This is a genomic window from Streptomyces sp. NPDC004031, assembly GCF_053604375.1.
On record NZ_JBSGHL010000024.1, the window covers coordinates 1 to 56,917 of the forward strand.

Annotated in this window: 48 protein-coding genes and 1 pseudogene (1 of these 49 cut by a window edge); 31 read left to right on the forward strand and 18 right to left on the reverse strand. The window is 74.9% G+C overall.

Going from position 1 to position 56,917, the window contains the following annotated elements; all coding sequences use genetic code 11:
* Positions 1-217: 217 nt before the first annotated feature.
* The 7 genes and pseudogenes from ACWERV_RS17535 to ACWERV_RS17565 all read left to right on the forward strand — a co-directional run bounded on the left by ACWERV_RS17535 (position 218) and on the right by ACWERV_RS17565 (position 8,991).
* Positions 218-2,473 carry a tetratricopeptide repeat protein gene (locus ACWERV_RS17535; RefSeq protein WP_452933702.1) on the forward strand — a complete coding sequence of 752 codons (2,256 nt, stop codon included), beginning with the start codon at positions 218-220 and terminating at the stop codon, positions 2,471-2,473.
* A gap of 248 nt (positions 2,474-2,721) precedes the next feature.
* Positions 2,722-3,846: an alanine dehydrogenase gene (gene ald / locus ACWERV_RS17540; protein WP_452933704.1), complete on the forward strand. Its 1,125-nt coding sequence runs from the start codon at positions 2,722-2,724 to the stop codon at positions 3,844-3,846.
* A gap of 412 nt (positions 3,847-4,258) precedes the next feature.
* Positions 4,259-5,188 (forward strand): annotated as a pseudogene (locus ACWERV_RS17545) (ParA family protein); the annotation flags it as partial.
* A complete protein-coding gene (locus ACWERV_RS17550; protein ID WP_452933706.1) occupies positions 5,173-5,889 on the forward strand; it encodes a hypothetical protein in 717 nt (238 codons plus the stop codon). The pseudogene ACWERV_RS17545 and the gene ACWERV_RS17550, both read left to right, overlap by 16 nt.
* 65 nt (positions 5,890-5,954) lie before the next feature.
* Positions 5,955-7,106: a segregation/condensation protein A gene (locus ACWERV_RS17555; RefSeq protein ID WP_452933708.1), complete on the forward strand. Its 1,152-nt coding sequence runs from the start codon at positions 5,955-5,957 to the stop codon at positions 7,104-7,106.
* Positions 7,103-7,795 carry an SMC-Scp complex subunit ScpB gene (gene scpB, locus ACWERV_RS17560; RefSeq protein ID WP_398188702.1) on the forward strand — a complete coding sequence of 231 codons (693 nt, stop codon included), beginning with the start codon at positions 7,103-7,105 and terminating at the stop codon, positions 7,793-7,795. The genes ACWERV_RS17555 and scpB overlap by 4 nt, the downstream gene beginning before the upstream one ends.
* Positions 7,795-8,991, forward strand: a complete 1,197-nt coding sequence (locus tag ACWERV_RS17565; RefSeq protein WP_398188705.1) for a pseudouridine synthase — start codon at positions 7,795-7,797, stop codon at positions 8,989-8,991. The genes scpB and ACWERV_RS17565 overlap by 1 nt, the downstream gene beginning before the upstream one ends.
* Here ACWERV_RS17565 and ACWERV_RS17570 read toward each other — a convergent pair.
* Positions 8,988-9,704 (reverse strand): nucleotidyltransferase domain-containing protein, encoded by a 717-nt coding sequence (locus ACWERV_RS17570; RefSeq protein WP_452933710.1) that lies wholly within the window; start codon positions 9,702-9,704, stop codon positions 8,988-8,990. The genes ACWERV_RS17565 and ACWERV_RS17570 overlap by 4 nt on opposite strands.
* 209 nt (positions 9,705-9,913) lie before the next feature.
* On the opposite strand from ACWERV_RS17570, the gene ACWERV_RS17575 reads away from it, so the two are divergent.
* From ACWERV_RS17575 to der, 4 genes are all read left to right on the forward strand, one after another.
* Complete coding sequence (locus ACWERV_RS17575; protein WP_452933712.1) at positions 9,914-11,011, forward strand: prephenate dehydrogenase; 1,098 nt, start codon at positions 9,914-9,916, stop codon at positions 11,009-11,011.
* A 114-nt stretch (positions 11,012-11,125) separates the two neighbouring features.
* The gene (gene cmk / locus ACWERV_RS17580; protein ID WP_452933714.1) at positions 11,126-11,806 is read left to right on the forward strand and encodes a (d)CMP kinase; all 681 of its coding nucleotides are present in this window, start codon (positions 11,126-11,128) and stop codon (positions 11,804-11,806) included.
* Positions 11,807-11,865: 59 nt separating this feature from the next.
* Positions 11,866-12,453 carry a lysophospholipid acyltransferase family protein gene (locus ACWERV_RS17585; protein WP_398189112.1) on the forward strand — a complete coding sequence of 196 codons (588 nt, stop codon included), beginning with the start codon at positions 11,866-11,868 and terminating at the stop codon, positions 12,451-12,453.
* A gap of 80 nt (positions 12,454-12,533) precedes the next feature.
* The gene (gene der / locus ACWERV_RS17590; protein ID WP_398188717.1) at positions 12,534-13,991 is read left to right on the forward strand and encodes a ribosome biogenesis GTPase Der; all 1,458 of its coding nucleotides are present in this window, start codon (positions 12,534-12,536) and stop codon (positions 13,989-13,991) included.
* A 39-nt stretch (positions 13,992-14,030) separates the two neighbouring features.
* On the opposite strand, the gene ACWERV_RS17595 is transcribed toward der, so the two are convergent.
* On the reverse strand, positions 14,031-14,279 hold the full coding sequence (locus ACWERV_RS17595; RefSeq protein ID WP_452933716.1) for a hypothetical protein: 249 nt from the start codon (positions 14,277-14,279) through the stop codon (positions 14,031-14,033).
* Between the two features lie 458 nt (positions 14,280-14,737).
* On the reverse strand, positions 14,738-15,580 hold the full coding sequence (locus ACWERV_RS17600; protein ID WP_452933718.1) for a hypothetical protein: 843 nt from the start codon (positions 15,578-15,580) through the stop codon (positions 14,738-14,740).
* Between the two features lie 193 nt (positions 15,581-15,773).
* Here ACWERV_RS17600 and ACWERV_RS17605 point away from each other — a divergent pair, with 193 nt between their 5' ends.
* On the forward strand, positions 15,774-16,472 hold the full coding sequence (locus tag ACWERV_RS17605) for a LysM peptidoglycan-binding domain-containing protein (RefSeq protein WP_452933721.1): 699 nt from the start codon (positions 15,774-15,776) through the stop codon (positions 16,470-16,472).
* A 480-nt stretch (positions 16,473-16,952) separates the two neighbouring features.
* On the forward strand, positions 16,953-17,264 hold the full coding sequence (locus tag ACWERV_RS17610) for a hypothetical protein (RefSeq protein ID WP_452933723.1): 312 nt from the start codon (positions 16,953-16,955) through the stop codon (positions 17,262-17,264).
* Positions 17,265-17,399: 135 nt separating this feature from the next.
* Here the strand turns inward: ACWERV_RS17610 and ACWERV_RS17615 are convergent, their stop codons facing one another.
* Positions 17,400-18,428 (reverse strand): phosphatase PAP2 family protein, encoded by a 1,029-nt coding sequence (locus ACWERV_RS17615; protein WP_452933725.1) that lies wholly within the window; start codon positions 18,426-18,428, stop codon positions 17,400-17,402.
* Positions 18,429-18,791: 363 nt separating this feature from the next.
* Here ACWERV_RS17615 and ACWERV_RS17620 point away from each other — a divergent pair, with 363 nt between their 5' ends.
* On the forward strand, positions 18,792-19,985 hold the full coding sequence (locus tag ACWERV_RS17620) for an acyl-CoA dehydrogenase family protein (protein WP_452933727.1): 1,194 nt from the start codon (positions 18,792-18,794) through the stop codon (positions 19,983-19,985).
* 48 nt (positions 19,986-20,033) lie between these two features.
* Here ACWERV_RS17620 and ACWERV_RS17625 read toward each other — a convergent pair whose 3' ends face one another.
* Positions 20,034-22,229, reverse strand: coding sequence for an MMPL family transporter (locus ACWERV_RS17625; protein WP_452933729.1), 2,196 nt, complete (start codon positions 22,227-22,229; stop codon positions 20,034-20,036).
* Positions 22,230-22,423: 194 nt separating this feature from the next.
* Complete coding sequence (locus tag ACWERV_RS17630) at positions 22,424-22,873, reverse strand: cell division protein SepF (RefSeq protein WP_398188741.1); 450 nt, start codon at positions 22,871-22,873, stop codon at positions 22,424-22,426.
* A 457-nt stretch (positions 22,874-23,330) separates the two neighbouring features.
* Here ACWERV_RS17630 and ACWERV_RS17635 point away from each other — a divergent pair, with 457 nt between their 5' ends.
* The 5 genes from ACWERV_RS17635 (at position 23,331) to ACWERV_RS17655 (ending at position 29,384) form a co-directional block, all read left to right on the forward strand.
* Complete coding sequence (locus tag ACWERV_RS17635; protein WP_452933732.1) at positions 23,331-24,665, forward strand: DUF5685 family protein; 1,335 nt, start codon at positions 23,331-23,333, stop codon at positions 24,663-24,665.
* A gap of 412 nt (positions 24,666-25,077) precedes the next feature.
* A complete protein-coding gene (locus tag ACWERV_RS17640) occupies positions 25,078-26,196 on the forward strand; it encodes an LLM class flavin-dependent oxidoreductase (RefSeq protein ID WP_452933734.1) in 1,119 nt (372 codons plus the stop codon).
* On the forward strand, positions 26,193-26,912 hold the full coding sequence (locus ACWERV_RS17645; RefSeq protein WP_452933736.1) for an LLM class flavin-dependent oxidoreductase: 720 nt from the start codon (positions 26,193-26,195) through the stop codon (positions 26,910-26,912). Before ACWERV_RS17640 ends, ACWERV_RS17645 begins: the two co-directional genes overlap by 4 nt.
* 331 nt (positions 26,913-27,243) lie before the next feature.
* On the forward strand, positions 27,244-28,281 hold the full coding sequence (locus ACWERV_RS17650) for a S1 family peptidase (RefSeq protein WP_452933738.1): 1,038 nt from the start codon (positions 27,244-27,246) through the stop codon (positions 28,279-28,281).
* A 128-nt stretch (positions 28,282-28,409) separates the two neighbouring features.
* Positions 28,410-29,384, forward strand: a complete 975-nt coding sequence (locus ACWERV_RS17655; RefSeq protein ID WP_452933740.1) for a helix-turn-helix transcriptional regulator — start codon at positions 28,410-28,412, stop codon at positions 29,382-29,384.
* A gap of 2 nt (positions 29,385-29,386) precedes the next feature.
* On the opposite strand, the gene ACWERV_RS17660 is transcribed toward ACWERV_RS17655, so the two are convergent.
* Positions 29,387-29,965 carry a helix-turn-helix domain-containing protein gene (locus tag ACWERV_RS17660; RefSeq protein WP_452933742.1) on the reverse strand — a complete coding sequence of 193 codons (579 nt, stop codon included), beginning with the start codon at positions 29,963-29,965 and terminating at the stop codon, positions 29,387-29,389.
* Positions 29,966-30,037: 72 nt separating this feature from the next.
* Here ACWERV_RS17660 and ACWERV_RS17665 point away from each other — a divergent pair, with 72 nt between their 5' ends.
* The 3 genes from ACWERV_RS17665 to ACWERV_RS17675 all read left to right on the forward strand — a co-directional run bounded on the left by ACWERV_RS17665 (position 30,038) and on the right by ACWERV_RS17675 (position 36,228).
* Entirely contained in the window at positions 30,038-31,303 is a 1,266-nt protein-coding gene (locus tag ACWERV_RS17665; protein ID WP_452933744.1) for an MFS transporter, read from the forward strand.
* Between the two features lie 162 nt (positions 31,304-31,465).
* A complete protein-coding gene (locus ACWERV_RS17670) occupies positions 31,466-34,966 on the forward strand; it encodes a DNA polymerase III subunit alpha (protein ID WP_452933746.1) in 3,501 nt (1,166 codons plus the stop codon).
* Positions 34,967-35,247: 281 nt separating this feature from the next.
* Positions 35,248-36,228 (forward strand): DNA polymerase Y family protein, encoded by a 981-nt coding sequence (locus ACWERV_RS17675; RefSeq protein WP_452933865.1) that lies wholly within the window; start codon positions 35,248-35,250, stop codon positions 36,226-36,228.
* A 172-nt stretch (positions 36,229-36,400) separates the two neighbouring features.
* Here ACWERV_RS17675 and ACWERV_RS17680 read toward each other — a convergent pair whose 3' ends face one another.
* Entirely contained in the window at positions 36,401-36,811 is a 411-nt protein-coding gene (locus ACWERV_RS17680) for a hypothetical protein (protein WP_452933748.1), read from the reverse strand.
* Positions 36,812-37,166: 355 nt separating this feature from the next.
* Between ACWERV_RS17680 and ACWERV_RS17685 the strand changes: the two genes are divergently transcribed.
* Positions 37,167-37,547: a GntR family transcriptional regulator gene (locus ACWERV_RS17685; RefSeq protein WP_398188763.1), complete on the forward strand. Its 381-nt coding sequence runs from the start codon at positions 37,167-37,169 to the stop codon at positions 37,545-37,547.
* Between the two features lie 4 nt (positions 37,548-37,551).
* Here the strand turns inward: ACWERV_RS17685 and ACWERV_RS17690 are convergent, their stop codons facing one another.
* Positions 37,552-38,724 (reverse strand): DUF5925 domain-containing protein, encoded by a 1,173-nt coding sequence (locus ACWERV_RS17690; RefSeq protein ID WP_452933750.1) that lies wholly within the window; start codon positions 38,722-38,724, stop codon positions 37,552-37,554.
* 273 nt (positions 38,725-38,997) lie between these two features.
* On the opposite strand from ACWERV_RS17690, the gene ACWERV_RS17695 reads away from it, so the two are divergent.
* The gene (locus tag ACWERV_RS17695; protein ID WP_398188769.1) at positions 38,998-39,261 is read left to right on the forward strand and encodes a hypothetical protein; all 264 of its coding nucleotides are present in this window, start codon (positions 38,998-39,000) and stop codon (positions 39,259-39,261) included.
* Between the two features lie 180 nt (positions 39,262-39,441).
* Here the strand turns inward: ACWERV_RS17695 and ACWERV_RS17700 are convergent, their stop codons facing one another.
* The 5 genes from ACWERV_RS17700 to ACWERV_RS17720 form a co-directional block, all read right to left on the reverse strand.
* Positions 39,442-40,710, reverse strand: coding sequence for a type ISP restriction/modification enzyme (locus tag ACWERV_RS17700; RefSeq protein WP_452933752.1), 1,269 nt, complete (start codon positions 40,708-40,710; stop codon positions 39,442-39,444).
* A gap of 14 nt (positions 40,711-40,724) precedes the next feature.
* Complete coding sequence (locus ACWERV_RS17705) at positions 40,725-41,471, reverse strand: GntR family transcriptional regulator (protein WP_452933754.1); 747 nt, start codon at positions 41,469-41,471, stop codon at positions 40,725-40,727.
* Positions 41,468-42,820 (reverse strand): homogentisate 1,2-dioxygenase, encoded by a 1,353-nt coding sequence (gene hmgA, locus ACWERV_RS17710; protein WP_452933756.1) that lies wholly within the window; start codon positions 42,818-42,820, stop codon positions 41,468-41,470. The genes ACWERV_RS17705 and hmgA overlap by 4 nt, the downstream gene beginning before the upstream one ends.
* 184 nt (positions 42,821-43,004) lie before the next feature.
* Complete coding sequence (locus tag ACWERV_RS17715) at positions 43,005-43,766, reverse strand: SGNH/GDSL hydrolase family protein (protein WP_452933758.1); 762 nt, start codon at positions 43,764-43,766, stop codon at positions 43,005-43,007.
* 1 nt (position 43,767) lies between these two features.
* Positions 43,768-45,228, reverse strand: coding sequence for a DHA2 family efflux MFS transporter permease subunit (locus tag ACWERV_RS17720; protein WP_452933760.1), 1,461 nt, complete (start codon positions 45,226-45,228; stop codon positions 43,768-43,770).
* A gap of 172 nt (positions 45,229-45,400) precedes the next feature.
* On the opposite strand from ACWERV_RS17720, the gene ACWERV_RS17725 reads away from it, so the two are divergent.
* The 5 genes from ACWERV_RS17725 to ACWERV_RS17745 all read left to right on the forward strand — a co-directional run bounded on the left by ACWERV_RS17725 (position 45,401) and on the right by ACWERV_RS17745 (position 52,086).
* The gene (locus ACWERV_RS17725) at positions 45,401-46,042 is read left to right on the forward strand and encodes a TetR/AcrR family transcriptional regulator (RefSeq protein WP_398188788.1); all 642 of its coding nucleotides are present in this window, start codon (positions 45,401-45,403) and stop codon (positions 46,040-46,042) included.
* Between the two features lie 4 nt (positions 46,043-46,046).
* Positions 46,047-46,664: a TetR/AcrR family transcriptional regulator gene (locus tag ACWERV_RS17730; RefSeq protein ID WP_398188791.1), complete on the forward strand. Its 618-nt coding sequence runs from the start codon at positions 46,047-46,049 to the stop codon at positions 46,662-46,664.
* A gap of 205 nt (positions 46,665-46,869) precedes the next feature.
* On the forward strand, positions 46,870-49,107 hold the full coding sequence (locus ACWERV_RS17735) for a molybdopterin-dependent oxidoreductase (RefSeq protein ID WP_452933762.1): 2,238 nt from the start codon (positions 46,870-46,872) through the stop codon (positions 49,105-49,107).
* Positions 49,108-49,325: 218 nt separating this feature from the next.
* The gene (locus tag ACWERV_RS17740; RefSeq protein ID WP_452933764.1) at positions 49,326-50,828 is read left to right on the forward strand and encodes an aldehyde dehydrogenase family protein; all 1,503 of its coding nucleotides are present in this window, start codon (positions 49,326-49,328) and stop codon (positions 50,826-50,828) included.
* A gap of 175 nt (positions 50,829-51,003) precedes the next feature.
* Positions 51,004-52,086 (forward strand): Zn-dependent alcohol dehydrogenase, encoded by a 1,083-nt coding sequence (locus ACWERV_RS17745; protein WP_452933766.1) that lies wholly within the window; start codon positions 51,004-51,006, stop codon positions 52,084-52,086.
* 85 nt (positions 52,087-52,171) lie between these two features.
* On the opposite strand, the gene ACWERV_RS17750 is transcribed toward ACWERV_RS17745, so the two are convergent.
* Both ACWERV_RS17750 and ACWERV_RS17755 read right to left on the reverse strand, forming a co-directional pair.
* Positions 52,172-52,720, reverse strand: coding sequence for a DUF402 domain-containing protein (locus tag ACWERV_RS17750; RefSeq protein ID WP_452933768.1), 549 nt, complete (start codon positions 52,718-52,720; stop codon positions 52,172-52,174).
* Positions 52,721-52,732: 12 nt separating this feature from the next.
* Positions 52,733-53,452, reverse strand: a complete 720-nt coding sequence (locus tag ACWERV_RS17755; RefSeq protein WP_452933771.1) for a TetR/AcrR family transcriptional regulator — start codon at positions 53,450-53,452, stop codon at positions 52,733-52,735.
* 163 nt (positions 53,453-53,615) lie between these two features.
* Between ACWERV_RS17755 and ACWERV_RS17760 the strand changes: the two genes are divergently transcribed.
* Together ACWERV_RS17760 and ACWERV_RS17765 are read left to right on the forward strand one after the other, a co-directional pair.
* Positions 53,616-54,776: an acyl-CoA dehydrogenase family protein gene (locus ACWERV_RS17760; protein WP_452933773.1), complete on the forward strand. Its 1,161-nt coding sequence runs from the start codon at positions 53,616-53,618 to the stop codon at positions 54,774-54,776.
* A 112-nt stretch (positions 54,777-54,888) separates the two neighbouring features.
* Positions 54,889-55,509, forward strand: coding sequence for a TetR/AcrR family transcriptional regulator (locus ACWERV_RS17765; RefSeq protein ID WP_452933775.1), 621 nt, complete (start codon positions 54,889-54,891; stop codon positions 55,507-55,509).
* A gap of 91 nt (positions 55,510-55,600) precedes the next feature.
* Here ACWERV_RS17765 and ACWERV_RS17770 read toward each other — a convergent pair whose 3' ends face one another.
* Both ACWERV_RS17770 and ACWERV_RS17775 read right to left on the reverse strand, forming a co-directional pair.
* On the reverse strand, positions 55,601-56,065 hold the full coding sequence (locus ACWERV_RS17770; RefSeq protein WP_452933777.1) for a MaoC family dehydratase: 465 nt from the start codon (positions 56,063-56,065) through the stop codon (positions 55,601-55,603).
* A gap of 102 nt (positions 56,066-56,167) precedes the next feature.
* Positions 56,168-56,917: the 3' portion of an LLM class flavin-dependent oxidoreductase gene (locus tag ACWERV_RS17775; protein WP_452933780.1), read on the reverse strand. It continues 372 nt past the right edge of the window; only the last 750 of its 1,122 coding nucleotides appear in the window; the start codon falls outside the window, past its right edge; its stop codon occupies positions 56,168-56,170.

Consider the following 56,917-nt stretch of genomic DNA (forward strand, 5'->3'; position numbering starts at 1 on the left):
CGCGATGTCGCCCAGCACCGGGGCGCGGGTCGTCACCGACCCGAAGGGGCAGTTCGGTCCGATCCGGACCACCGGCCGGTGGGGGCGGGCCGCGCAGTTCCCCGCGCCCCTGAAAACGGGGTGCCCCGCGCAGCGGTAAGGCGCTCGCCCTGCGCGGCAGGGAAGACGTCAACTACGCTCACGCCAAAGCTCACCCGCAGGGTAAGGAGTGGCCAGCGTGGACGACGGCACCCTCCCGCAGGGGCGCGGGGACGCCCAGGTCACCCCCCTCCCACCGCCCCCGGCGGGGTTCTGCGGGCGCACCCGCGAACTCGCCGAGCTCGCGGGGGAGATCGACCGCCCCGGCCTGGGCGGCGGGCGCCCGGACACCGCCCGCGTCCTGCTCGTCGCGGGCCGCCCCGGCACGGGCCGTACCGCGCTCGCGCTGTCCCTCGCCGCACGGGTCGCCGACCGCTACCCCGACGGGCAGTGGCACGTACGGCTCACGGGCCCCGCGGGCGTCCCCGTGCCCGCCGGGCAGGCGGTCCGCGGGCTGCTGCGGGCGCTGGGCGCGGGCGAGGACGCGGATCTGCGGGAGGTCACCGCGGGGCGGCGGCTGCTGCTCGTGCTGGACGACGTCGCGTCCCCCGACCAGCTCACCGCGCTGCTGCCGGCGAGCGCGGGGAGCCTGGTCGTGGCCACGTCGGGCGGCCCGCTGCCCGGGGTGCGCGACGTGCGCCCGTGCACGCTGGGCGGGCTGGACACGCCCGCCGCGGTCGAGCTGCTGGCGCGGGCGATCGGCGAGACCCGGGTGACGTGCGACCCGCGCGGCGCCGAGTCGCTCGTGCATGTGCTCGCCGGGCATCCCACCGCGCTGCGGATGACGGCGGCGTGGCTGGCCGCCCGCCCCGGTGTGTCGGTCGCCGACGCGGCCCTGAGGCTGCGCGACATCCCGCCGACCCCGCCGACCCCGCCGACCCCGCCCGCCGACCCGGCGGCTCGCAAGGACGCCCCCGCCCCACCCCGTCCGTCCGCGCCTCCGGCGGCCGCCGCGGGGAGCGGGCCCGTGCCCGCGCCCGGGGAACTCGTGCGGGCCTTCCGGATGGTGTACGAGGGGCTGCCGGCCGTCGCGGCGCGGATGCTGCGGCTGCTGGTGCTGGCACCGGCGGGGGTGGTGGACGCGCAGGGGGCGTCCGCGCTCGCCGGGTGCCCGGTGGAGGTCGCGGAAGGGACGCTGGAGGACTTCGTGCGCGGCGGTCTGCTCGCGGGCGGGCCGCAGCGGTACGCGGTGCCGGGGTGTCTGGAGGCGCTGCTCGGCGCCTTGCTGGCGGCGCGCGAGACGCCCGCCGACGTGACCCTGGCGCGGGCGCGGATGCTGGAGCGGACCGTGCGGCTGCTGCTGTCGTGCCGGGCGGCGCTGGCGGGGGAGCCGCTGGACGAGGCGGTGCCCCGCGCGCAGCGCTTCGACTCGGCCCGTACGGCTGCCGGGTGGCTGGACTCGCGGCTGCCCGCGCTGCTCGCCGCGGCGCGCTCGGCGGTGGCGGACGGCGAGCTGGACACGCTGGCGCGCCGCCTGGTCGCCGCGCTGGTGCGGGCGCTCGCCGCTTTCCCCGGCGGCGACGCGATGGCCGCCGAGCGCTACGAACTGCACTTCCTGGTGCTGGGGGTGGCCGAGCGGCGCGGGCTGCGCCGGGAGCAGGCGGCCGCGCTCATCAACCTCGGCGACCTGGACGCCCGCGCGGGCCGTACCGACCGTGCGCTCGACCGCTACCGGATCGCCCTGGACGCCGCCCGCGGCGCCGACGACCGGCAGGCCGAGGGCCGGGTCCTGGAGGCGCTGGGCGGCACGTACCTGGAGCGGCGCGACCCGGGCCGGGCTCTGGACTGGTACGGCCGCGCCCTCTCGCTGCGCCAGGGCAGCGGCGAGCAGGCCGACCAGGCGCGGCTGCGCGGCCGGATCGCCGCCCTGCTGGCGCACGGCGGGCGTTTCGGGCCCGCGCTGCGCGAATGGCGCAAGGCGGCGGGGCTGTACAAGCGGCTCGGCGATCTGAGCGGCCAGGCCCGCGCGCTCGCGGAGGCCGCGCGGGTGCAGGAGGCGGCGGGCCGCCCGGAGGACGCGATGCGCAGCTGCCGGGACGCCCTGTACTGGGCCCGGCAGGCGGGCGACCGGCGGCTGGAGGCCGCGCTGCTGCTGCGGCTGGCGGACCTGCTGGACCGGCTGGGCGACCCGGAGGGCGCCCGGTTGCAGCGGGAGAGCGTGCAGCGGATGTCCGAGCGGGCCGCGGCCGCCCGGCCCGGTTCCGCCGCCGGACCCGCATCCGAGCCGGGACCCGCCCCCGTACCCGGCCCGCAGGCCGCACCCGCTCCGGGCGGCACATCTTCTCCCGACAGCGCACCGGCTCCGGACAGCCCACCGGCTCCGCGCACCGCGCCCGACCCGCAGGCCGCGCCCGCCCCGGACGCCTCCGGCGCCCCGGATGTCGCGCGGCCGTGATCGGGGCGCAACGCCTCGGTGACGGGGTCATGATGCGATTCCGATCAGGCGTGTCCCGTCGCCGGCCTACGAAAATGCCAATACTGCTCAGAAAATCAACCACTTTGTAAGGCTGGACAGCAGCTCTTCCTTCACTAGACTGGGCCATGCCGCGCACAACGCGGTCAGGTCCGACGTGTCGTGCCAACCTGCACCATGTCAGGACAATCTCACCCAACCACCCCTGGGCAACCCTGAGCGCAAGGACCGTGATCGACGTGAAGGTGGGCATCCCCCGCGAGGTCAAGAACAACGAGTTCCGCGTGGCCATCACCCCGGCCGGCGTGCACGAGCTGGTGCGAGGCGGGCACCGGGTCGTCGTCGAGGAGGGTGCGGGCGCGGGCTCGTCCATCCCGGACGAGGAGTTCACGGCGGCCGGTGCCGCCGTCCTCGGCACCGCCGACGAGGTGTGGGCCGAGGCCGATCTGCTGCTCAAGGTCAAGGAGCCGGTCGCCGAGGAGTACCACCGGCTGCGCAAGGACCAGACGCTCTTCACCTACCTGCACCTCGCGGCCTCCCGGGCGTGCACGGACGCGCTGCTGGAGTCCGGCACCACCGCCATCGCCTACGAGACGGTCGAGACGCCCGACCGCCGGCTGCCGCTGCTCGCCCCCATGTCCGAGGTGGCGGGCCGGCTCGCCCCGCAGGTCGGCGCCTACCACCTGATGCGCTCGGCGGGCGGCCGCGGGGTGCTGCCCGGCGGGGTGCCCGGTGTGCAGTCCGGCCGCGCGGTCGTCATCGGCGCGGGCGTGTCCGGCTGGCACGCCACCACGATCGCGCTGGGTCTCGGCTTCCACGTCACGCTGCTCGACAAGGACGTGAACAAGCTGCGGGAGGCCGACAAGGTGTTCGGCAACCGCGTGCAGACCGTCGCGTCCAACGCGCTCGCGCTCGAACAGGCCGTGCTGGTGGCCGACCTGGTGGTCGGCGCGGTCCTGATCCCGGGCGCCAAGGCGCCCAAGCTCGTCACCAACGAGCTGGTCTCGCGCATGAAGCAGGGATCCGTCCTTGTCGACATCGCGATCGACCAGGGCGGCTGCTTCGAGGACTCGCGCCCCACCACGCACGCCGAGCCGACCTTCACCGTCCACGACTCGGTCTTTTACTGCGTCGCCAACATGCCCGGCGCGGTGCCGAACACCTCGACGTACGCGCTGACCAACGCCACGCTGCCGTACGTCCTGGAGATCGCCGGCCGCGGCTGGCAGGAGGCGCTGCGCCGCGACCCGGCGCTCGCGCTGGGGCTCAACACCCATGAGGGGCAGGTCGTTTACGGTCCGGTGGCCGAAGCGCACGGACTCGATCCGGTCGAACTGCGCACCCTGTTGGGCTGACCGGGACATCCGCCGGGGCGGTGGACGCCCCGAAGTGCCAACTGTGCACCTACGGCCGGGTCTTGCGCGCGCAGGACCCGGCCGTTCATGTCGTTACGCCCTTGACAGAGGGGTGTTCGGTTGCCGACACATCGTGCCGTGTCCGGCGGATTGTGTTGCTGTGAACCACCGACACGCCATAGAGTCGCGAAACGTCGGCTGTAGTCACGCTGACCTGTTGAGAAGTTTCCTGGTCCCCAAGGAGGTAAGACGACTTGTGAATGAGTCGACATTTGCTCCCGGGAGTGGCCAACCAGCAATGACCGTCGGCTCCGTCGCGGTGCACACCTTCGAGTCACGCAGAGCCGAACCCGCCGACCCACAAAGCGCATACGCCATGGGCCCTTACGACGACAACGACGACCTGCAAGACGGTCAGTTCTACGACCCCGACGCCGAATACGAGCCCGACCCCGAGTACGCGGCGACGCTCGCGCCGGACGCCGCCCGCCAGCGCCGTGAGCGCGTCGGGCCGACCGGCCGTCCGCTGCCGTACTTCCCGATCCCCAACCCGCTCACCGACCACGGTCCGGCGAAGATCGTCGCGATGTGCAACCAGAAGGGCGGGGTCGGCAAGACCACCTCGACCATCAACCTGGGTGCCGCGCTCGCCGAGTACGGCCGCCGGGTGCTGCTGGTCGACTTCGACCCGCAGGGCGCGCTGTCCGTCGGGCTAGGGGTCAACCCGATGGAACTTGACATCACGGTCTACAACCTGCTGATGGAACGCGGGCTCGCGGCCGACGAGGTGCTGCTGAAGACCGCTGTGCCCGGCATGGACCTGCTGCCGAGCAACATCGACCTGTCCGCCGCCGAGGTGCAGCTCGTCAGCGAGGTCGCCCGCGAGTCGGCGCTGGCGCGCGCCCTCAAGCCGCTGCTGCCCGACTACGACTACATCGTGATCGACTGCCAGCCCTCGCTCGGCCTGCTCACGGTCAACGCGCTCACCGCCGCGCACTCCGTGATCGTGCCGCTGGAGTGCGAGTTCTTCGCGCTGCGCGGTGTCGCGCTGCTCACCGAGACGATCGAGAAGGTCCGCGAGCGGCTCAACCCCGAGCTGGAGCTCGACGGCATCCTCGCCACCATGTACGACTCGCGGACCGTGCACAGCCGCGAGGTGCTGGCGCGGGTCGTCGAGGCCTTCGACGACCACGTCTTCCACACCGTCATCGGCCGCACCGTGCGTTTCCCCGAGACCACCGTCGCGGGCGAGCCCATCACCACCTACGCCTCCAACTCCGTCGGCGCCGCCGCCTATCGCCAACTCGCCAGGGAGGTGCTCGCCCGGTGCCACGCCGAGTGACCCTGCCGGGCGCCGACGAGCTGTTCCGGACCACCGGGGGTGCGGCGCTCCAGGCCCCGCAGCCCCGGCAGCAGCCGCAGCAGCAGCACTCCGGGGGCGATTCGCAGGGCGACACCCGGCCGCGTCCGGCCCAGGAACAGACGGGCGGGACGGCCGGCGGCGAGCAGGACGGCGAGGGCCGGGGCGGCACTGAGACCCGCGACCCCGGCCACGGGCAGGGCCGCGACCGCGGCGAGCGCGACCGGCAGGACCGCAACGGCTCCGGCGGTACCGAGCACGGCGGCCGGGACGTCCCGACGGGCCGCCGTACGCAGGGCACCCCGATCGGGCCCGTCAACGGCACCGCGCCCGCGGCCCCGCCGCAGCCGCAGGTGCCCGTCCAGCAGCCCGGCGGCTCCGCGGCGGCCCAGCACCCGGCGCCGCCCGCGCCGCAGGGGCCAGCGGCACCCGCCGCCCGCCGCAAGGCACCGCGGCAGAACCGCCGCCCCAGCGGGCGCGAGCGGCACGACGAGAAGATCACCGTCTACGTTTCCGCCGAGGAACTGATGGACCTGGAGCACGCCCGGCTGGTGCTCCGCGGCGAGCACGGCCTGGCCATCGACCGCGGCCGGATCGTCCGCGAGGCCGTCGCCGTGGTGCTCGCGGACCTGGAGTCGCGCGGCGACGCCAGCATCCTCGTACGGCGGCTGCGCGGGCGCTGAGCCGCGCCTCGGCCGCTCCGGGGGGAGGTAACCTGCCGATTCCCGCCCCCGCACACTGGACCTCGATGCCGACCACCACGACCGACCCCGCCGACCGCCCGCGCCGCCGCCTCGGCCGCGGCGTCCCGACGCACGCGGAGGAGCCGGTCCCGGCGGAGCCGTCGGCCGGGGAAGCGGTCCCGGAGACGGTGGTCCCGGAGACGGCCGAGGACGTACCGGCCCAGGAGCCGGCGGACGTACCCGGACCCGGTGGCGTACCGCGGGACGAACCGGAGCCCGTGACCGGCGAAGAGGCCGGAGAAGAGACCGGGGACGAGACCGGGGACGAGGCCGACGACGGGCGCTTCACCGTACGGCTGCACAATTTCGAGGGACCCTTCGACCTGCTGCTCCAGCTGATCGCCAAGCACAAGCTGGACGTCACCGAGGTCGCGCTGTCGAAGGTCACCAACGAGTTCATGGCGCATCTGCACGCCATGGGCCCGGACTGGGACCTCGACCAGACCACCGAGTTCCTGGTCGTCGCCGCCACCCTGCTGGACCTCAAGGCCGCGCGGCTGCTGCCCGCCGCGGAGGTCGAGGACGAGGCCGACCTCGCGCTGCTGGAGGCCCGCGACCTGCTCTTCGCCCGGCTGCTGCAGTACCGGGCCTACAAGCAGATCGCCGCGATCTTCGCCGAGCGGCTGGAGCACGAGGCGCTGCGCCGCCCGCGCACGGTCGGCCTGGAGCCGCAGCACGCCGAGCTGCTGCCCGAGGTCGTGCTGAGCATCGGCCCCGAGCGCTTCGCGCAGCTCGCCGTCAAGGCCATGCAGCCCAAACCGCGGCCGCAGGTCTACGTCGACCACATCCACGCCCCGCTGGTCAGCGTGCGCGAGCAGGCCGAGCACGTGATCGCGCTGCTGCGCGAGCACGGCAGCGCCAGCTTCGGCGAGCTGACCGCGGACGCGCCCGACACGCTCACCGTCGTGGCCCGCTTCCTCGCGCTGCTGGAGCTCTACCGGGAGAAGGCGGTCGGGCTCGACCAGGAGGAGGCGCTGGGCGCCCTCCAGGTCCGCTGGACGGGCGGCGAGCAGGCGCCGGACGCCCCGCTGGTGACCGACGAGTTCGACCAGGAGGCGGCGCCGCGCAGGCCGGGGAAGCAGAGCAGGCAGGGCAGGGAGCAGGCCGAGGGGGCCGCCGCCGCACCGGCGGCGGCCGGGAACGGAGCACAGGGATGACCGAGGTGACGGATCTCACCGCGGGGCTGGAGGTGCCCGAGGAGCAGCCCGCACCCGCCGGGCTGCTCTCCGCGGCCACCGCCGGGCTGGAGCTGAAGCCCGCGCTGGAAGCCGTCCTCATGGTCGTGGACGAGCCCGCGACCGAGGAGCAGCTCGCGAAGGTCCTGGAGCGGCCGCGGCGCGCGATCGGCGCGGCGCTGCGCGAGCTGTCCGACGACTACACGCGCGAGGGCAGGGGCTTCGACCTGCGGCTGGTCGCTGGCGGCTGGCGTTTCTACACCCGGCCGGACTTCGCGCCCGCGGTGGAGAAGTTCGTCCTGGACGGCCAGCACGCCCGGCTCACACAGGCCGCGCTGGAGACGCTCGCGGTCGTCGCCTACCGCCAGCCGGTCAGCCGCTCACGGGTCTCGGCGGTGCGCGGGGTCAACTGCGACGGGGTCATGCGCACCCTGCTCCAGCGCGGGCTGATCGTCGAAGGTGGGACGGAACCCGAGACAGGTGCGATCCTGTACAGGACGACGAACTACTTCCTGGAACGCATGGGCCTGCGCAGCCTCGACGAGCTGCCCGAGCTCGCCCCGTTCCTGCCGGAGGCGGACGCGGTCGAGGCGGAGTCCCAGGAGGGGCTGCCGTCGTTCGATCCGGATGCGCCGGACGAACCCCCGACACTTGCGAAGACGGACGACTGATGCGAAGCAGCGACAGGAACAGCGGCTCCGACCGGACCCCCCGAAGCGGCGGGGGCGCCCCCCGGCGGGGCACCGGCACGGGCGGCCGGGGCGGCAGCGGAGGCTCCGACCGCCGCGGTGACGCCCCGCGCCGCGGCGACGCGCCCCGCCGTGGTGACGCCCCGCGCCGTGGCGAGGGCGGTGGCCGCGCCGACGCCCCGCGTCGCAACGACGGCGCCCCGCAGCGCCCCCGCAAGCCGCGTCCCGAGGAGCGCCGCTACGACGTCGGCGACACCGGCCAGTCCGGCGCGAACAAGCCCGGCGGCATGCCCCGCACCAAGCCCGGCGGCCCCGGCCCGGCCGGCAACCGCGGCCGGGCGCGCGGCAGCGTCCCGGCCCGCCCCCGTGAGCTGGACGCCCAGATCGAGGAGCGCAACCGGGAGCGGCACAGCAAGCCCAAGCTCAACCTGCCCAAGACCTTCCCCGGCGCCGAGCAGGAGGGCGAGCGGTTGCAGAAGGTGCTGGCCAGGGCGGGCATGGGCTCACGGCGGGCGTGCGAGGAGCTGATCGAGCAGCACCGGGTCGAGGTCAACGGCCGGATCGTCACCGAGCAGGGCCTGCGCGTCGACCCCGAGCACGACGAGGTCAAGGTGGACGGCCTGACCGTCGCGACCCAGTCGTACCTGTTCTTCGCGCTGAACAAGCCCGCGGGCGTCGTCTCCACCATGGAGGACCCGGACGGACGGCAGTGCCTCGGCGACTACGTCACCAACCGGGAGACCCGGCTCTTCCACGTCGGCCGGCTCGACACCGACACCGAGGGCCTGATCCTGCTCACCAACCACGGCGAGCTGGCCCACCGGCTGACCCACCCCCGCTACGGCGTGCAGAAGACCTACCTCGCCGCGATCCAGGGCCCGCTGCCGCGCGACCTGGGCAAGCAGCTCAAGAGCGGTATCGAGCTGGAGGACGGCTGGGCGCGCGCCGACCACTTCCGCATCGTGCAGAACACCGGCAAGAACTACCTGGTCGAGGTCACGCTGCACGAGGGCCGCAAGCACATCGTGCGGCGCATGCTCGCCGAGGCCGGCTTCCCCGTCGACAAGCTCGTGCGCACCAGCTTCGGCCCGATCCCGCTGGGCGACCAGAAGTCCGGCTGGCTGCGCCGGCTGACCAACACCGAGGTCGGCATGCTCATGCGCGAGGTGGACCTCTAGAGAACGGGTGCCGGGTCCGGCGCGCTCTCCGCGGAGGCGCGCCGGACCCGCACCAGGAAGTCCTCCACCCGCGCCCGGTCCGGCTCGGCGGGCAGCGGGGTACGGGCCGCGGCGGCGTCCACCTCCTCGTGCAGCGTCCGCATCCGGCCGCGCACCTCCTCCCAGCCGACCTCGCCGCGGCGCACCGCCAGCAGGTCCTCCCGGCGGTCGCCGACATCGACGGTGAGCGTGCCCGTACGCAGCAGGTCGCGGCAGCTGGTCAGCAGCCGCAGCAGGTGCATCGCGTGCTTCCAGCGCGGCGCGCCGTCCCGCCGGATATCCGCCTCCAGCTTGCCGAGCTGCTGCTCGGCGTAGCCGCGGAAGGACGCCTCGACCCGGCGGGACAAGAACGCGTCGCGCAGCTCCCGCAGCTCCCGGCCGGTCGCGTCGGCGTGCTCCACGAGCGGCGAGTGCAGGCACTCCAGCAGATTGGGGTTGGCGCGCAGCGCGAGCGAGCAGAAGCGCTCGATCTCCCAGGAGAACTCCTCCTCGCGCGGCCCGGTGACATGCGTCGGCGGCTTGTCCAGCCGCCAGAAGAGCGGGGTGGGCGCCACGAACACCCCGCGCCGGTCGGTGTCGCTGCCGTCCGTCGCCAGGCCGAACGCCCGCGAGCCCATGACACACGCGTAGACCGTGTGCTCCCGGACCAGATCGTGCCCCAGCGATTCGCGCATGACGGCGATTATCGCCACCGCTTCCCCGATCCGCCGGGGAATTCCTGCTTCGGACGGTGAGCGGGTGGTCGACGGGGAGTACGGGACCGCTGGGGCCGACGCCCGCGGGCGGCACGTCTCGCAGTACGGTCCCCGGTCTCGCGACGGGCCGCCGCTGGCTACGCTGGACGCCCAGGCACCCCCGCTCCCGTACCCCAGGACACCCCCACGTGAGAACCGCACTGGTCATCGGCGCAGGCCTCATCGGCACGTCCGCCGCGCTCGCCCTCAGCGCGCGCGGTGTCGACGTCCGGCTCAGCGACCACGACGAATCCAGCGCCCGCACCGCGGCGGCCCTCGGCGCGGGAAGCCTGTACGACCCGGCGGCCACGGCGTCCGGACCCGTCGACCTGGTGATCGTCGCCGTGCCGCCCGCGCACGTACCGGCCGCCCTCGCCGACGCCATGGCCCGCGGTCTCGGCCGCGGCTACCTCGACGTCGCCAGCGTCAAGGGCGGCCCGCGCCGCGACCTGGAATCCCTCGGCGGCGACCTCACCCGCTACATCGGCACCCACCCGATGGCCGGCCGGGAACGCTCCGGCCCCCTCGCCGCCAGCGCCGACCTCTTCGACGGCCGCCCCTGGATCCTCACCCCGACCCCCGGCACCGACACCGAGGTGCTCAACCTCGCCCTGGAGCTGGTCGCGCTGTGCGGGGCCGTCCCCGTCGTCATGGACGCCGACGCGCACGACCGGGCCGTCGCGCTCGTCTCGCACACCCCGCAGCTCGTCTCCAGCATGGTCGCCGCCCGGCTCCAGCACGCCGAGGACAGCACGGTGCGGCTGTGCGGGCAGGGCATCCTCGACGTCACCCGCATCGCCGGATCCGAACCCGCGATGTGGATGGACATCCTCGCCGCCAACCCCGGCCCCGTCGCCGACGTCCTCGCCGGCATCTCCGCGGACCTCGACGCGACCGTCGAGTCGCTGCGGGCGCTGCAGAGCGCCGACGAGGAGAAGCGGCGCGGGGGCGCCGACGGCATCGCGGACATACTGCGGCGCGGCAACGCGGGCCGCGCCCGGGTCCCCGGCAAGCACGGGACGGCGCCCAAGGCGTACGAGGTCGTGGCCGTCCTCATCGGGGACCAGCCCGGCGAGCTGGCCCGCCTGTTCGCCGACGCGGGCGCGGCCGGGGTCAACATCGAGGACGTGCGCATCGAGCACAGCGCCGGCCAGCAGGCGGGCCTCGCCCAGCTCTTCGTCGAGCCCCGCTCGGCCCCGGTCCTCTCCGCGGCCCTCCGCGACCGCGCGTGGTCCCTGCGGCCCTGAACCCGGGGGCGCGGGGAACAGCCCGGGGCGGCGGAGGGGGCGCCGGGAGGCCGGTAACCTTGGGGGAATGGCCCGGCGGCGAGCCGGTTGGCACGACAAGGAAAGGCCCCCACCGTGGAGAACCCGGTGATCGTCGCGATCGACGGCCCCTCCGGCACAGGCAAGTCCAGCACGTCCAAGGCGGTCGCCGTCAAGCTGGGGCTCAGCTACCTCGACACCGGTGCGCAGTACCGGGCCATCACCTGGTGGATGCTGACGAACGGGGTGGACGTCGCCGACCCCGCCGCCATCGCGGACGCGAGCGGCAAGCCCGTCATCGTGTCCGGCACGGACCCGCTCGACCCGCGGATCACCGTGGACGGCGTGGACGCCTCCGGCCCGATCCGTTCGCAGGAGGTCACCGCCGCGGTGAGCGCGGTCAGCGCGGTGCCCGAGGTGCGCGCCCGGATGGTCGACCACCAGCGGGCCGCCGCCGCTGCGGCCCCGGTCGGCATCGTGGTGGAGGGCCGGGACATCGGCACCACCGTGCTGCCCGACGCGACTGCGAAGATCTACCTGACCGCTTCCGCGGAGGTCCGCGCCGCCCGCCGCAGCGGTGAGCTGAGGGGCGCGGTGAGCGTCGCCGCGACGCAGGAGGCCCTGGTCAAGCGGGACGCCGCCGACTCCGGCCGGAAGACCTCGCCGCTGGCGAAGGCCGCGGACGCGATAGAGGTCGACACCTCGGACCTGACCCTGGACGAGGTCGTCGACCGCGTCGTCGCCCTGGTCGGGGAGAAGAAGGCGACCGCGAGGTGACCACCGCCCTGCCCAGCCCGCGCGGCGCCGCCGTCGCCCGCGGCATCGGCATCGGCCTGATGAACGGCCTGTGGCGCCCCCGGGTGCTCGGCACCTGGCGCGTCCCCGCGCAGGGTCCGCTGATCCTCGCCGGGAACCACGCGCACAACGTCGACGGCCCGATGCTGATCGGCACGAGCCCGCGCCCGCTGCACTTCCTGGTCAAGAAAGAGGCCTTCATCGGGCCGCTGGACCCGTTCCTGCGGGCCATCGGCCAGATCGAGGTCGACCGTACGAGTGCCGACCGCACCGCGATCACCACCGCCCTGAAGGTGCTGGAGAACGGCGGTGTGCTGGGCATCTTCCCCGAGGGCACGCGCGGCGCGGGCGGCGACTTCGCCCAGCTGCGCGCCGGGCTGGCGTATTTCGCCGTACGCTCGGGTGCGCCGGTCGTTCCGGTCGCGGTGCTCGGCAGCGCCCGCAAGGGCCGGCTGGTGCCGCAGCTCCCGCCGCTGCGCAGCCGTATCGACGTCGTGTACGGGGAGCCGTTCACTGCCGTCACGGAGGGCGGGCGGCGCACGCGGGCCGCGATGGACGCCGCGACCTCGTACATCCAGGAGCGGCTGACCGCGCACATGACCGAGGCCCGGCGGGCCACCGGCCGCTGAACCACCGCCGCGCACCGCGGCCGGCCCTCCCGGGGCCGGACGGTGCCGCGCGCACCACTTGTTGACCGACGGAGAGACCGATGGACCAGCACGACCAGCACGGCGACACCGGCGCGCTCGGCGACGCCGAGTACGCCGAGTTCATGGAACTCGCCGCCGAGGAGGGCTTCGACCTGGAGGACGTCGCCGACGACGTCGCCGCGGCGGGTCACGGCCCGCTGCCGGTGCTCGCCGTCGTCGGCCGGCCGAACGTCGGCAAGTCGACCCTGGTCAACCGGATCATCGGCCGCCGCGAAGCGGTCGTCGAGGACCGGCCGGGCGTCACCCGCGACCGCGTGACGTACGAGGCGAACTGGAACGGCCGCCGCTTCAAGATCGTCGACACCGGCGGCTGGGAGCAGGACGTGCTCGGCATCGACGCCTCGGTGGCCGCGCAGGCCGAGTTCGCGATCGAGGCGTCCGACGCGGTCGTCTTCGTCGTGGACGCCACGGTCGGCGCCACCGACACCGACGAGGCCGTCGTCAAGCTGCTGCGCCGCGCGGGCAAGCCCGTCGTGCTCGCCGCCAACAAGGTCGACGGCCCCTCCGGCGAGGCCGACGCGGCCGCGCTGTGGAACCTCGGCCTCGGCGAGCCCTTCCCGGTCTCCTCGCTGCACGGCCGCGGCACCGGCGACCTGCTGGACGCCATCCTGGAGGCGCTCCCCGAGGCGCCCGAGATGACCTTCGGCGACACGGTCGGCGGCCCGCGCCGCATCGCGCTCATCGGCCGCCCGAATGTCGGCAAGTCGTCGATGCTCAACAAGATCGCCGGGGAGGAGCGGGTCGTCGTCAACGAGCTGGCCGGCACCACCCGCGACCCGGTCGACGAGCTGATCGAGCTCGGCGGCAAGACATGGAAATTCATCGACACGGCGGGCATCCGGCGCCGCGTCCACCTCACCGAGGGCGCCGACTACTACGCGAGCCTGCGCACCGCCGCCGCGCTGGAGAAGGCCGAGGTCGCCGTCATCCTCGTCGACGTCGCCGAGACGCTCGCCGAGCAGGACATGCGCATCATCTCGATGGCCGTCGAGGCGGGCCGCGCGGTCGTCATCGCCTACAACAAGTGGGACCTGCTGGACGAGGAACGCCGCTTCTACCTGGAGCGGGAGATCGAGCGCGACCTCGTGCAGGTGCAGTGGGCGCCGCGCGTCAACGTCTCCGCCCGCACCGGGCGGCACGTCGAGAAGCTCGTGCCGGCGATCGAGACCGCGCTCGCCGGCTGGGAGACCCGGGTCCCCACCGGCAGGCTCAACGCCTTCCTCGGCGAGCTGGTCGCCGCCCACCCGCACCCGATCCGCGGCGGCAAGCAGCCCCGTATCCTCTTCGGCACCCAGGCCGGCACCAGGCCGCCGCGCTTCGTGCTCTTCGCCTCCGGCTTCCTGGAGGCGGGCTACCGGCGCTTCATCGAACGCCGGCTGCGCGAGGAGTTCGGCTTCGAAGGCACGCCCATCCAGGTCTCCGTGCGGGTCCGCGAGAAGCGCGGCCGCAAGAAGTGAGCCGGCCGCCCGGGGGTTCCGCCCCCGGGCGCTCCGCTCTCACAGGTCGTGCAGCCGGTTGTCGCCCTGCCCCGGCGGCAGCGCGGCCGGCCCGTTCCCCCGATGCCGCCCCGGCGCGGCGGGCGGCACCTCCGGGTGCCACAGCCCGAAGCCGTTGAACTGCAACGACTCCTCACCCGTCCGGTCCCCGGGCAGCGTACGGAAGAGCCGCCGGTACTCGCGGTAGAGCGCGTCATAGATGGGCGTGGCAGAGCCACCGCTTCCGTCGGTGTCCTGCGCGCTGCGCATGGGCGGGATGTAGCGCTGGAACGGGGACCGGGAGGAAGCGTCAAAGATCTGCACGTACCGCCCAACGACCCGCATTCCCCGCGGGATGCGGTCCGCCCGGCTGAACTTTCCGCCGGGCGGTGAGCCTCTCCGCCGCGTCCGGCGGGCTGACCTGCCCCTTACGCGGGGGGCGCGCGCCTTGCGCTGCCGCGCCGTGAGCGTGCACTTGCCCCGCGGGGCACCCGTTTTGAGGCTGCGGCTGCGCTGCCGAGCACTCGTTTTTAGGGGCGCGGGGAACTGCGCGAGCAACCCACCACCGGCCGGTGGTCCGGTACGGACCGAACTGCCCCTTCGGGCCGGTGACGACCCGCGCCACCGCCGTGGCTGAGCGCGCAGTTCCCCGCGCCCCCAAAAAACGGGCGCCCGGCGCGGTCTGGAAAACGAGAGCCCCGCGCGGCAAGCGCGGCCTTGGCGGGGGGTCAGGTTCCGGACAAAGGCATGGTCGCAGCGACGAGCTGCCCCCTCGCGCAGGCGCGTTCGAGCGCTTCGCGCAGGAGGTCCTCCCGGGGCTGGCGCCCGATCGCCCCGGCGGGGCCCGCGTAGACGTACACCGCGTTCGTGCGCTGCACGGCGGCCCGCCAGCCGTCGCTCACCTGGAGCGGCTGGTGCGCCTGCCACCACGCGGCGGCGGGCGCGCCGCCCACCGGGGGCTGGAGCACCGCGTGCAGCTTGCCCATGGCCAGCAGCACCGACCAGCCCGTGAGCGGCGACGGCGGCGCCGAGAGGTCGAGCTGCGGCATGAAGCCCTGCTCGATGAGCAGCGGCAGGAAGTCGTCGCCGCCGCCGGTCGCGCCGGCTCGGGCGACGGGTCCGGTCGGTTCGATCACCAGCGCGGGGTGCAGCGCGTCCTCGACGATGATCAGCCCGCAGGTGATGCCGAGCACGGCCTGCCGCGGCGCGGCCTCGGGGGCGGGCGCCGGGGCGGGTACGGGCGCGGGCCGTAGCGTCGAGCGAAACGGTACGGCAGGTGCGGGCGGCGCGGCGTCGTCGCCGGCGATGCTGCGTACCGCACCCTGGAGCTGCTCCTCCGCGACGGGCACGACCTGCGACGGGATGCAGGCGGCGTGCGCGAAGGCGAGCACCGCTGTCTCGTCGCCGACGAAGAGCACCGTGCTGGTCCGCTCCTGTGTGCTGTCCCCGGGGGTGCGGCAGGACGTGCAGTCGTACGTGCCCGGGGCGTTCTCGCCGGCGAGGAGGCGCCTGGTCTCCTCCTCGCCGATCTCGGCTCGTACCTCGTCGCTCACGTCGAGCAGGGGCGCCACGGGAGTCTCCTTGGTCCGTTTGGCCGGGCCTGCCCCGGCGCACTGTGACAACGGACGGTCTGTGCCGGGAGTCACGGTTTGCGCTCCCGTCGCTTGCGACGCGCACGCCGGGCTGGGCCGAACGGGTGCGCCGGGGTGCGGGCCGGGGCGCGGCTCCCGCGGAGGCGGGGGAACGCGTGCTTAGCGTGGGGCGATGAGCGAGAAATCGTCTTATCGTCATGTGTCGAGGTGCCAACGCGCCGCCGCCGTCGCCGGGTTCGGCGCGGTGGCCGTCCTGCCGCTGGCCGCGCAGCCCGCGGCGGCCGCGCAGGTGCCCGCCCCCGCGCGCCCGCCGGCCGCGCTCGGCGGTGTCCCGGCCACCGGACTCCCGGCGATCGGCCTTCCGGCCGTTGCCCCGCTGACGGCCGCGACCGCGGGCGTCACCCCCGCCGCGGCGGCCGTCGCGGGCGTGCCCGGCACCCCGGGAGCGATGCCGCGCGCCCGCTCCGTCTGGGACGACCTGGCCCTGTGCGAGAGCAGCGGTGACTGGCACATCAACAGCGGCAACGGCTTCTACGGCGGTCTCCAGTTCTGGCAGCCCACCTGGGAGGCGTTCGGCGGCCTGGCGTACGCCCGGCGGGCCGACCTCGCCACCCCCGCGCAGCAGATCGCGATCGCCGAGGCCGTGCTGCGGGTCCAGGGCTGGGGCGCCTGGCCGGTGTGCTCCAAGCGGCTCGGGCTCAGCGGCGGGGCGACCTCGGTGCACACCGTCGAGGCCGGGGAGACGCTCGCGGGTATCGCGAGCGCCGAGGGTGTCACGGGCGGCTGGCAGAAGCTCTGGACGCTGAACAAGAAGGCGATCGGCGCCGACCCCGACAAGCTGATGCCCGGGACTCTTCTCAGCCTGCGCTGAATTCCGCGGCGCGCCTCCGGACGGGCGCGGAATGCCGGGCGCTCCGCCCGCTCCGCGCCCGCCTCCGGTCCGCGCCCTGAACCCCGGCTGAACGCCCGGTGCCGCCGGGATCCGGGGCCCGGCCGCCCGCCGGGCCGGGCCCCGGTGGCCCCGGCGCAGCGCGGAATTCGCCCCGTCCGATACCCCGGGCGCACCCCGTCCGGGCGGGCTGAACGGCCCGGAAGCCACCGGTCGCGGGGGAGCGGGCGGGGCGCCGGAATGGTAATCCGTCCCCTATAGCGGCCGTCCGCGGACGGCGGGCATTGCCGCGAGTTGTGTGTAAATCGTGTGCACCGGAATTTCCGGCCCACCGTTATTCATCCTGGCGCAATGTCCCCGATGCACTATCCGTGACGCGGACACGGCGGAATCCCGTGGGCGGTGCGGGCGCCGCGCGGCACGGGTCGGCATACGGCCCGGTGGCGGCCTACGGTGGCAGGCATGGCCCCCGCATCGCACCCCGAAGACCCCCGCTCCGAAGACCCCCGCCCTGAGGACGGCCGTCCGGGTGAGTCCTCCGAGCCGTCCCGGCCGGGCACCCCCGCGCAGCCCTTCCCGGGCGGCATCCCCGACGACGACCTGGACGCCTACGTCGGCCTGCCGCAGCAGGAGGCCGAGCAGCGGGCGTACGCGCGCGGCTGGCGGCCGGTCCGCAGCCTGCCGCGGGACGCGGTCGTGACGATGGAGTACGTCGCCGGGCGGCTCAACTTCACGCTCGACGGCGGCCGCGTCCTGCGCTGCTGGACCGGCTGACCCGGCTGACCCGGCCGCGTCCGGGAGAGGACCCCGTACACGGCTCCGGGCCGGGTGCCGCGCCGCACGGTGGCGGGGCACCCGGCCCGGAGCCGGTGGAAGCGGGCGGAAACAGCGGGAAGCGGGCGGAAGCGGTCAGCCGGCGACGCCGCGGCCGCGGGCCTGCTGGTGGACCAGCGGGCTCGCCGGGCGCGGGTGCTCGCCCTGCGGGCGGCGGCTGCCCGCGGGTGTCGTCGTGGTGCGTTCGTGCCGCCCGGCGGTCTGCCGGCCCGCGGCGGGACGGGCCGCGGTGTGCGGCCCGCCGCCCGCCTGGCTCTTGGCCGCGGTGACCGGCAGGCGGCTCGCGGACGGGCCTTCCGGGGCGTCGTCGTCGCCGTCCGCGCGGACGAGGGCGCCCGCCGGGATCGCGGTGAGCGACCGGGCCGTACGGCCGCCGCGGCGGTGGAACAGCCGGGCCCAGCCGGTGGTCAGGTAGACCTCGGCCGAGGCCATCGCCGGTTCGAACCAGGGCAGTGCCAGCAGGATGAGGAGGCCGGCCGCCCAGCCGAGCAGGACGTCGCTCACCCAGTGCGTGCCGAGGTAGACCGTCGTCGCGCCCACGCCGAGCGCCAGCAGGGCGCTTCCGATCGAGCCCCAGCGCCGCGCGCGCGGCGTGGTGCCCAGATAGGCCAGGACGCCCCAGGTCACCACCGCGTTGGCGGTGTGACCCGAGGGGAATATGTCGCCGCCGGCGAACATCTCGGCCGATCCGACGGTCGTCGCGTAATGCGGGCCGAGCCGTCCGAGGCCGTACTTCACGGCCCCCACGGTGATGTTCAGCAGCAGCAGGGAGGTGCCCAGCACCAGCAGCGGGTACAGCGTCCGGCGGCGCCAGGCCCGCCAGCTCAGCCACGCGAGCACCATCACGGCCGTCGGTCCGCGCTGGCCGAGGACCACGAAGTAGTCCAGGAAGGCGTGGATCTGCGGCCACTGCTTGTACGGACGCCAGAGCATGACCTGCCAGTCGAGCGTCACCAGCTTGGAGGTGGTGAGGACGCCCACGACGATGGCCACGTACACAGCCAGCGTCGCACCGAACAGCCATACGCGTGTTCGACTCATCCGGCCCATGGCACGGCGGGTCGGGCGATCCGCGGCGCGGTGGGGCCTGTCATCGGTACGCACCCAATTGACGTTACAGCGTGTGACGGCACAGGTCGGCCGATGGAGCCGCTTTGTAATGACGATGTGATGTGGACTGCGTCTCACCACCCCTTTGGCGCACCGGGTTTCGGGGGAATGCGGTCCGCGGCCGGGAGTTAACCCATGGGTGGCGATACTCACATGAGCGTCTTCTTATTTATTGCTTATTTCCCTCACCTTTCTCCCGGGTTTCCCGTCCGCTGAGCGGACACCGGTGACCGGGAGTGCCCGCGGCCATGCCCGCCGCGCCGCCGCGCCGAGGGCTCTGGACGCGCGCGGTACCGGTCCGTAACGTCGGCCCCGCCGTCATTACCGCTGCTAGTTTTCCGGCCGGAGGTCCCTGCCATGCCGCCCGCTCCCGCCCTGCCGCCCTTCGACCCGTACGACCCGCTGGGTCTGGACGACCTGCTGAGCGACGAGGACCGCGCGATCCGCGACACCGTACGGGCCTGGGCCGCCGACCGTGTGCTGCCGCACGTCGCCGACTGGTATGAGCGCGGCGAGCTGCCGGGCGTCCGCGATCTCGCGCGCGAGCTGGGCGCGCTCGGGGCGCTCGGCATGCAGCTCACCGGATACGGCTGCGCGGGCGCCGGCGCCGTGCAGTACGGGCTGACGTGCCTGGAACTGGAGGCGGCCGACTCCGGCATCCGCTCGCTGGTCTCGGTGCAGGGCTCGCTCGCCATGTACGCGATCCACCGCTTCGGCTCCGAGGAGCACAAGCAGGAGTGGCTGCCGCGGATGGCCGCGGGCGAGGTCATCGGCTGCTTCGGCCTCACCGAGCCCGACCACGGCTCGGACCCCGCCGGGATGCGCACCCGGGCCCGCCGGGACGGCGCCGACTGGGTGCTCGACGGCCGCAAGACGTGGATCACCAACGGGTCGGTCGCCGGTGTCGCCGTGGTGTGGGCGCAGACCGAGGACGGCATCCGCGGCTTCGTCGTCCCGGCCGGCACCCCCGGCTTCAGCGCCCCGGAGATCCACCACAAGTGGAGCCTGCGCGCGTCCGTCACCAGCGAGCTGGTCCTGGACGGTGTCCGGCTGCCCGGCTCCGCGGTGCTCCCGGAGGTCACCGGGCTGCGCGGGCCGCTCAGCTGCCTCAGCCACGCCCGTTACGGCATCGTCTGGGGAGCGATGGGCGCCGCCCGCGCGAGCTTCGAGGCGGCGCTGGCCTACGCCCGCGAGCGCGAACAGTTCGGCCGCCCGATCGCCGGCTTCCAGCTCACCCAGGCCAAGCTCGCCGACATGGCCGTCGAACTCCACAAGGGCATCCTGCTGGCCCACCACCTGGGCCGCCGGATGGAGGCGGGGCGGCTGCGCCCGGAGCAGATCAGCTTCGGCAAGCTGACCAACGTCCGCGAGGCGATCGAGATCTGCCGCACGGCCCGCACGGTCCTCGGCGCCAACGGCATCTCGCTGGAGTACCCGGTCATGCGGCACGCCACCAACCTGGAGTCGGTGCTCACCTACGAGGGCACCGTCGAGATGCACCAGCTCGTGCTGGGCAAGGCCCTCACCGGACTCGACGCCTTCCGCGGCTGACGCCCGCCCGCACCGGCCGTACCGCCCTGCCGCCCTACCGCCGTAGGTCTACATGTGGACATGCGGCAGTACGCGGTCCAGCCGCCGCGGGAACCACCAGTTGGCCCGGCCCATGAGGAACATCGTGGACGGCACCAGCAGCAGCCGGACCACGGTGGCGTCCAGCACCACGCTCACCGCGAGGCCCAGCGCGAGCATCTTGACCACGACGGTCGGCGAGACGGTGAAGGACAGGAAGACCGCGGTCATGATGAAGGCGGCGCTGGAGATCACCCGGCCGGTCGCGGACAGTCCCGCGCCGACCGACCGGGTGTTGTCGGCCGTGCGGTGCCAGGCGTCGGAGATCCGCGACAGCAGGAAGATCTCGTAGTCCATCGACAGCCCGAAGACGATCGCGAACATCATCATCGGCACGTACGACTCGATCGGCACGGCCTCCGGCAGCCCCAGCGCCCCCGTCGCCCAGCCCCACTGGAAGGCGGCGGTCAGCACGCCGTACGAGGCGCCGGTCGTCAGCAGGTTGAGGACCACCGCCTTGACCGGGATGACCAGGCTGCGGAAAACGGTCATGAGCAGCACGAAGGCGGCGATCAGCACGATGCCGATGATGACGGGCAGCCGGTCCCTGACCGTGTCGCGGAAGTCGAACTGGCTGGGCGCGGTGCCGGTCAGATAGCCCCGGGCGCCCGTGCCGTGCAGCGCGTCGGGCAGGACGTGCCCGGTCAGCGCGTTGAACAGGCCGCCGGTCGCGGCCGACTGCGGGTCGCCGTCCGGGGTGAGCGTGCCGACCAGCAGCCTGCCGTCCGAGGTCTGCTGGAGCGGTGTCGTGGCGGCCACGTCCGGGGTGCCGGAGAGCGCCCTGTCCACGTCGTCGGCCACCTGGCTCGCCTGTACCGTGGCACGGCTGACGTCCACCACGACGGTGAAGGGCGCGTTGGCACCGGGGCCGAAGCCGGGGCCCCGCGCGTCGGAGATCCAGTCGAAGGCCGTCCTGCTGGTCGTGCCGGACTTCGCGGCGCCGTCGTCGACGTGCCCCAGCCGCATCGAGAACAGCGGCACCGCCAGCACCGCGAGCAGCGCCACCCCGCAGCACAGGAAGACCGCGGCGTGCCGGGAGATCAGCGCCGCCCAGCGGTGCCAGGCGTCGCTGTCGCCCGCGGTCTCGGCCACCGGGCGGCGGCGCAGCGTCCAGCGGTCGATGTGCCGCCCGGCGAGCGCGAGCGCCGCGGGCACCAGCGTCAGCGACGCGCTCGCCGTCACCACCACGGCGATCGTCGCCGCCAGGCCCAGCTTGCCGATGAAGGTCAGCCCGCACGCGTACAGGCTCAGCAGCGCCACCGCCACCGTCGTCGCGGCCACCAGGACGGCGTGGCCGCTGGTCGCGCAGGTGCGGGTGACACCGTCGGCGGGGGAGCGGCCGTCGATGAGGTCCTGCCGGAAGCGGGTGGTCAGGAAGAGCGCGTAGTCGATGCCGACACCGAGGCCGATCATCGTGGCGAGCGTCGGGGCGGCGGTGGCGAAGGTGACCGCGCCCGCCACGATGCCGACCACGCCGATGCCCGCGAGCACGCTCACCAGGGCGCACGCCAGCGGCAGCACGGCGGCCAGCACACTGCCGAAGACCAGCAGCAGGATGACCAGGGCCACGGCGATGCCGACGACCTCGCTCTCCAGGTCGTTCGCGGGCGCGGTGGTCACCTGGTCAAGACCGCCGCCGTACGCCACCTGGACACCGTCGGAACGCGCGGGCGCGGTCGCCGTGTCGAGCCGGTCGACGTAGCCGTGGCCCAGTTCCTTGAGCGGCTCGTCGAAGGAGACCGTGCTGTACGCGGTTGCCCCGTCGGAGCTGGTGACCAGGGCGGAGGCGGCGGTCGCGTGCGGCATCGCCGCGAGGTTGCCGACGGCCTGCTGCACGGCCTGCTGATGGCTGGAAACGGTCCCGGACGGGGTGTGGAAGACGACCAGGCCGTTCGGGGCGGCGGCCGCCGGGTCGGAGGCCGTGAGCAGGTCGGCGCCGGTGTCGGACTGTGTGCCCGGCAGGGTGATCTGGTCGCTGAACGTCGGGGCCACGATGTGCCGCCCGGCGAGCGCGGCGGCCATGACCGCGAGCCACACCAGGACGACCCAGCCGGCGTGCCGGGCGCAGAAGCCGCCCAGCCGGGCCAGTCGGCCGGCGGGCGGGTGCGGGCCGGGGACGGGGGCGGGAGAGGCACCGGCCGGGGCCGGGGGAGGAGCGGTCGGCACGACGCCTCCGTCACGAGGGCGGGAATTGTGCCGATTCTCACCGAGGCGGCCGCGGTCTCCCGGGCGACAGGCCGCAGCACCGGGGGGCGGGCGCACCCGGTCGGGCGCACGGGCCCGGTGTGCGGGCCGGGGTGCGCGGGCGCACGGCAGGACTCCCACCGGACGCGCGCCGCGCGGTCCGGTGAGAGCCCTGCTCAGCTCTGGTTGAAGAAGCCGTCGCCGCCGCGGCGGTCGTCGGCGTCGAGCACCGAGTAGTCGGCGGGGGTCAGCAGGAAGACCCGGTTGGCGACGCGCTCGATGGAGCCGCGCAGACCGAAGGTGAGGCCCGCGGCGAAGTCGACGACGCGCTTGGCGTCGGCGGACTCCATGGCGGTGAGGTTGACGATCACCGGGACGCCTTCCCGGAACAGCTCGCCGATGCCGCGCGCGTCCCGGAAACCGTCGGGGGTGACGGTGGCGATCCGCCGGCCCTGCTCCTGCGCGGCCTCACCGGCGATCCGCACCCGCGGATCGGTCACCCAGGTGTCGACACGCTGGGACTGGGAGCCCTCGCCGTAGTCGGCGTACTCCTCGTCGTAGTAACCCTCGCCGCCGTTGTCGTCGACGAGGCCCAGCCAGGCACTCGCCCGTCGAACCGATCCCATGGACGCCTCCTCTCTCGCACGCGGTCAGTACCGTCCGTCCGCAGGTCCTATCGTCGTCCATGATGTGGATAGTCCGCCAAGCGGATAGCCGCCACTCGGGCGAGTTGTGACGGTACTGGCACACACGATAGTGGCGTACCGTCAGGCTGCCGAAGGTGTAGGGAAGGTGACGATCCGATGGGAACGCATTTCACGTCCGGGTGACGCGTGCGGCCGTACGGCCCCGCACGGCGCTGACCGGCCGGGATGCCGATGTCCCTGCTGACGGGACGTCGGCGACGGCGCGGCCCGCGTTCCGGGCGGACCACCATGATGCATTCCCGGCCGATGATCCGACAGGCGTTAACATGACCAGCGCTCACTTCGGTTGCCCTTGAACGGGCGTCAACGAGCATGAACCGAGTTTCGATGTGTCACGCGGGAAATGCGGGGCACGCGGGGTCAGCGGGGGGAATGCATGTTCGGCATCATCAGGCCGTGCCGCCACCGAATGTCCGAGGGAATGGCCGCCTCGTGGGTCGCCCACCTGTGCGGGCTGTGCCTGGCGCTGCGGGACGGCCACGGCCAGGTGGCGCGAATAGCCACCAACTACGACGGTCTGATCGTCTCCGTCCTCGTCGAGGCGCAGACGGCCGCGGACGCCGGGCAGCAGCGCCGCACCGCCGGACCGTGCCCGCTGCGCGGCATGCGCACCGCCCCGGTCGCCACCGGCGAGGGCGCCCGGCTCGCCGCCGCCGTCTCGCTGGTGCTGGCGTCGGCCAAGATGCGCGACCACGTCGAGGACCGGGACGGCGCCTACGCCCGGCGCCCGGTCGCCGCCGCGGCCCGCGGGGTCGCCCGCCGCTGGGACAAGGCCGGTGCCCGCACCGGCGAGGACCTGGGCTTCGACACGGCCGTGCTGGTCGACGCCATCGGCCGGCAGGGCGCGATCGAGGCCGCGGTCGGCCCCGGCACCCCGCTGCTCGCCGTCACCGAGCCCACCGAGACGGCGACGGCCGCGGCCTTCGCGCACACCGCCGTCCTGGCCGGGCGCCCCGGCAACAAGGCGCCGCTGGAGGAGGCGGGACGGCTCTTCGGACGGCTCGCCCACCTGCTGGACGCCGTCGAGGACCTCGCCGACGACACCCGCACCGGCGCCTGGAACCCGCTCACCGCGACCGGCACCGACCTCGCCGAGGCCCGCCGGCTGTGCGACGACGCGCTGCACGGCATCCGGCTCGCGCTGCGCGACACCGACTTCGCGGGCTCCGCCTCCGGGCGGCTCACGCATGTGCTGCTCGTCCACGAGCTGGGACGCTCGGTGGACCGGGTCTTCGGCGGCGGCAGCTGCGGCCACTCCTCGCACCGCGCGGAGCAGGCCGCGGGCGGCCCCGCGGCCGGGATCGCCGTGCACGACAGCGGCATCCGGCCCGGCGGTGCCCAGCCGGGCGGCGCCGAGGCCAGTGGCAACCCCTTCGGGCCGAACCCGTACGCGCCGAACCCGCCGGGCAGCCCGGCCGATCCGGGCCAGAGCCCGTACGCCCCGGGCGGCCCCGGGATCCCCGGCGGCTTCCCGCCGCCGCCCGGCCCGCCGCGGCGCCGCGGGCTGCTGGCGGGGTGCCTGGTCTTCACCGGGCTCTTCTGCACCTGTCAGATGTGCTGCGCCACGCACGAGAACCCGTGGAGCCGGGAGCGCAAGGAGCCGTGGTGCGACGACTGCGACTGCGACGGCTGCGACGGGTGCTGCGATTGCTGCAACTGTTGTAACTGCTGCGATGGTTGTGACGGTTGCGACTGCGGGTGCGACTGCTGACACCGGTCGCCCGAGGGTTCACGGGCGGGGCGGGCGGTGTCCGCGGTGGCGTCGCGTCCCGCGGGATCGCCCGAGGGAGGGGCGGAAGTGGAGCGAGACCGGCTGTGTGAAGGCGGGTGATCCGTCGAGGCGGGTCAGCGACCGCAACACGAGGCCGACCACACTCGACACAGGTCGATGTGGCCGCGGGTGACGAGCCGGCAGCTGCGCATGGCCACAGTGCAGCAGCCGCCGGCACGATCCGTCAACGTGCCGAGACGCCGTGTCCACAAGCTGGACATGCTTGACAGCGGGTCACTTCGGCGGCATAGCCTTTCGGGAAGCCCTGGTGGCCCAGTCGCGTTGAGGGACGCGACGGCTCTGTGCGAAGGCACCCGCCCGTGCCTCTTCCGCGTGTCGACGGAGCCTTCGCATGCCTGCCCACACCCCGCTTCCCTCCTTCCGCCCCTTTCCGCCCGGCAACTCCCGCGGCCCCGGCACCTCCGCGCCCCCGGCCCCGCACCCGGTGTTCCCCGCGCCGCCGCCCGCCGCCCCCTTCGTCCGCGGCCGCACCCTGCACCTGGCCGCCGCGATAGGCGGCGGCCCCCCGCGGGAGGCCGCGCACTACCGGGAGCTGGCCCGGCTCGCCGAGGCCGGCGGGCTGGACTTCGTGACGCTCGCCCCCGCGGCGGCGGGCGGCGGCGGGCTGCTGGACGCCGTCGCGCTGCTCGCCGGGGTCGCGCCCGTCACCGACCGGATCGGCGTGGTGCCCGCCGTCCTCGCCTCCGGCGCCGAACCCGCCGACCCGCTGGCCATCGCCCCCGCGCTGGCCGCCCTGGACTGGGTCAGCCGCGGCCGGGCGGGCTGGACGGTGGAGGTCCCGGCCGCGCCCGTCCCACGGACCAGGGGGCGGGTCCGGCCGCAGCGGCCCGAAGCGCTCTGGCGGGCGGCGGGCGACACCGCCGAGGCCGTCCGGCGGATGTGCGGCGACCCCGGCGGGCCGCTGCCGCCGCGGGCCGCGCCCGTGACCGTGCTGGACGCCACCGAGCCCGCCGCCCGCCGGATCGCCGCGCGGCACGCCGACCTGGCCTTCGTCCGCGCCGCCGGACCCGAGGACGCCGGGCGGGCCAGAGCCGAGGTGCAGGCGCTCGCCGCCGAGGCCGGGCGCGGCCCGGAACCGCTGCCGGTGCTCGCCGACCTCACGGTGGACCTCTGCGGCGGCGAGCGCGGCCCGGAGCCGGGCGCCGAGATCGCCCTCGCGCAGGACACGTCGGGCGGTGTGCTCTTCCGCGGCGGCCCGGTCGATCTCGCCGACCTCATCGCCGACTGGCAGCGGCAGGGCGCGGTCGACGGCTTCCACGTCCGCCCGGTGGAACCCCGCCGCGACCTGGAGCGCTTCGTCAACGGCACCGCCGCGCTGCTCCAGCACCGCGGGCTCTTCCGCTCCTTCCACCCCGGTTCGACGCTGCGCGAGCACCTGGGCCTGCCCCGGACCGGGAGAGCGCCGTCACCCGGGGGCCGCGCGGGCGCCCGTACCGGGGCGGGGTCGTGACCGGGCGGCACAGCGGGGTGCGGCCCGTGCACCTGGGCGTGCTGCTGCCCGCCGGGTGCGGCGGCGGGGCAGGGGCGCCGCCGGACTTCGCCGTGTGCGCGGCGCTCGCCGGGGCCGCCGAGCGCGCCCGGTTCGACTTCGTGCTGCTCGACGGCGGCGGTGGCGGGCCCGAGCCGGTCACGGTGCTGCACGCGCTGGCCGCGCTGACCGAGCGGATCGGGCTGGCCGTCGCCTTCCCGGCGGGGGCGGGGGTCCGGGCGCCGTACGACCTGGCGCGCCGGATCGCCGTGCTCGACCGGCTCAGCGGCGGGCGCGCGGGCGGCCCGCCCGCCTCCTCCGGCGAACCCGCCGGGCCCCAGGGACGGCCGGTGGCGGTGGACTTCGGCGGCACCCCCGAGGTGCTGCTCACCGCCCGGGTGCCCGGTGTGCGGCGCCACGGGCGGCGGGTGCGGGTGCTCTCCCGGCTGGACCTCGCGGCGCTGGACCTGGCGGACGCGTCCGGCGCGCGTGAACTCGCGGGGCGGCTGCACACGCAGGTGCAGAGCGCCGCGACCGACGGCTTCGTGCTGACCCCGGACCCGGCGGCGGGCGGCGCGGGCCTGGACGCGTTCGCGGCACGGGTGGCGCCGCTGCTGCGCGAGCGCGGGTCGCTGCGCGCCGCGTACACCGGGACGACGCTGCGCGAACACCTGGGGCTGCCGCGGCCGGTGGGGTGAGGGATGGGGGCGGCGCGGGCGCGGTGACGGGGTGCGAAGGCGGGGGAGTGCGCCGGGGGTACGGGAGGAGTGCGGGGGCGCGCGCCTGGGGGACGTGTGAACTCCTGGTGCGCCGGGCGCCTTTGGGGCCGCCGGTGTGCATGCGTTACATCGAGGTTTCCGGGGCCGAGGCCCTCTTGTGTGTTCCCTGTGAGCCCTGAATACTCCCATGAGTGCCCGTCAGGCTGAGAGCGCGCCCGCTCATCCGTGCGCTCTTGACAGTACACCGACAACAATGACGGGCGCTGACCAGCACCGACCGGAGCCACCTCCATCCCCACAGGAGGATCGAGTGAAGTCCACCCGACGCATACAACTCCTCGCCGTCACAAGCGGCCTGCTCGCCGCGACCGCCTTCGCCGTCCCGTCCGCCGGCGCCCTCACCCCCGCTGCCGGCGCCGCGAAGGCCTCCCCCGGAGCGGCCGCCTCGCTGGCCGCCACCCTCGGTGCCGACCGCACCGCCGGGTCGTACTACGACACCGCGACCGGCGCCTCAGTCGTCAACGTGACCAGCAAGGCCGCGGCCGACGCCGTGCGCTCCGCGGGCGCCACACCGCGGCTGGTCGCCCACAGCTCCGCCCAGCTCGCGAAGGCCGCGAACGCCGCGCAGACCGCCGACATCGCCGGCACCTCCTGGGCGGTCGACCCGCGTACCGACACCCTCCAGGTCAACGCCGACAGCCGGGTGACCGACGCCCAGCTGTCCGCACTGGTCAAGGCCACCGCGGGCTACGGTGACGCCGTCCGCGTCAACCGCGTGGCGGGCAGCTTCAGCAAGCTGCTCTCCGGCGGCGACCCGATCCTCACCACGCAGTGGCGCTGCTCGGTCGGCTTCAACGTGCGCAGCGGCAGCACCTACTACTTCCTGACCGCGGGCCACTGCACCGAGGGCTACCCCGACTACTACACCAGCTCCAGCTCGTACATCGGCCCGACCGTCGGGACGAGCTTCCCCGGCAACGACTACGGCATCGTCCGCTACGACACCTCCGTCGCGCACGACGGCACCGTCGGCAGCCAGGACATCACCAGCGCCGCCAACGCCTACGTCGGCGAGCACGTCACGCGCCGCGGCTCCACCACCGGCATCCACAGCGGCACCGTCCAGGCGCTGAACGCCACCGTCAACTACGGCAACGGCGAGGTCGTCTCCGGCCTCATCCAGACCAACGTCTGCGCCGAGCCGGGCGACAGCGGCGGCTCCCTCTACGACGGCACCAAGGCCATCGGCCTGACGTCGGGCGGCAGCGGCAACTGCACCTCGGGCGGTACGACCTTCTTCCAGCCGGTCACCGAGGCGCTCAGCGCGTACGGCGTGAGCGTCTACTGACGCCCCGCCGGTAGCGCCCCGCGCGCCACCAGTCGCGCCCCCGCTGTTTCCCTGGGCAGCGGGGGCGTACGGCTGCCCGGGGACCGTACCGCCCCGGGCCTGTCGGCGGGCGCTGGCAGACTGGCGGCATGCTGGAAACCTCCGCGCGGCTGCTGCGCCTGCTGTCGCTGCTCCAGTCCCGCCGCGAGTGGAGCGGCCCCGAACTGGCTCAGCGGCTCGACGTGACCGCGCGGACCGTCCGGCGCGACGTCGAGCGGCTGCGGGCGCTCGGCTACCCCGTGCACGCCGCCCCCGGCACGGCCGGCGGCTACCGGCTGGGCGCCGGGGCCGCGCTGCCGCCGCTGCTGCTGGACGACGAGGAGGCCGTCGTCGTCGCGCTGAGCCTGCGCACCGCCGCGGGCGGCAGCGTCGAGGGCATCGAGGAGACCTCGCAGCGCGCGCTGGCCAAGCTCGAACAGGTGCTGCCGTCCCGGCTGCGGCACCGCGTCCAGGCGATGCAGGCCGTCACCGTCCAGCCCCCCGGCCCCGGCCCGACCGTCGGCCAGGACGTGCTGACCGCGCTCGGCGCCGCCTGCCGCGACCACGAGCGACTGCGCTTCGACTACCGCGACCACGGCGGCTCCACCACCCGCCGGACCGTCGAGCCCTACCGCCTGGTGCACCACTGGCGGCGCTGGTACCTGCTCGCCTACGACGTGGAGCGGGGCGACTGGCGCACCTTCCGCGCCGACCGGATCGAGCCCAAGGCACCCACCGGCCCCCGCTTCACCCCGCGCGAGCTGCCCGAGGACGCCGCGTCGTACGTCGCCAAGGGCGTCACCCGGCGCGCCTACCGCTACCAGGCGCGCGTCGTGCTGCACGCCACCGCGGAGTTCGTCCGGACCCGCGGCTGGGGCGGCTTCGGCACGGTCACCGTGCTGGACGACCGGACGTGCGAGCTGAGCACCGGCTCCGAGACGCTGGAGGCGATCGCGATGTACGTCGGCATGCTGGGGGTCGACTTCGAGGTGGTCGAGCCGCCGGAACTGACCGTGCGGCTGCGGGAGGTGGCCGACCGGCTGGCCCGCGCCGCGCGGGCCTCGGAGCGGGCGGACGGGGACTAGGGCTAGGACGTGGGCTCGGGCCCGCTCCCCGTCCCGGTCCCGGTCCCCGTCCCCGGCTCCGGGGCCGGGTCCGGCTCCGGTTCCGCCAGGGGGAGGACCATCGCCGTCACGCCGATGCCCACCGTGCCCGGCGCGTGCGGGGCCCGCGCCGCATCGTGCAGCTCCGCGAACAGGGCGGCGAGCCGGTGGCGGAAGCCCGACCAGACCTCGGGGGCGACCCACAGCTCCGCGTCCGTGGTCACGCCCTCGGCGCCCGGCGCGCGCCGGCCCGCGCGCTCGCGCAGGTTGTGCGCCATGGCCTCGGCGATCAGCCGGGTGCCCTCGTGGCGCTGGTCGGACAGCGGTGAGCCGTGCACCGCGCGGTAGCGGCGCTCGCGCCCGCCGCGCTTCTCCCGCACCTCGGCCAGCTCGACCAGCCCGACCGCGTCCAGCCGGCGCAGGTGCTGGCTGGCGAGCGCGTGCGAGATGCCCAGCTCGCGGGACAGCTCGGCGGCGGACAGCGGGACGTTCCAGACCAGCGACACGATGCGCAGCCGTACGGGGTGGGCGAGGGCGCGGAGCAGGGGGTCCGTGGTGCTCATACGCCCATTACACCGCTTCCGCTTGCGGGGGCGGGGTGTTCCCGGCGACTCCCAAGCAATAGGTTGGGGGTCATGTCCGTACGGAAGGTGCTGCGCGACCGCAGCGCGACGACGTATCTGGGCGGGGTCCTGGTCTCCGGATTCGGCGACTCCGCGATGATGCTGGTCGCCGGGGTGTGGGTGAAGACGCTCACCGGCTCCAGCAGCCTGGCCGCCGCGGTGAACGCGTGCGTGTGGGCGCCGACCCTGGTCGGGCCGCTGCTCGGCACCGCCGCCGACCGCGTCCGCAGACGCCCGCTGCTGGTCGCGGTGAACGCGGCGCTGGCCGTGCTGCTGCCCGCGCTGCTCGCCGTCCGCGCGGGCGGGGACGTGTGGCTGCTGCTCGTGGTGCTCACCGCGGTCGGCGTCGGGTCGGTGCTGTGCGACGCCGCCCAGGCGGGCCTGGTGGTCAGCGCGATCCCGGCCGAGCTGCGCGGCGACTTCAACGGGCTGCGGATGACCGTCAACGAGAGCATGAAGCTGCTCGCCCCGCTGGCCGGGGCGGGCCTGTTCGTCCGCTGGGGCGGCGGCGCGGTCGCCGTGCTGGACGCCGTCACGTTCGCGCTGGCCGCGCTCGCCTTCGCGGCCCTGCGGGTGCGGGAGCAGCCGCCCGTCCCGCCCGCCGAGTCCTGGTACGAGCAGACCGCGGCGGGCGTACGGGCGCTGCGCGGCAACCCGCTGCTGGTGCGGCTGGTGGGCGCGGGCGGGGTGGCGCTGCTGCTGTCCGGGGTCAGCAGCGCCGCGACCTACGCCCTGGTGGACGCCGGACTGCACCGCCCGCCCGCGTTCGTCGGTGTGATCTACGCGGTGCAGGGCGCGGGCTCGGTGGCCGCCGGGATCGCCGCGGGCGCCGTCATGCGCCGGCTGCCGGAGCGGGTCTTCGCCGCCGCCGGGCTGCTGCTGTTCAGCGCGGGTGTCGGGATGCGGGTGGTGCCGTCGGTGCCGACCGTGTGCTGCGGGGCGGTGGCAATCGGGATCGGGCTGCCGTGGGTGATCGTCGCGGCCTTCACCGCCGTCCAGCAGCACACCGAGCCCGCGCTCGTCGGCCGGGTGGCCGCCGCCGCGGGCACGGTGGTCTTCGGGCCCACCGCGCTGGCCACCGGGCTGGGCGCGGGGCTCGTCGCGCTGGCCGACTACCGGATCCAGCTCGCCGGGACCGCGGCGGCGGGCGTGCTCACGGCGTGGCTCGTGCTGCTGCGCCGGTCGGCGGCGGACCGGCCGGGCGGCCGTGACGGAAATCTCCCGGCGCCCCGCGGCCGGGACGACGGCGCCAAGTCGCCCGCCCCGCCCGGGAGATGACGTAAGAGGTCCGGATCCGGCCGCCGCTCCCGGCGGCCGGATCCGCTGCCGTGCCCTGCTCCGGCTCGCTGACCTGGGGCAACCGCGATACGCTAATCGAACGAACGTACGAGAGGCGATCGGACGACTGGCCGAAAAGGGGTGGGGCAGTGGAGGTGCGACATGGCGGGCTTCGCGCATCTGCATGTCGCATCCGGTTACTCCGCGCGGTACGGCGCCGCGCACCCCGAGCAGCTCGCCGCGCGGGCGGCCGAGCGCGGCATGGGCACCCTCGCGCTGACCGACCGGGACACCGTGACCGGCGCGGTCCGCTTCGCGCGGGCGTGCGCCGAACACGGCGTCCGGCCGGTCTTCGGCATCGACCTCGCCGTCCGCCCGCTCGCCCCGCCCCCGCCCGGCACGCGCCCCGGAACACCGCCCGGACCCGGTACGGCACCGGCGGCCGGGCCCCGGCGCACCCCCGTACGCGGCGGGGCGCACGTCCTCGAACCGCCGCTGCGCTTCACCCTGCTCGCCCGCGACCGCGAGGGCTGGGCGCGGCTGTGCCGGATCACCTCGGCGGCGCACGCGGGCACCGCCTCCGGCGCGGCGCCCGTGGAGGTCCCGTGGGAGGCGCTGCGCGAGCACGGCGGCGCCGGGCTGACCGCGCTGCTCGGGCCGGTGTCCGAGCCGGTGCGCGCGCTGGCCGCGGGCCGGGAGGACGTCGCGGTGGCACTGCTGCGGCCCTGGTGGGAGGTCTTCGGCACGGAGGGCCTGCGGCTTGAGGCGGTCGTGCACGGCAGGCCCGGCACCGGACCCGGCTCGCTGCGGCTGGCCGCCCGTACCCTCGCGCTGGCCGACCGCACCCGTACGCCCGTGGTGCTCACCAACGCCGTCCGCTACGCCGACCCCGCGCAGCACCGGCTCGCCGACGTCCTGGACGCCGCCCGGCTGCTGCGGCCCGTCGACCGGCGGCGCCTGGACGGCGGGGAGCGCTGGCTCAAGGACGAGCCGGAGATGACCCGGATCGCGCAGCGGATCGCCGAATGCGCCGGCGCGGGCCCCCGCCGCGCCGGGCGGCTGCTCGCCGACACCGCCGCGACCGCCGCCGCCTGCCGCCTCGACCCGGAGGCGGACCTCGGACTCGGCGCCCGGCACTTCCCCGAGGCCGAGGTCGTCGGCGCCCCGCCCGGCGGGGCGCGCGACGAGCTGCGGCGGCGCTGCGCCGCGGGCCTGGAACGGCGCGGCCTGGACCGCGAACCGGCGGCGCGGGAGCGGCTGGAGAGCGAGCTGGGCATCATCGGCGGCCTGGGCTACGACTCGTACTTCCTGGCCGTCGGGCAGGTCGTCACCGACATCCGCGAGCTGGGCATCCGGGTCGCCGCGCGCGGCTCGGGCGCCGGGTCGATGGTCTGCCACGCCCTCGGCATCGCCACCGCCAACCCGCTCGACCACCACCTGCTGTTCGAACGCTTCCTCAGCGAGCGCCGCCGGAACCTGCCCGACATCGACATCGACGTGGAGTCGGCGCGGCGGCTGGAGGCGTACGACGCGGTCTTCCGCCGCTTCGGGCACGAGCGCGTCGCCGTCACCGCGATGCCCGAGACCTACCGGGCCCGCCGGGCGCTGCGCGACACCGGGCTCGCGCTCGGCATCCCGCCGCACGAGGTGGACCGCATCGCCAAGAGCTTCCCGCACCTGCGCGCGTCCGACATCACCGGCGCCCTCGCCGAACTCCCCGAGCTGCGCGCCCTCGCCGCCGAGGCGCCCCGCTACGGCCCGCTGTGGGAGCTGGCCGAGGGCCTGGACTCGCTCGTCCACGGCATGGCCATGCACCCGTGCGGGGTGATCATCAGCGACGCCACGCTGCTGGACCGGCTGCCGGTGCAGCCCACCCCGCAGGGCGACTACCCGATGGCGATGGCGGCGAAGGAGGAGGTCGAGGCGCTGGGCAACATCAAGCTCGACGTGCTGGCGGTGCGGATGCAGTCCGCGATGGCGCACGCCGTCGCCGAGATCGAGCGCGCCACCGGCGACCGGATCGACCTGGACGACCCGCGGCAGGTCCCGCTGGACGACGTCTTCGCCTTCAAGCTCATCCAGGCCAGCAACACCATCGGGATGTTCCAGCTGGAGTCGCCCGGCCAGCAGGACCTGCTCTCCCGGCTCCAGCCCCGGGACGTCCAGGACGTCATCGCCGACATCAGCCTCTTCCGGCCCGGCCCCGTCCAGGGCGGCATGCCCGAGCGCTACATCGCCGCCCGGCACGGCGGCGACCCGCACTACGCCCACGAGGCCCTGGAGCCCGTCCTCGCCGACACCTACGGCGTGACGATCTGGCACGAGCAGGTCATCGAGACGCTGGACGTCATGACCGGCTGCGGCCGGGACCGCGCCGAGGTGGGCCGCCGGCTGCTCGGCGACAAGGAGCACCTGCCGATGATCAAGGAGTGGTTCCACCGCGCCGCCGCCGCCCGCGGCTTCTCCGCCGGGGTCCGCGACGAGGTGTGGGCCACCGTCGAGTCCTTCGGCGCGTACGGCTTCTGCCGCGCGCACGCCGTGGCCTTCGCCGTCCCCGCCCTCCAGTCCGCCTGGCTCAAGGCGCACCACCCGGCCTTCCTGCTCGCGGGCCTGCTGGAGCACGACCCCGGCATGTGGCCCAAGCGCGTCATCGTCGCCGACGCCCGCCGGGGCGGCGTGCCCGTGCTGCCCGTCGACGTCAACCGCTCCCGGCCCGGACACGTCGTGGAACGCGCCGAGGGGGAGCGCTGGGGGGTGCGGCTCGCCCTGTCCGGGGTCCGCGGGATCACCGCGGAGGAGTGCGAACGGATCGCCGCGGGCAGCCCGTACGCCTCGCTGTCCGACCTCTGGCAGCGCGGCCGCCCCAGCCGCCCGGTCGCCGAGCGGCTCGCCGAGATCGGCGCGCTCGACGCGCTGCACGACGGCCGGCTCACCCGGCGCGACCTGCTGCTGCAGATCGCCGAGCTGCACCGGCAGTCCCGCGTCCGCACCGCGGGCGAGGGCCAGCTGCCGCTGGACGCGGGCGCGATCGGCGGCTCCGACCCCAGCGGGGTGCCCGAGCTGACCGGCCGGGAGGCCCTCGGCGCGGAGCTGGACGCCCTCGGCATCGACGTCTCCCGGCACCTGATGGAGCACCACCACCGGCTGCTGCGGGAGATCGGCGCGACCGACGCCGCCCACCTCGCCGCCCTCCCGGCCGGCCGCCAGGTCCTGGTCGCCGGGGTGCGCGCCGCGACCCAGACCCCGCCGATCGCCAGCGGCAAGCGCATCATCTTCGTCACCCTGGAGGACGGTTCCGGACTGGTGGACCTGGCCTTCTTCGAGGACTCCCACGAGGCCTGCGCGCACACCGTCTTCCACTCCGGGCTGCTGCTGGTGCGCGGTACGGTCCAGGTCCGCGGCACCCGCCGCACCGTCGTCGGCACCATGGCCTGGGACCTGGAGAAGGTCGCCGCCACCCGGCGTGACGACGGGCCCGAGGCCGCGCTCGCGCTGCTCGGCGCGGACGGCCCGCAGCCCACCCCGGCGCAGCCCCCCGGCCGCACCCTGGAACACGGCACGGCCGGTGCCCGCCTCCACCCCTACGCCGACCTCCAGCCCGCCGGCACCCGCACCGCCGACCTGCGCCGCCTCGGCCACCGCAGCCCGGGGAGCGCGGGATGACGCGTACGCCCCGCCGCCCGGGACTCCGCGCGGAGCCGTTCGCGGAGCCGGTCGCGGACACGGATCCGGGGCCGCGTCCCGGGCTTCGCCGGGAGTCCGGTCCGGACGCGCAGCCTGCCCCTGCCCCTGCCCCTGCCCCTGCCGCGCCGCTGTCGCCGTGGCCCGCGGGCCGGACGGATCCCGGCCCTCGGCTCTTTGCGCCGTCCGCCGCCGGGGAGGTCCCCGCCGGCCCGCAGGCCGCCCCCGGCCGTACGGTCCCGGCCGGTCCGCGCCCGCGGCACATCGCCCACCTGCGGCTGCACGGCACGCTCGACGACGGACGCTACGCTGCCGCACTCGCGCTGCTCGGCGACATCACCCCGCACGTCCAGGCCTTCCCGCCCGACGCCGTCCAGCTCGACCTGACCTCGGCACTGCGCTACTTCGGCCAGGACCCCTACGAACTGCTCCAGATGGCCCGGATGCGGCTCATGGCGCTCTACGGCATCGCGAGCAGCGCCGGTCTCGCGGGCAACCGGATGCTCGCCGCGATGGCGGCGGCGTCGCAGCCGCGGCAGACCACGCAGATCCCGCGCGACCAGGACGCCATGGACCGCTGGCTGCGCCCCCGCCCGCTGACCGCGCTGCCCGGCGTCGGCCAGGCCACCGCCGCCGCCCTCGGGCGCTACGGCCTGCACACCGTCGGCCAGGTCGCCGACCTCCCCCCGGCGACCCTCCAGCGCATCCTGGGCGCGGGCCCGGCCCGGCTGCTGGCCGAACGCGCCCGCGGCCGCGACCCCCGCCCGGTCACCCCCCGGGCGCCCGCGGCCCAGCTGGCCGCCGACCTCCACTACGCGCGGGACTGCCTGGACCCCGGCCGGCACCACCAGGGCGTCCTCGGGCTCGCCGAACAGCTCGGCCGCCGGCTGCGGGCCGAACACCAGGTCACCGGCGGCCTCACCCTCACCGTCCGCTACGCCGACCGCAGTTCCACCACCCGGACCCGCGCCCTGCCCGAACCCACCGACCACTCACCCGACCTGGCGGCCGCGGCCCTCGGCATCCTCGCCTCGCTGGGCCTGCAACGCGCCCGGGTACGGTCCCTCGCCCTGCGCGCCGACCGGCTCGCCCCGCGCGAGGCCGCCCACCGCCAGCTCAGCATGGACCCCGCCGAGGACCGCGCCCGCGCCCTGGAGGCGGCCGCCGACCGCGCCCGCCACCGCTTCGGCCCCACCGCCGTCCTCCCGGCCACACTCGCGGCCCCGGAACCGCCGGGCACCTGAGACGACGCCCCCTTCGCGACGTGCGGGACGCGGAACGGAGGCGGCAGCAGTGAGCCCTGCGAGCACGTCGGACGCGCCACGTTCGGGCTGGGCATCGCCGACGGGAACCGTGTGCACACAGCTCCGCATCGCGCTGGGCCTGCCACACCGGCCCCAACTCCGCCACCAGATCCTAATGAGACTCTTCGGCGGGACGGTCGGTCCTCGTGAGAACCCCGGTAACGGACCATTCGAACGGGTCTCGTTCTGTGCGTGGCAGCGGCACCTCGACCAGCTTGCCGTCATGAATCATCCACAGACCGAAACAGTCATCGTTCTCGTCGCGAACGAGAACTTGAACGGAATGCGGATCCGGCCAAGCCAACGACTCAAGATGGCTCAGCAATCCGCGCCAGTCGTGGCGGGTAAATTGAACAACCCACGCGTAACACCTCCGGGACGGCACATGCGACCCATCGAACATGCCGTCGTCCACGCGCGTGAAGCACTCGCGCCAGTCCCGGCCCTCGTCAGGGCGGGTAAGGGGCTCCATGACTCCTTCTGCTTCTCGCGCCAGGACGATGACCTCTGCGTACCTGCTCATCGGCCCATCGTAAGTGCGCCCTCACCAGAAGGGAGCCAAAGGCCCCTCACCCTTTGACGACGGGACCAGGCGTGCCCGGCAGGCGGATGACCCGCTTTACAGTGGTTGGGCGTCGTTTTCGATGGCGCTGTGGGCTGTCCCGTAATTGAACCCCGGGCGTCGCGGATATGGACGGTCGGCTCCGAGTCCGGGTCCCCGTCGGGAATCACCGCCACGAGGAAGGCGGCTCCGGGGAGGTGGGTCGCGGCGTTGGAGATCTCGGTCCACGCGGCCGGCGCCGGGACGGCCTCGCCGGCCGCGGACTTCGCGTCCTGAAAGCTCCGGCCCCGGGCGGGGCTGTGCCAGGATCCCCGGTATGACGCTGGAGATCACCATCGACGCGGCCTCGGCCGTGCCGCCGTACGAGCAGGTGCGCGGGCAGATCGCGGACGAGGCGCGGGCCGGGAGGCTGCCGGTGGGGTACAAGCTGCCCACCGTGCGAGGGCTGGCCGAGCAGTCGGGGCTGGCGGCCAACACGGTCGCCAAGGCCTACCGGGCGCTGGAGGCCGACGGGGTGATCGAGACCCGGGGACGGCACGGCACCTACGTGGCCGCGGCCGACGCCCTGGCCCGCGAGGTCGCCGCCGCGGCCGCCTCGTACGTCGACCGGGCCCGCCGTCTCGGTCTGGACCGCGCTGCCTCGCTCGCCGCCGTGCACGAGGCGCTGCGCGCGGCCTACGGGGACGCCGGGGAGTGACCCGCTACAGGTAGAGCCCGTCGGCGGCCTGCGGGGCCGGGCGCAGCGCCGGGTTGGTGCCGCGGCGCAGCGCGTACAGCTCGGCGAGTGTCGCGCCGTCGCGGCCGATGCCCTCGGAGGTGCCGAGCCAGCCGGCCGCCTCCTCGCGGGAGAGCGGGCCGACCTCGATCCTGGCCAGGCAGCGGCCGGGGCGGACGACCGCGGGGTGCAGGCGTTCCAGGTCCTCGTTGGTGGTGATGCCCACCAGGACGTTGCGGCCCTGGCCGAGCAGCCCGTCGGTGAGGTTGAGCAGCCGGGAGAGGGCCTGGCCCGCGGCGTGCTTGGCCTGGCCGCGGATCAGCTCGTCGCAGTCCTCCAGCAGCAGCAGGCGCCAGCGGCCGCCGGAGGCGCCCTCGTCCTCGCCGATCGCGATGTCCATCAGGTAGCCGATGTCGTTGAACAGCCGCTCGGGGTCCAGCACGCAGTCGACCTGGCACCAGTCGCGCCACGAGCGGGCCAGTGTGCGCAGCGCCGACGTCTTGCCCGTGCCGGGCGGGCCGTGGAGCAGCAGCAGCCGGCCGGTGATGTCGTCGGCGCCGGTCTTCATCAGCCCGTCCATCGCCTCGGCGACCTTCGCGGTGTAGTTGCCGCGCAGCTCCTCCCAGGGGGCGGCGGCGATCTGCCGGGTCGTCCGGTGCGGGCCGCGGCGCTGCGAGACGTACCAGAAGCCCATGGTGACGCTCTCCGGCTCCGGTTCGGGCGTGTCCTCGGCGCCTTCCACGGCCGAGCCGAGGATCTGCTCGGCCAGTTCGTCGGTCACGGCGGTCACCGTGACGTCGGCGCCGCGGCTCCAGCGTGAGACCAGGACCGTCCAGCCGTCCCCCTCGGCGAGGGTGGCGCTGCGGTCCTTGGCGCGGGCCTGCCGCAGCACGGTCGCGTCCGGCGGCAGCAGGGTGCGGCCGGGCTTGACGCTGTCCAGGGCGGCGCCGCGCGCGAACGGCTGCTCACCGGCGGCGAAACGGCCCATGAAGAGGGCGTCGACCACGTCGGAGAGTGAATCGCTGTCGTCGAGGCCCACGTGGAGGGGCAGGGCGCGGTGCGGCGCGGTCGGGCCCGCGGCCCGCCCGGACTCCGCCGCGGATGCTGCTGGGGTGGCGGGCGGCACATGCCCCCCAGGCTCGCCGGATGTCACGGACATGGGGCCATGATCTGTCAGAACCACCCGATCGGCCCAGCGCTTTTCGGATCCTCGCGAGGGGACCCGAAGCCCTCCGGGCGGGCCGCGCGCGCACCCCCGACCGGCGGGTACCGTGGTGGGTGACGGTGCGCGACGCTGCCGAGAAGGCGTCAACACCCTTGAAGCGGTGGTGAATCGGGCATCATGGTCGGACGGGGGATGCACGGGTGACGCGGCGGGGCGATAGGGTTTAGCCTGCCCGTGCCGGGAGCCCTCGTCAGGGTGGGGAGAGTCATGGAACAGATAGCGATGCGGAGCAGGCCCAGAGTGCCTGCCATCAACGCGGGGACGGGCGCGTCCAGCGCGCGGCTCGACCGGCATCTGTCGATACTGGCCGGTCCCGCCGTCCCCCAGCGCGAGGCCGAGGAGGCGACCGTGCTCATGCGTGAGCTGACGTCGCGTCCCGTGAGCCACGCCACGGCCAACCGCGGGGCCAGGGTCTCGCTCTTCGCCCCGCTGCGCCGGCTGCGCAGGTCGCTGTTCGGCAACCGCCGCTGACCGCCTCCCGCTGCCACTGAGCAGCCGCCGTTCGCGTACGGTGCCGGTCCGCGGACGCGGCTGCCGTGCGCAGGGCTGCCCCGACCCCCGCTGTTCGTACCCTGCCGTGCCCGCCTCTCCCCGCGGGCCGTCCGGCGCCCCGGGCCGCGCTCTCCCCGCTTCCCTGCCCGCCCGGCGCGCTCACACCAGTGCGAACTGCCCGTCAGGACCCTCTTCCCGGTGGTCCAGTACGGACGCGGGGCGGCGCCTGGCCGCCGGCACCGGCAGCACGCCCGCCTCCCGCAGCGCCGCCGTACCCACCCCGTCCCGGCCCCGCCCGACCTCGCCCTGCCCCGGTCGCGGGGCGAGACGGCCGGCCAGCTCGCGGCGTTCGCCGTCCAGTTCGGCGAGCAGTGTCAGCACGCTGATCGTCTCCAGCAGCTCCGAGGTGCTCGACCTGGTCCACGGCGGTGGGCGCAGCGCCTCCAGCGAGCCGGGCGCGCCCGGCGCCGTCCGCCGCTCCCACCAGGCCTGAAGGACCCGCACCCCGCCCGCCGTGCGCTGCCACGCGGCGGGGGAGACGGGCGAGACGCGGCCCGCGCCGATCCGCAGCTCGCGCTGCTCCGGGTCGTACTCCAGCTCGTCGGGCCCGGGGGCCGCGGGCAGCGGCGCGCGGACGTAGGGGCGGCTGCCGCCGGGCAGCCGGGGCCCGCCGGGGTCGCGGCCCGCGGCGGGGTCGGCGAAACGGGCGCCGCGGGTGTGCAGCCACACCAGCCGCTCGCCCAGCGCCACCCCTTCCCGCCACGGCCCGGCATCCGCGGGAAGGGGCACCCGGCAGCCCTCGGGCGCCGCGTACCCGGCGGCGGCGACCCAGGCCAGCACGTCGTACGCCGTGACCTCGGTCCCGTAGGCCGCGGACAGCGCTTGCGTCAGGCCCGGTGCGAGATTCGGGTCCCGGCCGCCCGGCTGCCGGAACAGCGGGCGGATCCGGCCCGGACGGCCCGCCGGTGAACGGCCGTCGGGCAGCAGCGCGGCGAACGACACCGGCGGCTCGGCCACCTCCGGCAGGAACGCCTGCTCCACCGCGAAGACCTGCTGCCCGTCCAGCACCCGCCACAACTCGGGCCGGGCGGCGTCGATGAGCCGGTGATCGGGTATCAGCCACTGCCGGTCGTAGGCGCCGTGCGCGATCGGCACGGGCTCGGGGCAGGGCCCGTCCTCGCGCGCCAGCGCCGTCGTCGCCGTGCGGTGCCCCGGCAGCTGGCCGACCCTGCTGTGCAGCCCGCGCGCCCGGCTGGGATGCAGCAGCGCTTCGCGCTCCTGCTCGCCCGCGGCGGTGAACAGCGCCCAGCGCGCGCGCAGCGTCGCCGCGTCCGGTGCCAGCGGCCAGCCGCGGCCGATGCGCAGCGGCGCCACGGACCAGGGCATCAGGTCGTGCAGCAGGGGCGCGTTGTCGCTCACCGCACGCATGCTACTGACGCCGCTCAGCGCGCCTCCATCGTCACCGTGAAGGAGAAGCGGTCTCCCCGGTAGTGGATCCGTACCACGTCCACAGCCTGCCCCGACTCGTCGTAGGTGACTCCCGTGTAGTGCAGGATCGGGCTGAGCAGCGGCACCCGCAGCAGTCGGGCCGTCTCCGGGTCGGCCAGCCGCGCCTCCACCGTGTCGGTGATCCGGCTGATCCGCACCCCCAGCACGTCCTTGAGCACCTTGGTCATCGGCCAGCGCTCCAGGTCGGCCAGGTCGATCGCCGCGGCCGTCTCCGGACGGAGGAAGTTCTCCGCCCAGTTGGTCGGCTCGCCCCGCTCGTCGCAGCGCAGCCGGCGGAAGGCCACCGCCTCGTCCAGTCCCGGGAAGTGCTCGCGCACCTCGGGCGGCAGCGCCGCCGGACCGTGCTGGAAGACCGCGGTGCGCCCGCCGGACTGCTGCGCCACGATCGCGTCGACCGAGCCCAGCAGCCGCACCGGGGCGCCGCGCAGCGCCGTCGGTTCGATGAACGTGCCCCGCTTGCGGTGCCGGGAGATCAGGCCCTCGTCCTCCAGCTCCTTGAGCGCCTGCCGCATGGTGAGCACGCTCACGCCGTAGTGCCCGGCGAGGGCGTCCTCGGTCGGCAGCCGCAGCGGGTCGTCCTGGCGGCGGCCCAGTATCGACGCGCGCAGCGACTGCGAGACCTGGTACCACAGCGGCAGCTTGCGGTTCAGCACCAGGGAATCGGGAGCGAAGGAGGTCACAGCCGGAAGTTTCTCTCAAGGCCCTCCCACACCGCGTCGTAGTCCGGCTGCCGGTGCCCGGCGGACAGGGCGAAGTCGGTGGGCACGACCGGCCAGCGCGTCTCGAACATGAACGCCAGGCCGTCGTCCACCCGCTGCGGTGCCAGCTCGGCGGTGCTGGCCCGGTCGAAGGTGGTCCGGTCCGGGCCGTGCGCGGACATCATGTTGTGCAGCGAGGCGCCGCCGGGCACGAAGCCTTCCGCCTTGGCGTCGTAGGCACCCTCGATCAGGCCCATGAACTCCGACATCACATTGCGGTGGAAGTACGGCGGGCGGAAGGTGTCCTCGCCGACCAGCCAGCGCGGCGCGAAGACCACGAAATCCGCGCCGGCCAGGCCCGGGGTGTCGGAGGGCGACGTGAGCACCGTGAAGATCGACGGATCCGGGTGGTCATAGCTGATCGACCCCAGCACGTTGAAACGGCGCAGGTCGTACAGGTACGGCACATGGCTGCCGTGCCAGGCCACCACGTCGAGCGGCGAGTGGTCGTAGCGCGCCGCCCACAGATTGCCGCCGAACTTGTTGACGACGTCCGTCTCCTCGTCCCCGTCCTCGTACGCGGCGACGGGGGCGAGGAAATCCCGTGCGTTGGCGAGGCCGTTGGCGCCGATCGGGCCCAGCTCGGGCAGTTGGAAGGGGCGGCCGTAGTTCTCGCACACGTAGCCGCGGGCGGTGCCGTCCGGCACATCGACCGCGAAGCGGACACCGCGCGGGATCAGCGCGACCTGGCCGGGCTCGGCCCGCAGCCGGCCGAACTCCGTCCGCAGCAGCAGCTCGCCCTGCTGCGGCACGATCAGGAACTCGCCGTCCGCACTGGAGAACACCCGCCCGCTCATCGGGCGGTTGGCGCCGTACCAGTGGATGCCGATGCCCTCGCGGCGCAGCACGTCGCCGTTTCCCCCCACGGTGACCAGGCCCTGCACGAAGTCGGTGGGCTCCTCGGGCAGCGGGAGCGGGCCCCAGCGCAGCCGGTTGGGATCGGGCTCGACGTCCTGGAAGGGGCCGCTGCGCAGCGCGCCGTTGGGCACCCGGTGGAAGGGGGGATGCGCGGCGGAGGGCCGGATCCGGTAGAGCCAGCTGCGCCGGTTGTGCGCACGCGGCTCGGTGAAGGCGGTGCCGCTGAGCTGCTCGGCGTACAGCCCGAAGGGGGCGCGCTGCGGGGCGTTCCGCCCCACCGGGAGGGCGCCGGGCACCGCCTCGCTGCTGTGCTCGTTGCCGAAGCCCGGCGAGTAGTCGAGCCCCTTGCCCGCCTCGCTGCCGCTGCCGCTGCCGCTGCCGCTGCTGAAGGCTTCCCTGCCGAAGTCGTCCATGATGCGCTCCCCGCTCGCGTTGCCGTCCTGATTCCTATGCTGAACCATAGGAATCAGGACGGCAACCCTCGCCCGAGCGCCCTGTGGACAACTCGCGACGACCCGCCGTACGCCCGGGTCACACCCCGTCAGCCGGTCCGGCGTCGGGCCCCTCCGGCTTTCGGGCGTCGGGCCCTTCCGGCTGTCAGGCCGGTGCCAGGCCCGCCCCGTCCCGCGCCCGCGGGACCGCCGCGCCCAGCTCCCGCAGCACTGCCGCCGCGATCACCGCGTGGCCGCGGGCGGAGGCGTGGACGAGGTCGGCGCTGTAGAGGTCGCGGTCGCCCGCCGCGGGGTGGCCCTCCATCTCGACCACCAGCGCCCCGTGGCGCCGCGCGGCCCCGCGGACGATGCCGTTGAGCACCGCCAGGCCCTCCTCCAGCGGACCGCCGCGCAGCTCGGGCACGGCGGCGGTCACGTCGAGCAGGGAGAAGGTGAGGACGGTGGTGCCGGGAGCGGCGACCCCGGCGAAGAGCAGGTCCATCTCGGCGGCGACGGCGTCGGGGGAGAAGCCCGGCAGCAGCAGGTCGTTGCCCCCGCAGACGACGGCGACCAGATCCGGCGCGAAGGCGGCCGCCGGACCGGACTGCTGCGCCCGTACCTGGGTGGTCGTCAGCCCGCGGGTCCCGAGGTTGAGATACTCCAGGCCCGGCGCCGCGGCGCGCAGCGCCTCGGCGGTGCGGTCGGCCCAGGACGCCGTGCGGTAGCCGGGCAGCGGGTCGCCCAGGCCCTCGGCGAGGCTGTCGCCCAGCACCGCGAAGCGCCGCCAGGGCGCCCCGCGCAGCAGTTCGCCGCTCTCGCCCGCGCCGAGGCAGTACGGGTCGGCGGCTTCGGTGGGGTGGCCGCCCGCGCCGGAGGATCCGGCGTCTGGGTCGTTCGTGCGGGCCACGTCAGGGCTTCTCTCGGCCATGTCAGGACTCCTTCGGGAGGGTGCGGCCCATGGCCAGGCCCACCACGGCGGCGCCCGCGGCCAGCAGCGCGCAGACGAGGAAGACGTCGCGGTAGGCCTGGGGCCCCGCCAGTCCGTGCGCGGCGATCACCGACGCGGTCGCGGCCACGCCGAGCGATCCGCCCAGCTGCCGGGCCGTGGTCGTCATGCCGACACCGGAGGCGAACTGCTGCGGCGGCAGGGACCGGGCCGCCGCCGTGGACAGGGCGGTCAGGGCGCCGCCGAAGGCGGCACCGCCGACCAGGCCCATCGGCAGCCACAGGGACAGGAAGCGGGCGTCCGACCCGAGGCCGAGGTACATCCACACGCCGACCGCGGTGAACGCCGCCATCGACACCGCGACCACGGCGGGCAGTTGGTGCGGCTTGGCCCGTTTGCCGACCGCGACGGCGGCGACCGCCGACGTCAGGGCGCCCGGCGTGACGGCGAAACCGGCCTTGAGCACCGAGTAGTGCCACACCGTGGTGAGGAACAGCGGGCTGCTGAGCAGCCAGGCGAAGAGCGCCGCCCCGGTGAAGGCCGCGGCGCCCGACGACACCGCGAAGGCCGGGCTGCGGAAGAGCGAGATCTCCACGGCCGGCGCCTGGTGGCGGGCCGAGCGCAGCAGCGCGAGCGCGATCAGGGCCGCGCCGCCCGCGACGCTCGCCACGGTGGCGGCCTCGCCCCAGCCCCAGTCGCTGCCCTTGGTCAGTCCCAGCACCAGCAGCGCGATGCCCGCGGTCACCGCGGCCGTGCCCAGCGGGTCGGGCAGCCGCCGCTGCGCGCCGGTCCGTTCGGGCAGGCCGCGCAGGCCCGCCAGGACGAGGGCGGCGCCGACGGGGACGTTGATCAGGAAGACCGCGCGCCAGCCGAAGGCGTCGACCAGCACGCCGCCGAGCGCGGGCCCCGCCGCGGTGGCCATGGACCCGGCCGCGCCCCAGGCGCCTATGGCCGCGGGAAGGCGCTGCGGCGGGGTGGTGGCGAGCAGCAGGCCGAGCGCGGCCGGGATCATGCCGGCCGCCGTGGCGCCCTGGAGGGCGCGGGCGGTGATGAGCAGCGGCAGGTTCTGCGCGGCGGCGCACAGCGCGGAGGTGAGGGTGAAGCCGGTGAGCGAGATGAGGAAGAGCTTCTTGCGGCCGAAGGCGTCGGCGATGCGCCCCGCCGGGGTCAGGAGCGCCGCGAAGAGCACGGCGTAGCTGCTGACCACCCACGACAGGTCGGAGACCTTGTCCTGGGGGAAGCTCGCGGCCAGGTCGGGAAAGGCGACGTTGACGACGGTGGTGTCGAGGAACGCGATGAAGGTCGCCCCGGCGCTGAGCAGCAGCACGGTGCCCGGTTTCGCCGGGGAGCCGCCGTCCGGGGGCGTGGTTGCGGCGCCCTCCCGGCCGGCGGACGCGGCGGTGGCGGGGGCGGAGGGACCTGAGGAACCGGCGGGAGGAGACATGGTCGTCCTTGGTCTCGGCAAAGGAAACATACCTGCGGTACGCAACATACATACCGTAGGTATGTGGCTGTCAAGCAGTGCCGTTGGCTAGGGTGGGGGGACGGATCAGAGACGGACGGGGGCGGCGTCGCGCCGACACGCGCGGCAAGGCGGGCAGGACAGGAGGACGGCCGTGACGACAGCGCGTACGGCGACCGGACACGGCGCGGGGCAGGCCCGGGTGCGCCCGACGCAGCAGGAGCGCTCGGACGCGACGGTCGAGGACCTGCTGGCCGCGGCCCGCGCGCTCTTCGCGACCGCCGGATACGCCGCCACCTCCCTGGACGCGGTCTGCGACCGCGCCGGGGTGACCAAAGGCGCCCTCTACCACCACTTCTCCGGCAAGAAACAGCTCTTCGCCGCCGTCTACGCCCGCGAGCAGGAACGCCTCAACGAGCGCATCACCGCCGCCTACCGCACCGTCACCGACCCGTGGGGAGCCGTCTTCGAGAGCTGCCGCGCCTACCTGGAGGCCTCGCTCGACCCCGGCGTGCAGCGCATCACCCTCCTCGACGCGCCCGGCGCCCTCGGCTGGGAGTCGATGCGCGAACTCGACGACAACTGCCGCGAGCTGACCCGCCGGGGAGTCGCCCGCGCCGTCCGCAAGGGCGCCCTGCCCGACCGTCCGGCCGACCCGCTCACCTCCCTGCTCTACGGCGGCCTCAGCGAGAGCGCGATGGCCATCGCCCGCGCCGCCGACCCGCAGACCGCCCTGGACGACGCGCTCACCGACCTGCGCCGGCTCTTCGACGCCCTCGCGGCCGCCGGGAGCTGACCCGATGACGGGCGACGGCGGCCGACCGGGCGCGGACGGCGGCCTGCTGCGCCGCACGCCCGTCCAGCAGCGCAGCACCGAGCGGCTGGAGCGCATCCTCGACGCCTGCGCGCGCCTCCTCGACGAAGGCGGCTACGAGCGGCTCAGCACCAGGGCCGTCGCCGCCCGCGCGGGGGTGCCGATCGGCTCGGTCTACCGCTTCTTCGCCGACAAGCGCGCGATGGCCGACGCCCTCGCGCACCGCAACCTCGACGAGTTCCTGGCCAGGACCGCCGCCCGGCTCGACGCGCCCGGCGCCCCGAGCGGCTGGCGCTCCGCCGTCGAGGTGCTGGTCGACGAGTACACCGCCATGAAGCGCACCGCCCCCGGCTTCGCGCTGCTGGACTTCGGCGTGCCCGGCGAGACCAACCACGACCTCGCCGAACGGCTCCCCGCACTGCTCGGCGACCGCCTCACCGCCGACCCCGCCGACCCGCGGCTGCGGATGGCGCTCACGGTCGCCGTGGAGGCGGCGGACGCCGCGCTGCAACTGGCCTTCCGCACCGACCCGGAGGGTGATCCGCAGCTCGTCGCCGAGACGAAGGCGCTGCTGCTGGCCTACCTGGCGACGGTTCTGGACTGACGGGGGGCGGCCCGCTCGCCGCCCGACAGGCGCGCGCCCGCCCGGATCCCGGCGGGAGCCGGAGGAGACCGCCACCGCCCCACCGCCCACCGCCCACCGGCCCGAAACCGTCCGCGACCCCGCGGGGCGGTGCCGTTGTCAGTACCGGTGGGTAGTGTCGAGGACGACACTCGCCGACGTCGCCGAGGAGAGGAAGGGGGCACCGATGTCCCGGACCGCCCTGCGCATCTGCCCGCTCTGCGAGGCCACCTGCGGCCTCGTCCTGACCGTCGAGGACGGCCGGGTCACGCACGGCCGTGGCGACCGTGAGGACGTCTTCAGCGCCGGGTTCGTCTGCCCCAAGGGCGCCTCCTTCGGCGCGCTGGACGCCGACCCCGACCGGCTCACCCGCCCGCTCGTCCGCCGTGACGGCGTGCTGGAACAGGCCACATGGGCGCAGGCCTTCGCGGCGGTCGCCGCCGGGCTCGGCGCCGTCACCGGTCCGCACGGCGGCGAGGCGGTCGGTGTCGTCCTGGGCAACCCCAACGTCCACACGATGGCCGGCGGCCTCTACCCGGCGCAGTTGCCGGCCGCGCTGCGCACCCGCTCCGTCTTCACCGCCAGCACGCTCGACCAGATGCCCAAGCACGTCAGCTGCGGCTACCTCTTCGGCGACTCCAACGCCATCCCCGTGCCGGACCTGGACCGCACCGGGCACCTGCTGCTGATCGGCGCCAATCCGCTGGTCTCCAACGGCAGTCTGGCCACCGCCGCCGACTTCCCCGGCAAGCTCCGGGCGCTGCGGCGGCGCGGCGGGCGGCTCACGGTGATCGACCCGCACCGCACCAGAACCGCCCGGATCGCCGACCGGCACATCGCCCCGCGGCCCGGCACGGACGCAGGCCTGCTGTTCGCCCTGGTGCAGGTGATCCTCGCCGAAGGACTCGCCGACCCGGGCGACCTGACACCGTATCTGTCGGGCCTGGACGAACTGCGCGCCCTCGCCGCGGATTTCCCGCCCGAGCAGGTCGCCGCCTACTGTGACGTGCCCGCCGCCGACATCCGCTCCCTCGCCCGGGAGCTGGCCGCGGCGGAGAAGGCCGTGGTGTACGGGCGGCTCGGCAGTACCGCCGTCGAGTTCGGCACCCTCACCAGCTGGCTGGTGGACGTGCTCAACGTCCTGACCGGCAATCTGGACCGGCCCGGCGGTGCGATGTTCCCGCTGTCGGCGACCGCACGGGCGCCCCGGCCGCCGCGCCCCGGCAAGGGCTTCCGGACCGGCCGCTGGCACAGCCGGGTCGCCGGCCACCCGGAGACCAGGGGCGAGCTGCCCGCCGCGGCCCTGGCCGAGGAGATCGACACACCGGGGGAGGGGCGGCTGCGCGCCCTGGTCGTGGTCGCGGCCAACCCCGTGCTGTCCGCGCCCGACGGGCTGCGCCTGGACCGCGCCCTGGCCGGGCTGGACTTCATGGTCAGCGTCGACCCGTATCTCAACGAGACCTCGCGGCACGCCCACGTCGTCCTGCCGCCCCCGCCGCCCGCGCAGAGCGCACACTACGACTTCGCCTTCAGCACCCTCGCGGTGCGCAACACCGTTCGCTACAGCCCGCCCGCGGTGCCGCTCGCCGAAGGCGCCATGGGCGAGCCGGAGATCCTGGCCCGGCTGATCCTCGCCGTCCTGGGCCAGGGCGGGCCGGACGCCGACCCCGCCGCCGTGGACGCCCAGGCGGTCGAGCGCCGGCTGACCGCCGAGACCGCCGACCCGCACTCGCCGGTGCACGGCCGCGCCCCGGCCGAGCTGGCCGCGCGGCTGGAGGGGCGCACCGGCTACGAGCGGCGGCTCGACATGATGCTGCGGCTCGGACCCTACGGCGACGGCTTCGGCGCGGCGCCGGAGGGGCTGACGCTCGCCCGGGTCCTGGACCGCCCGCACGGCATCGACCTCGGGGCGCTGCGGCCCCGGTTGCCCGAGGTGCTGCGCACCGCCTCCGGCACGCTGGAGCTGGTGGCGCCGCCGCTGGCGGCCGACGTGCCGCGGCTGCGCGCCGCCGTGGCACGCGGCGGCGACGCGGCGAGCCTGGTCCTCATCGGGCGCCGCCACCTGCGGTCCAACAACAGCTGGATGCACAACGTGCCGGTGCTGACCGGCGGCAGCAACCGCTGCACCGCGCAGCTCCACCCCGACGACGCCGCCCGGCTCGGCCTCGCCGACGGCGCGCTCGCCCGGATCAAGGGCGACGGCGGCGAGATCACCGCCCGGGTCGAGATCACCGACACGCTGCGCCCCGGCGTGCTGAGCCTGCCGCACGGCTGGGGCCACGACCGCACCGGCACCCGGCTGACCGCCGCCTCCCGCGACCCCGGGGTGAACGTCAACCAGCTCCTCGACGGCACCCGCCTCGACCCGCTCTCCGGCACCGCCGTGCTCAACGGCTTCCCGATACGTGTGGAGGCGGCGGACTGACCCGGCCGCCGCCGTCCCCCTCGGCCCTGCGGGCGTACGCCCCCGGGCGCGCCGGGCGGCACGAGCACCCGGTGGGCCCTGGCACCGTAAAACTATCGGCGCTAGTTTGGGCGTCGGACACAGACACCCGGACACCGGCACGTAGGTGCCGGCGCACGGACGCAGGCACCCGGGCCAGGACGCACGGACGCGAGCACTCGGAAGGCGGCAGGTGGAGCATGACTGACGGTGAGCGGGCGGACGGCATGGCGGACGGGGCGGGCGCGGGCCGGCCCGCGGCGCAGGGAGCGGGCGGCGGCAGCGGACGGCCCGCCGGGGTCTTCCCCGGGCGGGAAGCGCTGTTCGTCGGCGGCGAGTGGCGGCCCGCCGCCGGGGAGGGCCTCATCGAGGTGCTCGACCCGGCCACCGAGCAGGTCGTCGGTCGTGTCCCGGCCGGGGACGGGCAGGACGTGGACGCCGCCGTACGGGCCGCCCGCGCCGCGCTGCCCGGCTGGGCCGCCACCCCGCCCGCCGGGCGGGCGGGCGTCCTCGCGGCCGCCCGCGACCTGCTGGCCGCGCGCCGGGAGGAGATCGCCGCGACCGTCTCCGCCGAGCTGGGCGCGCCGCCCGCCTTCGCCGCCGCCGTGCACGCCGACCTGCCCACCGCCGTGATGGCCGGCTACGCCGACCTGGCCGCCGCCCACCCCTTCGAGGAGCGCATCGGCAATTCCCGGGTGCTGCACGAACCGGTCGGCGTCGTGGGCGCGATCACTCCGTGGAACTACCCGCTGCACCAGATCGTCGCCAAGGTCGCCCCCGCGCTCGCCGCGGGCTGCACGGTGGTGCTCAAGCCCGCCGAGGACACCCCGCTCGTGGCGCAGCTGTTCGCGGAGATCCTGGCCGCGGCCGGGCTGCCCGCCGGGGTCTTCAACCTGGTCACCGGCCTCGGCCCGGTCGCGGGCCAGGCGCTCGCCGAGCACCCGGACGTCGATCTGGTGTCCTTCACCGGCTCCACCGCCGTCGGACGGCGGATCGGCGCCGCCGCCGGATCCGCGGTCAAGCGTGTCGCGCTCGAACTCGGCGGCAAGTCCGCCAACGTCATCCTCCCCGGCGCCGACCTGGCCCGAGCGGTGAACGTCGGCCTGGCCAACGTCTTCGCCAACTCCGGCCAGACGTGCAGCGCCTGGACGCGCATGCTGGTGGACGCCGAGCGCTACGACGAGGCCGTGGCGATCGCCGCGGCCGCCACCGCCAAGTACGTGCCCGGCGAGCGCCTCGGCCCCGTGGTCAACGCCAGGCAGCGCGAGCGGGTCCGCGGCTACATCCGGCGCGGTGTCGAGGAGGGCGCCCGCGTCGTGGCGGGCGGCCCGGAGGCGCCGGACGGACTGGAGCGCGGCTACTACGTCCGGCCCACCGTCTTCGCGGACGTCGAGCCCGGCATGGCGATCGCGCAGGAGGAGATCTTCGGCCCGGTCGTGGTCCTGATCCGCTACCAGGACGAGGAGGACGCGCTGCGGATCGCCAACGGTACGGTGTACGGCCTCGCCGGGGCGGTGTGGGGCGCCGACGAGGACGCCGCGGTCGCCTTCGCCCGCCGGATGGAGACCGGCCAGGTCGACATCAACGGCGGCCGGTTCAACCCGCAGGCCCCCTTCGGCGGCTACAAGCAGTCCGGTGTGGGCCGCGAGCTGGGCCCGCACGGTCTCGCCGAATACCTCCAGACCAAGTCGCTCCAGTTCTGACGCGGTCCGGGCCGCCGTCCCCGTACCCCGACGGCGGCCCGGCACGTACGCACCGGTGGGACGGTATGTCGACGCATCGACAATCTGCCCCCGCCGCACGCCCCGGTACGCTCACCGTCCGTCCTGCCCCGTCCCGCCCCGCCCCCGCCCCGTCCTCACCGATCAGGAGACAGCCGTGGTCCGCGCCGCCGTCCTGCCCGCCGTCAACGCACCTCTGGTCGTCACCGACATCGACCTGCCCGACCCCGGCCCCGGCCAGGTGCGGGTGCGGCTCGCGGCCGCGGGTGTGTGCCACTCCGACCTGTCGCTGTCCAACGGCACGCTGCGCCAGCCCGTCCCGGCGGTGCTCGGCCACGAGGGCGCCGGGACGGTCGTCGCCGTCGGCGAGGGCGTCACCCATGTCGCCCCCGGCGCCCCGGTGGTGCTCAACTGGGCGCCCGCCTGCGGCAGCTGCCACTTCTGCGGGCTCGGCGAGCCGTGGCTGTGCGCCAACGCGGGCGCCGCCGCCGCGAAGCCGTACGCGACGCTCGCCGCCGACGGCAGCCCGCTCCACCCGGGCCTGGGCACCGCCGTCTTCGCCGAGGAGACCGTGGTGTCCGCGGGCGCCGTGCTGCCGCTGCCCCCGGGTGTGCCGCTCACGGACGCCGCGCTGCTCGGCTGCGCGGTGCTGACCGGATACGGCGCCGTGCACCACGCGGCGGCCGTCCGGGCGGGCGAGTCGGTCGCCGTCCACGGCATCGGCGGCGTCGGCCTCGCGGTGCTCCAGGCCGCGCGCATCGCGGGCGCCGGGCGGATCGTCGCCGTCGACGTGGTGCCCGGCAAGGAGGAGCTGGCGCGCGCCGCGGGCGCCACCGACTTCCTCCTCGCCGGCGAGGACACCGCCCGCGCCGTCCGCGCCCTGACCGGCGGATACGGTGCCGACGTCGCCGTCGAGTGCGCGGGGCGCGCGGAGACCGTCCGCGCCGCCTGGTCCTGCACGCGGCGCGGCGGGCGGACGATCGTGGTGGGCATCGGCGGCCAGGACCAGAAGGTCACCTTCAGCGCGCTGGAGCTGTTCTACTTCGGCCGGACGCTGTCGGGCTGCGTGTACGGCAACTGCGACCCGGCCGTCGATCTGCCCGTCCTGGCCGAGCACGTGCGCGAGGGCCGGTTCGACCTGTCCGGCATGGTCACCGACCGGATCGGCCTGGACGGCATCCCGGCGGCGTTCGAGGCGATGACGGCGGGCCGCGGCGGCCGCGCCCTCGTCGTGTTCTGAACCCGCCGCCCCCGCGTACGCCGCCGGGCCCGGTTGCCCGAGTACGCCGCCGGGCCACCCGGTCACGTCACCGGGCCCGCTTCCGTCACACCACCGGGTCCACCATCGCAAGCCACGGCTCGTGCGCGCCGCCGAAGGGGCCCGCGCCGCGCGTCACCGCGTCCATCAGCCACTGCGCGGAGGCCTGCGCCGAGGCGATGACGTCGGCCGGGTAGCCGTACCGCACCTGGTGCTCGGCGAACTCGTCCTCGTCGACGAGTATCGGCCCGGCCGCGTCGCGCTTGCGCAGCACGTCCAGGTCGAGGTCGACCATCGTCACCTCGTCGCGCGAGGGCCACTGCGGCGGGGTGGTGATGTCGCAGTAGATCTCGGTGCTGCGCGGCGCCGCGTTGAAGACGGCCGTCCACCACGCGTCGCGCGGGAAGAGCAGGACGTGGGCCTCGGCGATGGTGATGCCGGGGTTGTGGCCCTTGCGCATCACGCCGTTCGGCGGCAGCCCGAGCCACACCCCGTGCTCGTCCTCGCCGAGCCGGTGCATCCGCAGGTTCCAGTGCAGAGTGCCGTCGTATTTGTGGTAATTGACCTGGACGAGGCCGTGTGCGCCCGCCGCCGCTGCTGGATCCGGAGTCGACATGGCGCCATCCTGTCAGCCGCCGTGCGCCTGCCGGGAGCCGTTTTCCGGCGGGAGCCCCCGGCCGTCCTCCGCGGTCGCCGCCCCGGCCACCTCGGCCGCGTACCGGAGGGCGAGGCCGTCGATGAGTGCCCGCAGGCCGGTGTCGAAGGCGCTCTCGTCGATCCGTTCGCGGTGTCTGGCCAGCAGGTGGGCCTGGCCGAGGTGCGGGTAGTCGGCCGGGTCGTACGCGGTGGCGTCGCCGACGAAGCCGCCCGCGAAGGAGCCGAGCGCGGAGCCCGTCACGAAGTAGCGCATCGCGGCGCCGATCCTGGTGGCCTGGACGGGCGGCCAGCCCGCCTCGACCATGCCGCCGAAGACGGCGTCGGCCATCCGCAGCCCGGCGGGGCGCAGTCCGGGGCCGACCGCGAGGAAGGGCACGATGTTGGGGTGCGCGCTGAGGGCCGCGCGGTAGGAGCGGCCCCACGCCAGCAGCGCCTGCCGCCAGTCGCTCCCGCCCGCCGGGCCGCCGCCGTCGAACATCGACACGTCGACCTGCCCGATCACGGTGTCGGCGACGGCGTCGAGGATCGCCTCCTTGGTGGCGAAGTGGTTGTAGAGCGAGGGGCCGCTCACGCCCAGTTCGGCCGCGAGCCGCCGGGTGGAGAGCGCGGCCAGGCCCTCGGCGTCGACGAGCGCGAGCGCGGTCGTGACGATGCGGTCGCGGCTCAGCAGAGGCTTGCGGGGACGGGCCATGCGGCACATAGTAGAGGCTGCCGACAGAAAACTAGCGATGGTAGTTTCTGCCTCCAGCCGGACGGATCCGACAGGCACGGGACGGGTCCGACACCCACCCGGACGGGTCCGACACCACCGGACGGGGGCGGGCGCCGCACCGGACGGAAGGGCGGGTGGGGAGATGGCCGTGACGTTCGGGCTGTCCGCCGAGCAGGCCGACATGAAGGCCCTGGCCAGGGAATTCGCCGAGCGCGAGATCGTCCCGTACGCAGCCGCGTGGGACCGCGCCGAGGCGGTGGACCGGGCGATCGTCAAGAAGCTCGGGGCGGTCGGCTTCCTGGGCCTAACCATCGGCGAGGAGTACGGCGGCTCGGGCGCCGACCACCTGGCGTACTGCCTGGTCACCGAGGAGCTGGGCCGCGCCGACTCCTCCGTGCGCGGCATCGTGTCGGTCTCCCTCGGGCTGGTCGCCAAGTCGGTCGCGCACTGGGGGAGCGAGGCGCAGAAGCGCCACTGGCTGCCCCGGCTCACCTCGGGTGACGCCATCGGCTGCTTCGGCCTCACCGAACCCGGCACCGGCTCCGACGCGGCGAACCTGACCACGCGCGCGGTCCGGGACGGCGACGGCTACGTCATCACCGGCGGCAAGACCTTCATCACCAACGGCACCTGGGCCGACGTCGTCCTGCTCTTCGCCCGCACCGGCACCCCCGCCGACGGCCACCGCGGGGTCAGCGCCTTCCTGGTCCCCGCCGACACCCCCGGGCTGACCCGGCGGGAGATCCACGGCAAGCTCGGGCTGCGCGGCCAGGCGACCGCCGAACTGACCCTCGACGCCGTCCGCGTCCCCGCGGACGCGCTGCTCGGGCCCGAGGGCAAGGGCTTCTCGGTCGCGATGTCGGCGCTGGCCAAGGGGCGGATGTCGGTCGCGGCGGGCTGCGTCGGCATCGCCCAGGCGTGCCTGGACGCGGCGGTCGGCTACGCGGGGCAGCGCGAGCAGTTCGGCGCGCCGATCGCCGGGCGCCAGCTCGTACAGGAACTGCTCGCCGACATCGCCGTGGACGTGGCGGCGGCCCGCCTGCTCACCTGGCAGGTCGCCGACCTCATCGACCGCGGGCAGCCCTTCGCGACCGAATCGTCGCTCGCCAAGCTGCACGCGAGCGAGGCCGCGGTGCGCTGCGCGAACAACGCGCTCCAGGTCTTCGGCGGCTACGGCTACATCGACGACTACCCGGTGGGCAAGCTGCTGCGGGACGCCCGCGTCATGACGCTGTACGAGGGCACGAGCCAGATCCACAAGCTGCTGATAGGCCGCTCCCTGACGGGCGTGTCCGCCTTCTGAGACCCGCCGCTGTAGCTAAGCGCTTGCTCACCCGCCCAGGTAGGGTGTGACCCTGACAACCGTGCGGCCGGTTCGACCGGCCGTGCCGACGGGTCCAAGGAGCGTGCGAGCGATGAGTGCGGAGGCGGCAACCGGCGAGGCGTGGGCGGACGTCACCCCCGACGCCGCCAGGCGGCTGGTGATCGCCGCGGTGGAGGCGTTCGCCGAGCGCGGTTACCACGCCACGACCACCCGGGACATCGCCGGGCGGGCCGGGATGAGCCCCGCGGCGCTCTACATCCACTACAAGACCAAGGAAGAGCTGCTTTACCAGATCAGCAGGGTCGGCCATCTGCGCTCGCTCGCGATGCTGGGCGAGGCGCGCGACGGCGGCGGCAGCGCCGCCGACCGGCTGGGCTCGGCGGTGAGCGCCTTCGTGCGCTGGCACGCCGAGCACCACACCACCGGCCGGGTCGTGCAGTACGAGCTGGGCGCGCTCGCCGAGGACCACTACGCCGAGATCGTGGTGCTGCGGCGGCAGAGCGAGGACGCGATCCGTACGATCATCGCCGACGGTGTGGCCGCCGGGGAGTTCGACGTCCCCGAGGTGGCGGGCACCACGCTGGCCGTGCTGTCGCTGTGCATCGACGTGGCCCGCTGGTTCAACCCCGCCGGGCGCCGTACGCCCGACGAGGTCGGCGCGCTGTACGCCGACCTCGTGCTGCGGATGGTGGGGGCGGAGGGCCGGGTCTGACCGGCGGGTGCCGGGCGGCTGTCGGGTACGGCGTGGCTGTCGGGTACAGCGCCGCTGTCAGGTATGGCGCGGCTGTCGGGTACGGCGCGGCTCACAGGTAGAAGCGCGCCACCGTCTCCGCGACGCACACCGGCTTCTCCTCGCCCTCGCGCTCGATCGTCACCGTGGTGACGACCTGGAAGCCGCCTTTCGCCTCCGCCACGTCGGCGACCACCGCCGTCGCGCGCAGCCGCGAGCCGACCGGCACGGGGGCGGGGAAACGCACCTTGTTGACGCCGTAGTTGACGCCCATCCGCACGCCCTCGACCCGGAAGAGCTGCGGCGTCAGCGACGGGATGAGCGACAGCGTCAGGAAGCCGTGCGCGATGGTGCCGCCGAAGGGGCCCTGCGCCGCCCGCTCCGGGTCGACATGAATCCACTGGTGGTCGCCGGTCGCCTCCGCGAAGGCGTCGACGCGCTTCTGCTCGATCTCCAGCCAGTCCGTCCAGCCGAGCTGTTCACCGACGGCGGCCCGCAGCTCGTCGGGCGAGGCGAAGACGCGGGGCTGCTGGGACATGGGCGGGGCCTCCGGGCGGTGACGGGTTCGCGGACCGGCGCGCCGGGCCGGTCCCGGGGGTTTCCAAGCGCTTGCTCAGCATGGTTCCGGTGCCCCTGGCTGTCAACGCCGTCCGGCGCCCGGCGCGTCCGGCACGTCCGGCACGGTCCGGGTGAGCCGCGCGTCCGGTACCGCGCGGCCGAGCAGCGCGTCGAGTGCGGGCCGCAGCGCGACGAGCCGGTCGAGCTGCCCGAGCTGCCCGGCGATGTCCGGCACCGCCATGCGCAGCACCAGATGCCGCGCGCCCTGCGCCACGTAGCGGCCGAGCTTGTCCACGACGGCCTCGGGCGTGCCCGCCGCGAGGGCCTGGATCTTCGCCATCTCCGTGAGCGGCAGCCCGTAGTTGGCCCGCGAGTACGCCTCCAGGGCCACCTGCCCGCCGTCCGCCGCGTCGGTGAGCAGGACGTTCACGAACAGGGCGGGGGTGAAGGGCGCCGCCCCGCGCCCCTTCCCGGCCGCGGCGGTACGGATGGCGGCGAGGCCCGTGCCGTAGTCCGCGGGGTCCGGCGGGTAGGGCATCCAGCCGTCGTAGAGGCGCCCGGCGCGGGCCAGCGCGGCGGGGGTGGCGCCGCCCAGCCAGACCGGCGGGCCGCCCGGCCGGAAGGTGCGGATGCCGGGCGCGACGTCGTCGAAGCGCAGCACCTCACCGTGGTAGGTGACCGGGCCCTCACCCGTCCACAGCCGCCGCCACAGCTCCACCGTCTCGTCCAGCCGCCGGAAGCGGCGCGGCCACGGGGTGCCCGCCATCGCGTAGACGGGCTGCCCGAAGCGCCCGGGGAAGCCCGCGCCCACCCCCAGCACCAGCCGTCCGCC

Coding starts and splice junctions, on each gene's coding strand:
- ACWERV_RS17555 (WP_452933708.1), top strand. CDS start 5,955: ATGCCGACCACCACGACCGACCCCGCCGACCGCCCGCGCCGCCGCCTC.
- scpB (WP_398188702.1), top strand. CDS start 7,103: ATGACCGAGGTGACGGATCTCACCGCGGGGCTGGAGGTGCCCGAGGAG.
- ACWERV_RS17565 (WP_398188705.1), top strand. CDS start 7,795: ATGCGAAGCAGCGACAGGAACAGCGGCTCCGACCGGACCCCCCGAAGC.
- ACWERV_RS17570 (WP_452933710.1), bottom strand. CDS start 9,704: ATGCGCGAATCGCTGGGGCACGATCTGGTCCGGGAGCACACGGTCTAC.
- ACWERV_RS17585 (WP_398189112.1), top strand. CDS start 11,866: ATGAACGGCCTGTGGCGCCCCCGGGTGCTCGGCACCTGGCGCGTCCCC.
- der (WP_398188717.1), top strand. CDS start 12,534: ATGGACCAGCACGACCAGCACGGCGACACCGGCGCGCTCGGCGACGCC.
- ACWERV_RS17595 (WP_452933716.1), bottom strand. CDS start 14,279: ATGCGCAGCGCGCAGGACACCGACGGAAGCGGTGGCTCTGCCACGCCC.
- ACWERV_RS17605 (WP_452933721.1), top strand. CDS start 15,774: ATGAGCGAGAAATCGTCTTATCGTCATGTGTCGAGGTGCCAACGCGCC.
- ACWERV_RS17610 (WP_452933723.1), top strand. CDS start 16,953: ATGGCCCCCGCATCGCACCCCGAAGACCCCCGCTCCGAAGACCCCCGC.
- ACWERV_RS17620 (WP_452933727.1), top strand. CDS start 18,792: ATGCCGCCCGCTCCCGCCCTGCCGCCCTTCGACCCGTACGACCCGCTG.
- ACWERV_RS17630 (WP_398188741.1), bottom strand. CDS start 22,873: ATGGGATCGGTTCGACGGGCGAGTGCCTGGCTGGGCCTCGTCGACGAC.
- ACWERV_RS17635 (WP_452933732.1), top strand. CDS start 23,331: ATGTTCGGCATCATCAGGCCGTGCCGCCACCGAATGTCCGAGGGAATG.
- ACWERV_RS17640 (WP_452933734.1), top strand. CDS start 25,078: ATGCCTGCCCACACCCCGCTTCCCTCCTTCCGCCCCTTTCCGCCCGGC.
- ACWERV_RS17655 (WP_452933740.1), top strand. CDS start 28,410: ATGCTGGAAACCTCCGCGCGGCTGCTGCGCCTGCTGTCGCTGCTCCAG.
- ACWERV_RS17660 (WP_452933742.1), bottom strand. CDS start 29,965: ATGAGCACCACGGACCCCCTGCTCCGCGCCCTCGCCCACCCCGTACGG.
- ACWERV_RS17665 (WP_452933744.1), top strand. CDS start 30,038: ATGTCCGTACGGAAGGTGCTGCGCGACCGCAGCGCGACGACGTATCTG.
- ACWERV_RS17670 (WP_452933746.1), top strand. CDS start 31,466: ATGGCGGGCTTCGCGCATCTGCATGTCGCATCCGGTTACTCCGCGCGG.
- ACWERV_RS17680 (WP_452933748.1), bottom strand. CDS start 36,811: ATGAGCAGGTACGCAGAGGTCATCGTCCTGGCGCGAGAAGCAGAAGGA.
- ACWERV_RS17685 (WP_398188763.1), top strand. CDS start 37,167: ATGACGCTGGAGATCACCATCGACGCGGCCTCGGCCGTGCCGCCGTAC.
- ACWERV_RS17690 (WP_452933750.1), bottom strand. CDS start 38,724: ATGTCCGTGACATCCGGCGAGCCTGGGGGGCATGTGCCGCCCGCCACC.
- ACWERV_RS17695 (WP_398188769.1), top strand. CDS start 38,998: ATGGAACAGATAGCGATGCGGAGCAGGCCCAGAGTGCCTGCCATCAAC.
- ACWERV_RS17700 (WP_452933752.1), bottom strand. CDS start 40,710: ATGCGTGCGGTGAGCGACAACGCGCCCCTGCTGCACGACCTGATGCCC.
- hmgA (WP_452933756.1), bottom strand. CDS start 42,820: ATGGACGACTTCGGCAGGGAAGCCTTCAGCAGCGGCAGCGGCAGCGGC.
- ACWERV_RS17715 (WP_452933758.1), bottom strand. CDS start 43,766: ATGGCCGAGAGAAGCCCTGACGTGGCCCGCACGAACGACCCAGACGCC.
- ACWERV_RS17720 (WP_452933760.1), bottom strand. CDS start 45,228: ATGTCTCCTCCCGCCGGTTCCTCAGGTCCCTCCGCCCCCGCCACCGCC.
- ACWERV_RS17730 (WP_398188791.1), top strand. CDS start 46,047: ATGACGGGCGACGGCGGCCGACCGGGCGCGGACGGCGGCCTGCTGCGC.
- ACWERV_RS17735 (WP_452933762.1), top strand. CDS start 46,870: ATGTCCCGGACCGCCCTGCGCATCTGCCCGCTCTGCGAGGCCACCTGC.
- ACWERV_RS17740 (WP_452933764.1), top strand. CDS start 49,326: ATGACTGACGGTGAGCGGGCGGACGGCATGGCGGACGGGGCGGGCGCG.
- ACWERV_RS17750 (WP_452933768.1), bottom strand. CDS start 52,720: ATGTCGACTCCGGATCCAGCAGCGGCGGCGGGCGCACACGGCCTCGTC.
- ACWERV_RS17755 (WP_452933771.1), bottom strand. CDS start 53,452: ATGGCCCGTCCCCGCAAGCCTCTGCTGAGCCGCGACCGCATCGTCACG.
- ACWERV_RS17760 (WP_452933773.1), top strand. CDS start 53,616: ATGGCCGTGACGTTCGGGCTGTCCGCCGAGCAGGCCGACATGAAGGCC.
- ACWERV_RS17765 (WP_452933775.1), top strand. CDS start 54,889: ATGAGTGCGGAGGCGGCAACCGGCGAGGCGTGGGCGGACGTCACCCCC.
- ACWERV_RS17770 (WP_452933777.1), bottom strand. CDS start 56,065: ATGTCCCAGCAGCCCCGCGTCTTCGCCTCGCCCGACGAGCTGCGGGCC.